Genomic DNA, 57,671 nt, shown 5'->3' on the forward strand with positions numbered 1-57,671 from the left:
GATAAGGACAGCCCATGATCGAAGCCACCTGGATCGCCTTCGCCTTCATCATGGGCCTGGCCGTACGTGGTATAGGCCTGCCGCCACTGGTCGGCTACCTGGCCGCCGGCTTCGCTCTCGCCACCTTCGGCGGGTATTTCGGCGTAGGCCCGCGCGACAGTGCGGCGCTGGAACATATCGCCCACCTCGGCGTACTCCTGCTGCTGTTTACCGTCGGCCTCAAGCTCAAGCCGAGCAACCTGGTCAGGCGCGAGGTGATTGGCGGCGGCCTGCTGCACTTCACCGTCTCCAGCCTGATCTTCCTGCCGGCGATCCTGCTGATCCTCGACCTGCCCTGGCAGGAAGGGCTGCTGCTGGCCATCGCCCTGTCCTTTTCCAGTACCGTGCTGGCGGCCAAGGTACTGGAGGGCAAGCGCGAACTGCGCGCCTTCCACGGCCGGGTGGCGATCGGCGTGCTGATCATCCAGGACCTGCTCGCCCTGCTGGTGATGAGCCTGGCCAACGGCGATGCCCCTTCGCCCTGGGCCTTGCTGGTATTCGCCCTGCCCTTGCTGCGCCCGCTGCTGTTCCGCCTGCTGGATGCCAGCGGCCACGAAGAACTGATGGTACTACTCGGCCTGCTGCTGGCCCTGGTGGTCGGCGGCTATGGCTTCGAATCGCTGGGCCTGAGCTCCGAGCTTGGCGCCCTGGCCTTCGGCGCCCTGCTGGCCAAGCACAAGCGTGCCGTCGAACTGTCCAACTCGCTGTGGAGCATCAAGGAAGTGTTCCTGGTCGGCTTCTTCCTGCAGATCGGCATCGGCGGTCTGCCGGATGCCGACGCCCTGGCTTTCGCCGTGGTCATGTCGCTGCTGCTGCCGCTCAAGGGCCTGCTGTTCTTCAGCCTGTTCCTGATCTTCCGTCTACGCGCGCGCAGCGCCTTTCTCAGCAGCGTCAGCCTGACCAACTACAGTGAGTTCGGCCTGATCGTGGCCAGCGTGGTCCTGCCGCAATGGCTCATCCCGCTGGCCATCAGCGTGGCCCTGTCCTTCGTCATCTCCGCGCAACTGAACCGCTTCGCCCACCCGCTCTACGAGCGCCTGGCCAAGCGCCTGATCCCGCTGGAGCGCGATATCCGTCACCCCGACGAACAGCCGATTTCCCTCGGCGATGCACAGATTCTGATCATCGGCATGGGCCGCACCGGCCGCGCCGCCTACGATCACCTCAAGGACAAGGGCTTCAGGCTGTTGAGCCTGGACTCCGACCCGGTGGCGATCGAACTGAGCAGCAAGGCCGGACGCCGCGTGCAATTCGCCGACGCCGAAGACCAGATGTTCTGGCAGAGCCTGGAGATGCCGGCGGTCGAGGCGGTGATCCTGGCCATGAACGACCAGGAAGCCAAGATCATCTCCACCCACAAGCTGCGCGAACGCGGCTTCAAGGGGCTGATCGTCGCCCACGCGATGTACGAAGACATCGCCCAGCGCATCCAGGCGGCCGGTGCAGACCACACCTACCTGACCATGAGCGAGGCCGGCAGCGGCCTGGCCGAACACGTCGCCCGTGGCCTGCAAGCGCGCAACTGAGAGGCGACAACCGCCCTACGATCTCGAGCAATCCATATCAGGGTGTCACTCGCCGCAGGCAGTGCACCATGGATCATCGGCGCGGCATAAAGCTGGCGGGCTGTCGCTTCGCGCCGAACGGATCGCCGCCCGAGCCGCCCTGCGCGCCGGCTGGATTACCCTCCATGGCCTGCGCGAAATCGCGACAGCGCCACAACCCGCAGGTCGTCAGCAATACGCCATTTGCAGCGGCAAGACACTGCCAGCCATGACGCCTGCCGCGCGCAACAATAAATATTGTGCACAATCACAAAATAAATTGTTTTAACCAATGTGAACAAGTTGCTATAGTCGGCCCATTCTGACCGACCAGACAGCTTTTAATGGCGATCAGATAGAGGCACCGTGAAGCCTCGTGCAAGCCCATGACCGCATAAAAACAACTGGCAGGCTCTGACATGACCACGACTAGCACCAAGCACGCCCCAGCTCCGTCTGCGGGTAGCAATGACCTGATCTACCAGCTTGACGACACCCCGGCGTTCGCTCCCGCCATCTTCGCCGCCCTGCAGCACGTGCTGGCCGCCTTCGTCGGCATCATCACGCCGACGCTGATCATCGGCAGCGTGCTTGGCCTGGGTGCCCACGTGCCCTATCTGGTGAGCATGGCGCTGTTCGTCTCCGGCCTCGGCACCTTCGTCCAGGCCAAGCGCATCGGCCCAATCGGCTCCGGCCTGCTGTGCCTGCAGGGCACCAGTTTCGGCTTCCTCAGCGTGATTCTCAGCGCCGGATTCATCGTCAAAGGCCGTGGCGGCAGCGAGGAAGAGATCCTCTCCACCCTGTTCGGCATCTGCTTCTGCGCCGCCTTCGTCGAGATCGCCTTCAGCCAGTTCATCAACAAGCTGCGCAAGGTGATCACCCCGGTAGTGACCGGCACCATCATCTGCCTGATGGGCCTGTCGCTGATCAAGGTGGGCATGACCGACCTGGCCGGCGGCTATGGCGCGCCGGATCTCGGCGCCCTGCATCACCTGGCCCTCGGCGGCCTGGTACTGAGTACCATCGTCATCCTCAACCGCGTGTCCTCGCAGGTGTTGCGCCTGTCGGCGGTGATCATCGGCCTGACCCTGGGCTTCACCGTAGCCTGGCTCACGGGCCAGGTGAACTTCGCCAGCATGGCCGAGGTTCCGCTGATCAGCGTACCGCAGCCGTTCAAATACGGTTTCAGCTTCGACTTCATCGCCTTCGTGCCGATCGCCGTGATCTTCCTGATCACTCCGCTGGAGACCGCCGGCGACCTGACCGCCAACTCGATCATCTCCAGGCAACCGGTATCCGGCCCGCTGTACATGCGCCGGATCAAGTCCGGGGTGCTGGCCGACGGCTGCAACTCGGCGGTCGCGGCCATGTTCAACAGCCTGCCGATGACCACCTTCAGCCAGAACAACGGCGTGATCCAGCTCACCGGCGTAGCCAGCCGCCACGTGGCCTTCTACATCGCCGGCATCCTCGTCCTGCTCGGCCTGTTCCCGGCGGTGGGCGCCGTGCTGCAGCTGATGCCCAAACCGGTACTGGGCGGTGCCACCCTGATCATGTTCGGCACTGTCGCCGTAGCCGGCATCAAGATCCTCAGCGAGGCCGGCCTGCACCGGCGCAACGTGCTGATCGTGGCCATTTCCCTGGGCCTGGGCCTGGGTGTGGCCGGCGTACCGGAGGTGCTCTCGCAGATGCCGGACGTGCTGAAGAACATCTTTGGCTCACCCATCACCATCGGCGCCTTCAGTGCCATCCTGCTGAACGTCTTCCTGCCGGACGAGGCCCATGAAGTGGAAGAGGATGACTACGACCCCGAGGCGCACATGCACACCGTAGTGCATGGCGCATCCGACGAGGATGGGGACAACGTTGCATCTGCAACCCTGAGCAGCGACCTCAATCCGACCCCGCGCCCCAACTAAGCATCCAGCCAACACCATCCCGGCGCACACGCCGGGGGTCCAGACGTGCACCTCCTAAAAACAAGGGAAACCCGATGAAACTGAAGCATTTGCCTCCCTGCATTGCGCTTTCTGCCGGCCTGTTCGCCGGCCAGCAAGCCCTCGCCGACGACCTGCTGCTGTGGCAGGACAACAGCCTGACCTACCTGTATGGCGACAACTTCCAGCGCCTCAACTTCAATGCAGAAGAGCAGCCCTCGCAGACCACCTTCACCTTCGCGCATGCCAGCGGCTGGGCCTGGGGCGATGTGTTCTATTTCCTCGACTACGTCCGTGCGGACAACGTCCAGTCGCGCGGCAGCTTTGCCAATGGCAGCTTCGAGCAAGACGACAAGAACAGCTTCTACTACATGGAGTTCTCGCCGCGCATCAGCCTCAGTTGGCTGACCGGCCAGGATCTCTCCGCAGGCCCGCTGAAAGACGTCAAAGCGGCGTTCACCTATGAAAAAGGCGAAGGCGGTCCCGGTACCGAGAACTACCTGTACGGCCTGGGCTTCGATTGGGACGTGCCGGGCTTCGCCTACCTCAAGACCAACCTGTACCGGGTCAAGATCAATAACCAGGTGTTCTTCGCCGACCAGAACAGCAACGGCTACGCCACCCAGCTGACCGTGGCCGGTGCCTACCCCTTCGCCATCGGCGAGCAGGACTTCGTGGTCGACGGCTACATCGACTGGCGCTCACCGTCTGAAGCAGCCGGCACCCAGACCTCGGTCGGCTCCTCGATCCAGGTCAAATGGGACGCGGGCAAGACCCTGTTCGGTAAGGAGCGCAAGCTCTACGTCGGCACCGAGCTGAACATGTGGCACAACAAATACGGGATCACGCCCATCGATGGCTCCACCGATGGCTTCGACCAGACGGCTGTGCAGGCCCTGGTCAAATACCACTTCTGATGACAACCCACTGAACCACTGCCGGGTAGTCGGCAGCGGCAAAATAGAGGGGGATCACGCTGAGCGTGATCCCCTTTTTTGTGTACAAAAATAGCCCTCACAGCCAGCCAAACACTGGCCTCGGCGAAGCAGTGCTCCAGCACAATCAAACAAACCGAAAAACCCAATGGCCACAACATCTTAAACAGAAATCACCCACCACAAACTGACCAGCAAGTCAATTATTAGTACACATAAAAATAGCTTTTTGTGGACAATTTAGTAAAAAACAATTTTCAAGATTAATTTTTATGTGTACAACAATTAGGCCGCCACACTCATTCGCTCAGCGTTAGCCACCCAACCCTGGTCAACTCAAGGGAAGCTAACGAAAGATGTGGAACGGAATGTGCACACAATATCTCCTAAGATGCGCGCCATATTGACGCCAACAACAAAATACCAGGAGCCGCCCATGTCCACCGATGACTTCCGCATCAAGCAAATCGACACCTCGCTGCACAACGAGGACCTGGCGCCCTTGGCTCCCGGAAAACGCAAATGGGGCTGGTTCGAGATCTTCAATGTCTGGTCCAACGACATCCAGAGCCTGTTCGGCTACACCCTCGCCGCCACCCTGTTCATTTCCTATGGCCTGAACGGCTGGGCGGTGCTGGCCGGAATCGTTCTGGCCGGCTTCATCGTCATGGGCCTGGTGCAGTTGACCGGCAGGCCCAGCGTCAAATATGGCATTCCCTTCCCGGTCATGGCCCGTGCCAGCATGGGTGTGCGCGGGGCCAACTTCCCCGCTGTGGTGCGCGGTATCGTGGCGATCTTCTGGTATGGCGTGCAGACCTATTTCGCCTCCACCGCGGTGGCCCTGCTGCTCAACTCGCTGCTCGGCAGCGGCTCGAGTGCGACATTTCTGGGCATGACCGCTATCGGTTGGGTCTCCTATGTGATCGTCTGCGTATTTCAGGTCGCCCTGTTCATCCGCGGTATCGACTGGATCACCAAGTTCCTCAACTGGGCCGGCCCGCTGGTCTACCTGGTGATGATCGCGCTGATGCTGATGATCTGGTACAAGGCCGGTCCTAGCCTGCTCGGTGAGCTGGGCGAGATCTTCCGCGGGACCGGCGAATATGCCGCCGGCCCGGTCGCCGCCTTTGTCGCGGTGGTCGGCACCATGGTCGCCTACTTCGCCGCGGTGGTGATCAACTACGGCGACTTCGCGCGCTTCGTCAAAAGCGAAAAACAGATGACTGTCGGCAACTTTCTCGGCCTGCCGGTGAGCCTGGCGATTTTCTCGCTGATCGCCCTGGTGATCACCGCCGGCACCGTGGTGGTGTTCGGCGAGACCCTGACCAACCCGACTGACATCGTCGCCCGGGTCGACAGCCTGACCCTGACCATCATCGCCGCGCTGACCTTCTTCGCCGCCACGGTCGGGATCAACCTGGTCGCCAACTTCATCCCGCCCGCCTACGACATCGCCAACCTGGCGCCCGCCCACATCAGCGCGCGCACCGGCGGTTTCATCACCGCGGCCATCGCCTTCTTCATTGGCGCACTCTGGGTGTCCTTTATCAGCAACGTCGGCATCGCCGCCTTCGTCGACACCCTGGGCGCGGTACTCGCACCGCTGTACGGCATCCTCGTCGCCGACTACTACCTGGTGCGCAGGCAGCAGCTCAACCTGCAGGACCTGTTCAGCGCCGAAGCCGGCTCGACCTACTACTACAATGGCGGCTGGAACCGTAACGCCATGATCGCCTTCGGCGTGGCCTCGGTGTTCTCGGTCGCCTCGGTGTGGACGCCGGGCCTCAACGAGCTGTCCGGTTACTCCTGGCTGTTCGGCGCCATGCTTGGCGCGTTGTTCCACTACCTGCTGATGCGCAAGCACTGTGCCGCCAAAGGCGCCTCGGCTGTGCTCGGCTCACGCAGCTAAAACCCGCCGGACGGTGCGTCGCAGGCAACCCCGGCGCGCTACCGCATGCTTGCCCTGGCGTGGCGCGAACGCCCTCGCCTGCCCCCATCGCAAGGTCGATGCCGATTTTGTCCGACGGGCGCCACCGAGACGACCACTATCCGGGCAAATTCATAACAACTAAGTTGCTTCACAACCGCCTGATAAATATCTGATGGCAACCCACTGAATCGCTGACGGCTAGGCGGCAGTGGCAAAGTAGAGGGGAAGCATGCTGGTCTTGCTTCCCCTCTTTATATCCGGCGCAGGCTCCGCTATTGCTTCCGTGCCCGCACGATATGCGCCGGCGAATCGAACCGCAGCTTGCCGTCCGCGCCGACGTAAGGTGCCAGCACCTGCTCCGCCTCAGCCAGGATGCGCGCGATCACTTGCTCGTCGAGATTGACCCCCATGACCGGCAACCAGCCGCGCAGATCCGCCTCGACCATGGCATGCACACTGGGAAAGCATGCCGTAGCCGTGTGACTCACGATGCCTGGCGAGCCGATTCCGGCGCTGTTGAACAGCGCCACCAACGCCTGCTTGTCGCCAAGCACGAATGGCGCCCGCAGGGCGTCCGCCGCCTGCTCACCAGCGAGCCGCGCCAGCAAGGCGACTTCGGCCGCGTAGGCCGGGGTATTTTCCAGCGAATCCCAGACGGCAACCGCCAGTCGCCCACCCGGTGCCAGGACCCTGAGCATCTCACGCAGGGCTTGTCGCCTATCGTTGAAAAACATCAGGCCGAACTGGCTGATAACCGCGTCGAAGGACTCATCCGGATAAGGCAGCGACTCCGCCGGGCCCTGCCGCCAGTCGATATCGGGCGCCAGTCGTGCGGCAACGGCGAGCATTCCGGGATTGACATCCAGCCCCGCGACGACGCCATCAGCCCCGACGCAAATGGCCGCCACCCTGGCAAGCGCACCGGTGCCGCAGGCCACATCCAGCACCCTCTGCCCTGGCTGAAGGTTGGCGGCGGCGGTGACCCAGGGCGCCCACTCCTGGAACAATGCCGGGACCAAGAGTGCCTGGTAGGCATTTGCCTCATCTATCTGTGCTTGCAAGTCGGAATCGTTCATTTCAGGCCCTCCCGTTCATCGCATGAGCGCCTGCCGGACTCGGTGCCCGACGGTCTCAGGCGTGGCGTGACCGTTTGCCGGACGCGGAAAACATCACGACAGGTCCTCGGCCGGCGGCTGACGAGGCCGGATTGCACCCCGACAGTGCAAGCATAGAAGACATAGATCCAGGCCATGCGAGCCAGGCGACTGCACGCGGGCAACCCCGACAGAGCGATCTTCCCTCGATTGAGGTGCTCCGCCGAGCAGTACTCGGGCATGCCGCAGTAGCCCCTACTCGGCCGCAGCCCTGGCTTTTTGCCGCTCCAGGAAATCCACCTTCCACTGTTCGACCCCCATGTACTCCGAATCCAGATTGGCCTCGACCCGGTACTTGTCCTTCAGCGCCGCCACCTCGGCCTGACGCTCGAGCAAGAAGCGGTCGAAGCGCTGAAGCAACTCGCGATGCTTGAGCGTGGACAGGTGAAAACTGCCGCGGGTGTGCGGCAGCTTGGGGTCGAACACCAGGGCGCCTGGGCGGGCGCGGATGTTGTCGAGATAATGGGTGGCGACCACCACGTTGAAGTAGGCACCGTCGGTGTCCTGCTTCAGCGTCTGCCGGATCAAGGTGCGCAGGTCGTCGCTGTAAGTCAGCTGGATCTGTCCCGCCTCGATACCCTGCTGGTAACCCCAGGGAGTCCAGCCGCTGACCATGCCCAGACGCTTGAGCTGCTCCAACGCTTGCCCCTGACGCTGCGGTGCGACCAGCACGCCATCGACATAGGCGACCACCGCCTGGCTGTAGTGCAGGCCCTTGCCGAGCTTTTGGGTCTGCGCCCAGTTGTCGCTGTCCGGGTACTTGAAGTCCACCTCGCCCTGCAGCAGGGCCGGCAGCAAGCGCGCCACCGGCAGCGCCTGGTAGCTCAACTGCACACCGCTGTGCGTCGCGAACAGATCGAACAACTCACGGGCAAAGCCCTGGTATTGCCCCTGCTGGTCGACACTGTAATGCGGCGCGAACGCCATCTTCTCGACGCCGATGACATAGCTTTCGGCCTGGCTGGCGGTGCAGAACAGCAAGGTGAACAAACTGCAGACACGAGTAGGCTTCACCGCAACCCTCCTGATTATTGTTGGTTTGGTCTAACCGGTTTGATCGGCCAACGGCCGGCCACGACCGCGGATCTCGCGCGGCGGCTCAGCCGCCGGTCACGCTCATGAAGCGCAGCACCTGGACCTGCTCGTCGCGATCGAAGTGATGGCGTTCGGGCTTGAGGCGCAAGGCACCGACCAGGGCGTCGCGCAGGCGTTGGCTGTCCCCCGGATAACGGCGGATCAGGGCCTTGAGATCCAGCGCGTTGTCGTGCCCCAGACAGAGCACCAGCTTGCCCTCGGCGGTGACCCGCACGCGGTTGCAATCGCCACAGAAGTTGTGACTGTGCGGCGAAATAAAGCCGACGTGCGTCCCGCTGCCCTGCACCCGCCAGTAGCGCGACGGCCCGCCGGTCTGCTGGCTGCTGTGTACCAGTACGTAGCGCTGCTCGATGCGCGCGCGCACCTCGTCGCTGGAGCAGAAGGTGGCCTGACGCCGATGGCTGGAGACACTGCCCAGGGGCATCTCTTCGATAAAGCTGATATCCAGGCCGCGCGCCACAGCGAACTCGACCAGGTCGAGTACTTCATCGTCGTTGCGCCCCTTCTGCACCACGCTGTTCAGCTTGATCCGACTGAAGCCCGCTGCCCGCGCCGCCTCGATGCCGGCCAGCACCTGATCGAGCCGGTCACGCCGGGTGAAGGCGGCGAAACGCTCACGGCGCAAGGAATCCAGGCTGATGTTCAAGCGCCTGACTCCGGCCGCGCGCAACTGCGGCGCCAGTTCGGCCAGTTGCGAGCCATTGCTGGTGATGGCCAGGTCTTCCAGCTCCGGGCGCTGGCCCAGGCGCGCCAGCAGGCTGAGCAGGTTCTTGCGCACCAGCGGCTCGCCACCGGTGACGCGGATGCGCTTGACCCCCAGGCCGATAAAGGCATCGGCCACGGCGTAGAGTTCTTCCAGGCTGAGGATCTGCGCCCGCGGGGCGAAGACCATGTCCTCGCTCATGCAATAGGTGCAACGGAAGTCGCAGCGGTCGGTAACCGAGAGCCGCAGGTAGGTGATGCGCCGACCGAAGGGGTCGAGCAAGTGCGCGTGAGACACGGCGAGTCTCCTCTACTCAGGGAGTCGAGACATTTTTGTAATTAAATTCAGCGCACAGATAGAAACAGAAAAGTTATTTTTTGTACACAATAAACTGACCGCCTGGTCAGTTTAGTTAACCAAACGCCCAGCCCGCGCCGGCTTGAGCCACGCGCAGGGCCGGTGCTACCATGCCCGACCGCCGCCCAGCGCCGGGCGGCACATGCAAGCACAGGGGCTTATGACCAGTATTCGCGAGCGCAACAGAGAGCTGATTTTGCGCGCAGCCAGTGAAGAATTCGCCGACAAGGGCTTTGCCGCCAGCAAGACCAGCGATATCGCCGCCAAGGCCGGTGTGCCCAAGCCCAACGTCTATTACTACTTCAAGTCGAAAGAGAACCTTTACCGCGAGGTGCTGGAAAGCATCATCGAACCGCTGCTGGAGGCCTCGGCGCCGTTCAATCAACCCGGCAACCCGGCGCAAGTGCTGACGGCCTATATCCGCTCGAAGATCCGCATTTCCCGCGAGCTGCCCTCCGCCTCCAAGGTATTCGCCAGCGAGATCATGCATGGCGCGCCGCACCTGTCCGCCGACCAGGCCGAACAGCTCAACGCCCAGGCCCAGCACAACATCGCCTGCATCCAGCGCTGGATCGACCAGGGCCTGATGGCCAAGATCGACCCGCATCACCTGATGTTCAGCATCTGGGCCGCGACCCAGACCTATGCCGACTTCGATTGGCAGATCGCCACCGTCACCGGCAAGGCCAGCCTGGACGACGCCGACTACGAAGCCGCCGCCCAGACCATCATCCGCCTGGTGATCAAGGGCTGCGAGATCGACGAAAAGCAGAGTGCCGCCTCCGAGCAAGTCACCCGCGCGTAAGCCTCAGTTATGCAGCCTACCCTCAGCTAAAAAACACAACGCCCACGCCGTCAAAACGGTGGATGCCTTTAAAGCCTCCACCGTTTTTTATGGCTATTTCGGGCTAACAACAGAAAACGTGGGAGGCGCTTTAGCGGCGATTTTCCACGATGCTGATCGCGGCTAAAGCCCCTCCCACAGGCCAGCAGAATCAGCGGCCCGCACACAGCATCAGGCCACCACACCCGCGTCGGCCTTGAGCCCCACCGCCTGCACCGCGCCGATCGCGCATTGCTCGTCGATATCCGAAGTATCGCCGGTGATGCCGATGGCGCCGATCACCGCGCCGCGCTCATCGCGGATCAGCACGCCGCCCGCGGCGGGTACCAGCTTGCCGTCCGCCAGGTTGTTCAGCGCACCGATGAAGGCCGGCCGTTGCTGCGCATCGGCAGCGATGGCACGCGAGCCCTTGCCCAGCGCCACCGCGCCCCAGGCCTTGGCGATGGCGATCTGCGGGCGCAGCAGGCTGGCGCCGTCTTCACGCTGCAGGCTGATCAGGTGGCCACCGGCATCCAGCACGGCAACGGTCAAGGGCGCCGCGGACAGCTCCCGGCCAAGCGCCAGGGCGTGGTTGCTGATGGTGGTCGCGGTGTGCAGGTTCAAAGCGCTCATATCGGGAGCCCTCCTCGGACAATGGATGGAAACAGGGCCTGCACCCACGGTGTCAGTCGCCCGCAACGAACAGGCGGGACAAGCCCAGGGAACAAACCGTACACAATAAATAATATTTTTAGTACATTTAAATTATTATTTGTATACAAATATCGTTCTGCTTCATCCTTCCCAATACCCCGGGGTGTTGTAGATCGCTTTCAGGTAGTCGATGAAAAAACGCACCTTGGCCGGCAGATAGCGCTGCTGCGGATAGACCGCCTGGATGTCGTAGGCCGGCACGGCGAACTGGTCGAGCACCGTTACCAGCTGCCCGCGCTTGAGTTCGGCCTGGATCTCCCAGGTCGAGCGCCAGCCGATGCCCAGGCCCTGTTTCACCCAGTCGTAGAGGAGTTCGCCGTCATTGCAATCGAGATTGCCGGAAACCTTGACCGCCACCTGTTTGCCGTCGCGCAGGAAGGTCCAGCCGCGCTGCTGGCCGCCCTGCAGGTTGAACGCCAGGCAGTTGTGCTGGGCCAGGTCCTCGAGGGCCTGGGGTGCGGGATGGCGCTGAAAATAGTCCGGCGAGCCGCAGACCACCCGCCGATTGGGGAACAGCTTGACCGCCACGTAGTTGGGGTCGGTCACCTCGCCGATGCGAATGCCCATGTCGTAGCCCTGGCGCACCAGGTCGACCACGCTGTCGGTCAGGTTGAACGACAGGTTCAGCTCCGGATAACGCGCCTGGAACGCCGGCGCATGGGGCGCGATATGCCGACGGCCGAACGCCGCCGGCGCCGACACCACCAGGTGTCCGCTCACCGAATGGCTGCCGTGGGTGATGCTGGCGTCGGCCTCGGCGAAATCGCGCAGCAAACCGCGGGCCCGCTCCAGATATTGCTCGCCCAGATCGGTCAGCGACAGGCCGCGGGTCGAGCGGTGCATCAGCTTGACCCCCAGGTGGCGCTCGAGCATGTCGAGGCGCCGGCCCATCACCACCGGGGTCACCCCTTCGACCAGGGCGGCGGCGGCGAAGCTGCCGTGATCGGCCACCAGAACGAAACTGTGCAAAGCCGTATAACGGTCCATTCGATACTCCTGATACCGACAGAAATGCGGAATCCTGCAATTTACCCGATTAACTCTCTGCCTTCATGCTTTAGGCATGTAGAAAAAATATCGACTAAAGCCTGGAGGATTTGTTCATGGCGCGTATGAGAGCAATCGATGCAGCAGTGGCGGTAATGCGCAAGGAAGGTATCGACGTCGTCTTCGGCGTACCGGGTGCAGCCATCAACCCAATGTATTCCGCCTTGAAAGCGGACGGCAGCATTCGTCATATTCTCGCCCGTCACGTCGAGGGTGCCTCACACATGGCCGAAGGTTATACCCGCGCCAAGGCTGGCAATATCGGCGTGTGCATCGGCACCTCCGGCCCGGCCGGCACCGACATGATCACCGGGCTGTACTCGGCCTCGGCCGACTCCATTCCGATCCTCTGCATCACCGGCCAGGCGCCGCGGGCGCGGCTGTACAAGGAAGATTTCCAGGCGGTGGACATCGAGTCGATCGCCAAGCCGGTGACCAAGTGGGCGGTCACCGTACGTGAGCCGGCCCTGGTACCGCGGGTATTCCAGCAGGCCTTCCACGTGATGCGTTCGGGCCGCCCGGGGCCGGTATTGATCGACCTGCCGTTCGACGTGCAGATGGGCGAGATCGAATTCGACGTCGACACCTATCAACCGCTGCAGCCGTACAAGCCGGCGGCCAGCCGGGCGCAGATCGAGAAGGCGCTGGACATGCTCAACGCTGCCGAGCGGCCGTTGATCGTCGCCGGTGGCGGCATCTACAACGCCGGTGCCGAAGCGCTGCTGCTGCAGTTCGCCGAACTGCTCGGCGTGCCGGTGATCCCGACCCTGATGGGCTGGGGCTGCATCCCCGACGACCACCCGTTGATGGCCGGCATGGTCGGCTTGCAGACCAGCCACCGCTATGGCAACGCCACCATGCTGGCCTCGGACTTCGTCCTCGGCGTGGGTAACCGCTGGGCCAATCGGCACACCGGCTCGGTCGAGGTGTATACAAAAGACCGCACCTTCGTTCACGTCGACATCGAGCCAACCCAGATCGGCCGGGTGTTCTCGCCGGACTTCGGCATCGTTTCCGATGCTGGCGCCGCCCTGGCCCTGTTCGTCCAGGTGGCCAGCGAGTGGAAGGCCGCCGGCCGCCTGAAAGACCGCAGCCACTGGGCCGCCGACTGCCAGGAGCGCAAGAGCACGCTGCTGCGCAAGACCAACTTCGAAGACGTGCCGATGAAGCCGCAGCGCGTCTACCAGTGCATGAACAACGCGTTCGGCAAGGATGCCTGCTACGTCAGCACCATCGGCCTGTCGCAGATCGCCGGCGCACAGTTCCTCCACATCTACAAGCCACGGCACTGGATCAACTGCGGTCAGGCCGGCCCGCTCGGCTGGACCATTCCGGCAGCCCTGGGTGTGCGTGTGGCGGACCCGCAGCGCAAGATCGTGGCTTTGTCCGGCGACTACGACTTCCAGTTCATGATCGAGGAACTGGCCGTGGGTGCGCAGTTCAAGCTGCCCTACCTGCACATCCTGGTGAACAACGCCTACCTCGGCCTGATCCGCCAGAGCCAGCGCGGCTTCGACATGGACTACTGCGTGCAGCTGGCCTTCGACAACATCAACTCGGAGGAAGTCGCGGGTTATGGGGTCGATCACATCGCCGTGGTCGAGGGCCTCGGCTGCAAGGCGATCCGCGTGCGCAGCCAGGCCGAATTGCGCCCGGCCATCGAGCAGGCCGAAGCCTGGATGGCACAGTACCAGGTACCGGTGGTGATCGAGATCATCCTCGAGCGGGTGACCAATATCGCCATGGGCACCGAGATCGACGCGATCAACGAGTTCGAGGCACTGGCCTCCACTCGCGAAGATGCCCCCACCAGCATCATGCCGCTGGACTGACTTTCCCGTTAACCCGTAGCCCGGATGCAAGCCCGGGGAACCTAGAAGCCCCCGGATTACATCCGGGCTACTCGAACAAGGAGCATCACATGCCCCGTTTTGCCGCCAACCTGTCCATGCTGTTCACCGAAGTGGACTTCCTGGAGCGCTTCGCCGCTGCCGCCGACGCCGGCTTCAGCGGTGTCGAGTACCTGTTCCCCTACGATTTCCCGGCCGAGGCGATCAAGGCGCGCCTGGACGCCAACGGCCTGACCCAGGTGCTGTTCAACCTGCCGGCCGGCGACTGGGGCAAGGGCGAGCGCGGTATCGCCTGCCACCCGGATCGGGTCGAGGAATTCCGTGCCGGCGTCGACCAGGCCATCGCCTACGCCAAGGTCCTAGGCAATACGCAGATCAACTGCCTGGCCGGCATTCGCCCACAGGGCTTCGACTGCGCGACCGTCGAGCAGTGCTTCGTCGACAACCTGAAATTCGCCGCCGACAAGCTGGAACAGGCCGGGATCAAGCTGGTCATGGAAATGATCAACACCCGCGACATCCCCGGCTTCTACCTGAGCAACACCCGCCAGGCCCTGGAGATTCGCGACAAGGTCGGCAGCAGCAACCTGTTCCTGCAGTACGACATCTACCACATGCAAATCATGGAAGGGGATCTGGCCCGCACCCTGGAAAGCAACCTGGCGCTGATCAACCACGTGCAACTGGCCGACAACCCGGGCCGCCACGAGCCGGGCACCGGCGAGATCAACTACCGCTTCCTGTTCGAGCACCTGGACCGCATCGGCTACCAGGGCTGGATCGGCTGTGAATACAAGCCGGCCACCACCACCGCTGCCGGCCTGGGCTGGATGAAAACCCATAACGCGATTTGAAAAACGTCGCGAGCGAAGGCTAGGCAAGGCGAAACCAGCCGAGAAAGCGGAGTTTGCAATTGCAAATGAGCATTTCGAGGCTGGCTTCAACGACGCCTAGCCGAGCGCAGCAGTTTTTGAAGCGCGTTTAACGCCATCTAATCAGAGGAAATCTCTCATGGCTAAAATCGGATTTATCGGCACCGGCATCATGGGCAAGCCCATGGCGCAGAACCTGCAGAACGCCGGCCACACCCTGCTGCTCTCCGCGCATCACGACCCGGCCCCGACCGACCTGATCGCCGCCGGCGCCATCGCCCTGGCCAACCCGCAGGAAGTCGCCCAGGAAGCCGAGTTCATCATCGTCATGGTGCCCGATACCCCGCAGGTCGAGGACGTGCTGTTCCGCCAGGACGGCGTGGCCGCAGGCATTGGCGCCGGCAAGGTGGTGATCGACATGAGTTCGATCTCCCCCACCGCGACCAAGCAGTTCGCCGAGAAGATCAAGGCCACCGGTGCGCAGTACCTCGACGCGCCGGTCTCCGGCGGCGAGGTCGGCGCCAAGGCCGCGACCCTGAGCATCATGGTCGGTGGTTGCGAGCAGACCTTCGACCGCGCCCTGCCGCTGTTCCAGGCGATGGGCAAGAACATCACCCGGGTCGGCGGCAACGGTGACGGCCAGACCGCCAAGGTCGCCAACCAGATCATCGTCGCCCTGAACATCCAGGCGGTGGCCGAGGCATTGTTGTTCGCCGCCAGGAACGGTGCCGACCCGGCCAAGGTACGCGAGGCGCTGATGGGCGGCTTCGCCGGCTCGAAGATCCTCGAGGTGCACGGCGAGCGCATGATCAAGGGTACCTTCGACCCGGGCTTCCGCATCAGCCTGCACCAGAAGGACCTCAACCTGGCCCTGGCCGGCGCCCGCGAGCTGGGCCTCAATCTGCCCAACACCGCCAATGCCCAGCAGGTGTTCAGCACCTGCGCGGCCATCGGCGGCAGCAACTGGGACCATTCGGCGCTGATCAAAGGGCTGGAACACATGGCCAACTTTTCGATCCGTAAGGAGTAAGGTTTTACGTCAGGCGATCTACCCGTAGGTTGGCGTTGAGCGAAGCGATACCCAACATGAAGCGCTCAGCGCTCCCCACAACGGGGTGCGTTGGCCGGTTCTGCGAACCGGTTGTTGGGTATCGCAGGCTCAACCCAACCTACGGGGAACTGTGTCTGCCCCCTTTCGACCGCCCGGCAGAAGGTGTCACGGCCCGCCTGCCGGGATGGTCGATTCTAGTGCGCAGCGTCTGCCGAGCGGACGCTGCGCACTAGAATCAACCTTGCTCCCGCGATCACAAGAGAACCCGCCATGCCTATCGATCCGCAAAGCCTGTTGCGCGAGCTGTTCGCCAGCGCCATCGACGCCGCCCACCCACGCCAGGTGCTGGCCGACTACCTGCCCGCTGACCGCAGTGGCCGGGTCATCGTCATCGGCGCCGGCAAGGCCGCCGCGGCCATGGCCGAGGTGATCGAGCGCGAGTGGCAGGGCGAAGTCTCCGGCCTGGTGGTGACCCGCTACGATCACGGCGCCAACTGCAGGAAAATCGAGGTGGTGGAAGCCGCTCACCCGGTCCCGGACGACGCCGGCGAACGGGTCGCCCGCCGCGTGCTGGCGCTGGTCAGCAACCTGACGGAAAGTGATCGGGTGATCTTCCTGCTCTCCGGCGGCGGCTCTTCCCTGCTGGCCCTGCCGGCCGACGGCATCAGCCTCAAGGACAAGCAGGCGATCAACAAGGAGCTGCTCAAATCCGGCGCCTCGATCGGCGAGATGAACTGCGTGCGCAAGCACCTCTCGGCGATCAAGGGCGGTCGCCTGGCCAAGGCCTGCTGGCCGGCCAGCGTCTACACCTACGCGATTTCCGACGTGCCGGGCGATGAAGCCACGGTGATCGCCTCCGGCCCGACCGTGGCCGACCCGACCACCTCGGCCCAGGCCCTGGCGATCCTCAGCCGCTACGCCATCGAGATCCCGAGCAAGGTCGGCGCCTGGTTGCAAAACCCGGCCTCGGAAACCGTCAAACCTGGCGATCCCTGCCTGTCGCGCAGCCACTTCCAGCTGATCGCCGCGCCGCAGCAGTCGCTCGACGCCGCTGCCGCCAGGGCCGAGGCCGCCGGTTTTGCCACGCTGATCCTCGGCGATCTGGAGGGCGAGTCGCGCGAGGTGGCCAAGGTGCATGCCGGCATCGCCAAACAGGTGCTGCTGCATGGCCAACCGATCAAGCCGCCCTGCGTAATCCTCTCCGGCGGCGAGACCACCGTGACGGTGCGCGGCCACGGGCGTGGCGGGCGCAACGCCGAATTCCTGCTGAGCCTGACCGACAGCCTCAAGGGCCTGCCCGGGGTCTATGCCCTGGCCGGCGACACCGATGGCATCGACGGCTCGGAAGACAACGCCGGCGCGCTGATGACCCCGGACAGCTATGCCCGCGCCGCCCAGCTGGGCCTGAGTGCCGGCGACGAACTGCATGACAACAACGGCTATGGCTATTTCGCCGCCCTCGATGCGCTGATCGTCACCGGCCCGACCCGTACCAACGTCAACGATTTCCGCGCCATTCTGATTCTCGAGAGTCCTGCCCCATGAGTCCTGATAAGAAAGTCAAAATCCTTGCCACCCTTGGCCCAGCCGTCGCAGGCATCGACGACATCCGTCAACTGGTCGAGGCCGGGGTCAACCTGTTCCGCCTCAACTTCAGTCACGGCGAACATGCCGACCACGCCCAGCGCTACGCCTGGGTGCGCGAAGTGGAGCGGCAGCTGGACACACCGATCGGCATCCTCATGGACCTGCAAGGACCGAAACTGCGGGTCGGCCGTTTTGCCGCCGGCAAGGTCAATCTGCAGCGGGGCCAAGCCTTTCGCCTGGACCTGGACAGCACCCCGGGCGACGTGCGCCGGGTCAACCTGCCGCACCCGGAAATCATCGAAGCCCTGCAGCCGGGCATGAGCCTGCTGCTCGATGACGGGCGCCTGCGCCTGAAGGTGACCGCCAAGGAACACGACGCGGTGATCACCGAAGTGATCGCCGGCGGCGAGCTGTCGGATCGCAAGGGCGTCAACGTGCCCGAAGCGGTGCTGCAACTGAGCCCGCTGACCGAGAAGGATCGCCGCGACCTGGCCTTCGGCCTGGAACTGGGGGTGGACTGGGTCGCCCTGTCGTTCGTCCAGCGCCCCGAAGACATCGTCGAGGCCCGTCAGTTGATCGGCGATCGCGCCTTGCTGATGGCCAAGATCGAGAAGCCTTCGGCGGTCATTCACCTGGAAGAAATTGCCCGTCTGTGCGACGCGATCATGGTCGCCCGTGGCGACCTGGGCGTGGAAGTGCCGGCGGAGAACGTGCCGCGCATCCAGAAGGACATCATCCGCACCTGCCGCCAGCTCGGCAAACCGGTGGTGGTGGCCACCCAGATGCTCGAATCCATGCGCTTCTCGCCGGCACCGACCCGCGCCGAAGTCACCGACGTGGCCAATGCCGTGGCCGAAGGCAGCGATGCGCTGATGCTCTCGGCCGAGACCGCCTCCGGCGACTACCCGCTGGAAGCGGTGCAGATGATGAGCAAGATCATCCGCCAGGTGGAAAACGGCCCGGACTTCCAGGCCCAGCTCGACGTCGGCAGGCCGCAGGCCGAAGCCACCGCATCGGACGCGATCAGCTGCGCGATCCGCCGGATCAGTTCGATTCTGCCGGTGGCCGCGCTGGTCAATTACAGCGAATCCGGCGCCTCCAGCCTGCGCGCCTCGCGCGAACGACCGACGGCGCCGATCCTCAGCCTGACCCCGAACCTGGATACCGCACGGCGCCTGACGGTAGCCTGGGGCATCTATTCAGTGGTCAACCAGCGTCTGCACCAGGTCGAGGAAGTCACCAGCACCGCCCTGGAAATCGCCCAGGCGCAAGGCATGGCCAGGCGCGGCGACACCCTGGTGATCACCGCCGGCGAACCCTTCGGCCAGCCCGGCAGCACCAACAGCCTGCGGATCGAAACCCTGGGCTGAGCGGCGCACCCCACAATCCCACGCTGGCTTTGCCAGTTTGCAGGCGCCCTGATCGGCGCCTCTTTTTATCCAGGCCGAGCGTGCATGCACCAGCTGTCTCCACCACCCCACGTGCTGCGTGGCTTGCGCGCCCTGCTCAACGGCTTCAGCCAGATTTTCCTGCTCAGCCACGCCGGTTGCGGCCTGCTGGTGCTGCTGGCGATCCTGATCGGCGCGCCGCATTTGCTGGGCGGCGCCTTGCTCGGCGCTTTCAGCAGCATGCTCACGGCGCAGCGCCGGGGTTGCCCGCAGGCCGACATCGACGCCGGACTGTACGGCTACAACGGCATCCTTCTGGGGCTGCTGGTCAGCGTGCAATTCAGTTGGTCGCCACTGTTGCCGCTGCCGATCATCCTCGGTGCAGGCCTGTCCAGCCTGATTCTCGCGCCCTGGCTGCGCTGCATGCGCCAGCACCAGTGGCTGCCGGCCCTCACCTTTCCCTTCGTCGTCCTGAGCTGGCTGCTGTTGTGCCTGGTGCAACCACTGCAACTGCAGATGCCCAGCTACCCTGTCACGGCGATGCATAGCCTCGACTGGCTCGCCAGCCTGCAGGCACTGCTGCGCGGCCTGGGCCAGGTGATCTTCCTCGACCAGCCGCTAGCCGGGCTGTGCCTGTGGCTCGGCTTACTGCTGGCCGACCGCCGCGCCGCGCTCTGGGCCCTGCTCGGCTCCGCCGCTGGCTTGAGCCTGGCGCTGCAGCAGGGTTGGGAACAGCACAGCGCCCTCGCCGGCTTATATGGTTACAACGCGGCGCTGGCGGCCATCGCCTTGAACCAGGTGCATCGCCAGCCGTGGGCACCGTTGCTGGGCATCATCCTCGCCCTGCTCCTGCAGCCGGGCTTCGGCGCCCTCGGCCTGCCGCCACTGACGATGCCGTTCATCCTCGCCTGCTGGCTGATCCAGGCCAGCCGGCGTGTGCTGCGTCAGGCCGCCGTCGACTGCACGCCATGAACACCTGAGAGCTTGCATTGCAGCGCTAGAACTCCCTAGGCTGACGCACAGAGTCGTTGTCAGCCGCGCCGATAGGGAACGCCAATCCACCATGAGTCACTCACCCGACTGGCGCCAGCGCCTGTACATCATCATCTTCCACACCGACACCCCAGCCGGGCAGCGCTTCGATCGCTGGCTGTTGCTGACCATCCTGGCCAGCCTGGTCGTGGTGATGTTCGACAGCATCGACAGCATTCACAGCCAGTACGGCGCGCAACTGCTCGGCCTGGAATGGGGCTTCACCGCACTGTTCGCCATCGAGTACATCACGCGCCTGTATTGCTCGCCCAAACCGCTGCGCTATGCCTTCAGCTTCTTCGGCCTGGTCGACCTGCTGGCGGTGCTGCCGGCGATCCTCGCCCTGCTGTTCGCCGACGCCCAGTACCTGCTGATGATCCGGGTGATCCGCATGCTGCGGGTATTCCGCGTACTCAAGCTCGGCCCCTATCTGAACCAGGCCAACTTCCTCCTCACCGCGCTGCGCGGCAGTCGGCAGAAGATCATCGTGTTCTTCGTCGGCATCGCCACCCTGGTCACGGTGTACGGCACCCTGATGTACGTGATCGAAGGCCCGGCGAACGGCTTCACCAGTATCCCGATCAGCATCTACTGGGCCGTGGTGACCCTGACCACCGTCGGCTTCGGCGACATCACCCCGAAAACCGCGCTCGGCCAAGCCATGGCGACCCTGGTGATGATCACCGGCTACTCGATCATCGCTGTGCCCACCGGCATATTCACCGCGGAACTGGCCACGGTGATGCGCGCCGACGACCAACTCGAACATGACTGCCCGCACTGCCACAAAGACCGGCATGACAGCGCTGCGGCCTTCTGTAACCGTTGCGGCAGTCCGCTGTATCCAGCGCAGCCGCATGAGCAAGCTTGACCCGGCGCGCGTGGACGCGCACTGGCAGGTCTCGGGGGCAACGCCTGGCCAGGTCGAACCGGCGCTCTGCACCCAACGCCAGGACAACGAAGCCAGCGACGGCGGATACGTCCGGGGCCCCGAACCGCTCTGCGCCACCGGCTGGACCTCCCGCCACTAGCGGAGCGCGGGGAAGCGCTGACACGGGAGAATCTGCAAGCGGAACCGTAGCCCGGATCAGCCTCCGGGCTACCTCCTGCGTTCGGATCAATACAGCTCCTGGCCCCGGCCTTTGCCCTGGCCCTGGTTTTGCTGCTGCCATTGGCCACCCTTGTTGTCACCACCCTGGTTGCTGGGCTGGCCTTGCGGAACACGCTTAATCGAGCCCTTGCCTTGCTGCTGGCTGTTGATCTGTCCTTGCGCCCTGCCCTGGTCCTGGTAACGGGGATCGCCCTGGCCTCGCTCCCCGCCCTGGCCCTGGTTGCGGGGATCGCCCTGGCCTTGATAACGGGGATCGCCCTGGCCTCGCTCACGGCCCTGGTCCTGGTAACGGGGATCGCCCTGGCCTCGCTCCCGGCCCTGGCCCTGGTAACGGGGATCGCCCTGCCCTCGCTCCCGGCCCTGGCCCTGGTAACGGGGATCACCCTGCCCTCGCTCCCGGCCCTGGTCCTGGTAACGGGGATCGCCCTGCCCTCGACTGTTGCCTTGACCCTGGTAGCGATCGCCGGGGCTCTTTCCATACCCCGGAGCGCCCCTTGGCGCGGGGTATTTCTTGTACAGGGCAGGCGGAACATGGCGATAGTCACGCACCTGCCAGGGGCCGTCGTAGCGGCTGGACCAGTACCAGCCGCCGTCGCGCCAGCGGTAGTAGTAGCGGTCGCCGAAGTAGAGGTCGGCGTGGCCGAGGCTCACGTAGACACTCAGGCCCGGATCCCAGCGCCATTGGCCGTACGGGGGTGGATCGTAGGGCGGCCGATAGCCGCCGTAACCCCCTGAATATACGGTGCAGGCAGTCAGCGGCAGGAGCAGGACAAACAGCAGCAGCAAGCGAAACTTCATGGACGGGACTCCATCGTGGCACCTGCTGAGTTTGACAACAAAAGAAACAGCAAAGTGCTATCACGGCGAAGCGGGCTGACCGCCGGCCGGGCCGCTGATTAGGGCTCCGACGGCTTGGTCGACCTGCTGGGCGCGATCTGGATCGGTGGGCACGCCCATGGCGCCGCCCATGCAGGCAGGATCGCTGAGTCGATTCGCCTCGGAGCGATGACCGGACCGAGTCAGGCGCCGCTGTCGAGGGTTAAAACGGTCTAGCCGCGCTCGACCGGCGCCGAGGTCAGCTCGAAGGGGCTGTTGCTGCGCCGCTGGTTGCGGTCTTCGCGCGGGGTGGCGCCGAAGAAGTTGCGGTAGGCGCTGGAGAAGTGCGGGCCGGAGGAGAAGCCGCAGGACAGACCGATCTGGATGATCGACTTGCTGGTCTGCATCAGCAGCTGGCGCGCCTTGTTCAGGCGCAGCTCCAGGTAGTACTGGCTGGGCACCCGATTCAGGTACTGCTTGAAGATGCGCTCCAGCTGGCGGCGCGAGACGCAGACATGCTGGGCGATTTCGTCGGTGGTCAGCGGCTCTTCGATATTCGCCTCCATCAACAGCACCGCCTGGGTCAGCTTGGGATGGCTGGAGCCCAAACGGTTCTGCAACGGAATGCGCTGGCGCTCGCTGCCCTCGCGAATACGCTCGACCACCAGTTCTTCCGACACCGCGCCGGACAGCTCGGCGCCGTGATCACGGGCCAGCAAAGCCAGCAGCAAGTCGAGCACGGCCAGGCCGCCACACGCGCTGAGGCGATCACGGTCCCAGTCGAACAGGTGGCTGGTAGCGATGACCTTGGGGAAGCGTTCGCTGAAATCGTCCTGCCAGCGCCAGTGCACGGCGGCGCGGTAACCATCGAGCAGGCCCAGCTGCGCTAGGGGATAGACCCCGGCGGAGATGCCGCCGATCACGCAACCGGCACGCACCAGCTGCTTGAGTGCGCTGGACAAGGCCAGGGGCATGGGCCCAGGTGGCTCGTCGGCGAGCAGGAAGAGTTTTTGCAAACCCTCCAGCTTGCCTACCCAGGCTTCTCCCGGCAGACGCCAGGCACCTTCGACCGGGGTCTCAGCCTGGATGAACGACAGTTCGTAGACCACGTCCGGGTGGACACGCTGGGCAACGCGCAAGGCCTCTTCGGCCAACGCCAAGGTCAGAGGTTTGCAGTTGGGCCAAAGCAGGAAGCCGATTCGATGGGCAGTCATGGGGGACAGTTTAGGCTCAAAGGCTGGGAAAATATCGAAGGCCGTCGCGAGAGCGCCGTCGGGCGAGCGAAACAAGGCGCGCGACGTGAAAACGAGGGAGTTTGGCGAGCCAAATGACCGAAGTTTTTGCGTAGCGCAACGCAGTTGCAGCCGCCCGGCGACGGTCGCAGCAGGCAAGCGATTTTTTCACAGCCTCTATGTTGGCGGGCAAGGGCATGCCGCTCACTTAAGGCTACCAGAGAGGAACTGCTGGAGGCGTTCCGATTGTGGATTGACCAACACTTCGCGCGGGTCGCCACGCTCCTCGACCACACCCTTGTGGAGGAATACCAATTGATTGGACACCTCGCGGGCGAAGCCCATTTCGTGGGTGACCACCACCATGGTGCGGCCTTCCTGGGCCAGATCCTGCATGACCTTGAGCACCTCGCCGACCAGCTCGGGGTCGAGGGCCGAGGTCGGTTCGTCGAACAGCATCACCTCCGGCTCCATGGCCAGGGCGCGGGCGATCGCCACGCGCTGCTGCTCGCCGCCGGACATATGCGCCGGGTAGGCATCCTTGCGATGGGCCACGCCGACCTTGTTCAGGTAATGCTCGGCTTTTTCCCGGGCTTCGGCCTTGGCGATACCGAGCACATGCACCGGCGCCTCCATGACGTTTTCCAGGGCGCTCATATGCGACCACAGGTTGAAATGCTGGAACACCATGGCCAGGCGCGAGCGCAGGCGCTGCAACTGCTTGGGGTCGGCGGCCTTGAGCGCGCCTTCCTTGTTGGCTACCAGCTTCAGCTCCTCGCCGTTGAGCAGGATCTTGCCGCCGTGGGGCTGTTCGAGCAGGTTGATGCAGCGCAGGAAGGTACTCTTGCCCGAGCCGCTGGAGCCGATGATGCTGATCACGTCACCGGCCTTGGCCGCCAGGGACACGCCCTTGAGCACTTCGTGGCTGCCGTAGCGCTTGTGCAGATCCTGAACTTCGAGTTTGTACATGGTTTCCACTCTCTTGAATCAGTCGCTGAGCAAGCGACCCTGGCGAATAGGGGTACGACCGGCAACCTTGGCCAGCCATAGACCGGGCTGGGCGAAGCGCATCCGTTCACGAACGTAAAGCACACCATCGGTCGAGGCGCAGACGGTGCTGTGGCGATCGCTGAGCGGATCGATCACCTCGAACAGCGGATCGCCGGCCTTGACCCGCGCCCCCACCGGCTGCAGAAAACTCACCACGCCGGCATGTGGCGCGCAGGCATATTCGGTGCCCTCGAACGGCGTGGCCTCGCAGCAGTCTTCCGGCGCGGCCGGCCAATCGCCGGCGATCAGGCCCTGCTCGGCGAGAAACGCCAGAATGCTCTCGGCACTGACGGCGGCCTGCTCCTTGCCGGTATCGGCCATGCCTCCCAGCTCGACCGTCGCGGCCAGGCAAGCCAGCGGGATAGCCGCCTCGGGGAAATGCCGAGCCAGGTCCAACCAGGGCAGCGAGCAGGATTCGTCGAACGAACTGCCCCCGCCATCTTCGGTCACCAGCACCGCACCGGCCTGCAGGCGGGCAGCCAGCGGGCGCAATTGCGCCCATTGCTGCGGCAATGTGTACAGATGCACCAGCGCCTCGAAGTCGCAGTGCAGATCCAACACCACATCGGCATCGCAGGCATGCTTGAGCAACAGGCGCTGCAAGGCCTGCAACTCGGAAGTCGGCGCCGGCAGCACCTCCAGCGCGGCCAGCATCGCCGCACGGATCAGGCGCACATTGGCCGGGCCATCCCCGCCCAGGCAGCCTTCGAGTGCCGGGGCAATGGCCTCGGCCAGGGCGAAGAAGTCACGGTTGAAATTCTTGCCGCTGGCAAACTCGAAGCGGCCCTGCTGGGTCGCCTGAAACAACTGACCCAGGCCAATCGGATTGGCCACCGGCACCAGTTCGATGACACCGGTCAGGCGGCCCTGGGCTTCGAGTTCGCGCAGGCGCCGCTTGAGTTCCACGGCAACCCGCATACCCGGCATCTCATCGGCATGCAGCGCGGCCTGGATATAGGCCTTGCACGGGCCGCTGCCATAGCGCAAGACACTTAAACGCCGTTCCGTGCCGGGGCAGTTCCAGGGCAACACATGATCGATCCGTTGCATGTTCAGCTCCTCAGGCCTTGCGTGGGGCCAGATAGGCCAGCCAGCGGCGCTCGGCATGTTTGAACAGGCGCACCAGGACGAAGGTCAGGCACAGGTAGAACAGCCCGGCGGTGATGAACGCCTCGAACGGCAGGTAATGCTGCGAACTGACGGTGCGGGCCGCGCCGGTGATATCGATCAGGGTGACGATCGACGCCAGGCTGGTGGTGTGCAGCATCATGATCACTTCGTTGCTGTATTGCGGCAGTGCCCGGCGCAATGCCGACGGCAGGAGAATGCGCCGGTACAGCTTGGCCCGCGACATGCCCATGGCCTTGGCCGCTTCGATCTCGCCATGCGGGGTCGACTTGAGGCTACCGGCGAGGATTTCCGCGCTGTAGGCACTGGTGTTGATGCCAAATGCCAGGCAGGCACAGAAGGTCGCGCTGGAGAAATACGGCCAGAGGAAACTCTCACGCACCGCGTCGAACTGGGCCAGGCCGTAGTAGATCAGGAACAACTGCACCAGCATCGGCGTGCCGCGGATCACATAGGTATAGAGCCAGGCCGGAAAATTCAGCAGCGCCGACTTGGACACCCGCATCAACCCCAGCGGAATCGCCAGCGCCAGGCCGAAGGCCAGGGAAATCAGGAGCAGCTTGAGGGTCACCAGTACGCCACCGAGATACAGCGGCAGGTTTTCCCAGATCACGTTGTAGTCGAAGATCATGCGTTCGCTCCCATGCTCACAGATCGGCGGCTTTGGTGCCGACCGAGTAGCGCTTATCCACATAGCGCAGCACCAGCAGGGACACGCTGGTCAGCACCAGATAGAGGGCGCCGACCGCCAGGTAAAAGGTAAACGGTTCACGGGTGGCATCGGCCGCGCTTTTCGCCTTGAACATCATGTCCTGCAGGCCCACCACCGAAATCAACGCGGTGGCCTTGGTCAGCACCAGCCAGTTGTTGGTGAAGCCCGGAATGGCGAAACGGATCATCTGCGGCACCAGGATGCGGAAGAACACCTTGATACCACTCATGCCGTAAGCGGCGCCCGCCTCGCTCTGGCCTTTGGGGATGGCCATGAAGGCGCCGCGAAAGGTCTCCGACAGGTAGGCGCCGAAGATGAAGCCCATGGTGAAGACACCGGCGATAAACGGATTAATATCGATATATTCGTCATAACCCAGCAGCGGCGCCACCCGATTCACCAGGTCCTGACCGCCATAGAAAATCAGCAGGATCAGCACCAGGTCGGGAATGCCGCGAATCACCGTGGCATAGGTTTCACCGAGGATCGCCAACCACCTGATCGGCGACAGACGGAACGCCGCACCGAGCAAGCCGAGGAAGATGGCCACCGTAACGGATGACAGAGCCAGCATCAGGGTGAGCCAGGCGCCTTCGAGAATGGTCGAGCCGTAGCCGTCAAGCATGCTCAAGTACCTCATGCAGGCGCCGGGCGGCGCCGAGGAGCACAACGGAAAAGTGGCACAAGCGCGCTATCTGCCTGTTTGCGCCACTCTCGATGATAAGGACTCGCTTGCAGCAGTCAGTCGCCGTAGACGTCGAAGCTGAAGTATTTGTCCTGCACCGCCTTGTACTTGCCGTTGGCGCGGATGCCGGCAATGGCTGCCGTAAATTTGTCGGCCAGCGCCGTGTCGCCCTTGCGCACGGCAATGCCGGCGCCTTCCCCGAAGTACTTCTGCTCATTGAAGTCCGGCCCGACCAGCGCATAGCCCTTGCCGGCATCGGTCTTGAGGAAGCCATCGTCGATGTTCACCGAATCGGCCAGGGTCGCGTCCAGGCGACCGGCGGTCAGGTCGAGGAAGATCTCGTTCTGCGAGCCGTAACGCACCACTTCGACACCAGCCGGCGCGAACACGTCGGTGGCGTAGCGGTCGTAGATCGATGCGCGCTGCACGCCGACTTTCTTGCCCTTGAGGTCGACCAGCGGATCGTTGATCTGGGTGCCGGCCTTCATCGCCAGCTTGGCCGGGGTGTGGTAGTACTTCTTGGAGAAGTCGACGGACTTCAGGCGATCTTCGGTGATGGTCATCGACGACAGCACGGCATCGAACTTGCGCACCTTCAGCGCCGGGATCAGGCCATCGAACTCCTGTTCGATCCACTGACACTTGACCTTCATCTCTTCACACAGGGCATTGCCGATGTCGTAATCGAAGCCGGTGATGTTGCCTTCGGGAGTCTTGTAGGCGAACGGCGGGTAAGCCGCTTCGATACCGATGCGCAGGGGCTTGCTCTCTTCAGCCATGGCCAGCGGCGACAGCACGGATAGCGCCAGTGCGCCGAGAAGTGCAATCTTCTTCATCTTGTGACTCCTTCGAATGGGAATGGATGCGGCAGGCAGTAATCTGTGAGCGCATATGCATCCAGCCATGGATAAATTGTAGAGAACGTCGCCGTCTTTGCTGGCTAACAGGCAGAGACAAACGGTTCCGGCTGGGTGAGCGGCATTCTAGCGACAGGTCGAAAGTCGATATTTCTTCAATGCGACAAGTAATTACAAAAGACCCGGACGGGCACTGCGGACGTATTGACAGCCTCCGGCAAACATGCAGAGACAGGATAGAAATGTAACCGATCAATAAAGCAATTAGCGCGCCTGACTTTAGCAAAGCCTTTATTTTCGGTACCTGCAGGGTATTTACAGGATTCAAGACCCTACCAGCCAGCACGGGATTGGAACGAAAACGTTTCCATCCATCCCAGAAAAGTGCGCAGCGTTACCGACCAGGTGACAGCGTCAACCCCGCAGGATATTCCGACAGCCCAAACAAAAACGCCCCGCCTCGGTTCGTGGCCGAGGCGGGGCGCGATTTGCCGGTGCCGGTTAGGCGACCTGCATGTCGCGATGAGTATCGATGAGGTGCTGCACCACGCCAGGATCGGCCAGCGTGGAGATATCGCCGAGCGCATCGTACTCACCGGTCGCGATCTTGCGCAGGATGCGGCGCATGATCTTGCCCGAGCGAGTCTTCGGCAAACCGGGAGCCCACTGGATAACGTCTGGCGAGGCGATCGGACCGATCTCCTTGCGCACCCAGTTCTTCAATTCCTGACGCAGCTGTTCGGAAGGCTCCTGGCCACCGTTGAGGGTGACGTAGACATAGATGCCCTGCCCCTTGATGTCGTGCGGCACGCCGACCACTGCGGCTTCTGCCACTTTCGGGTGGGCGACCATGGCGCTTTCGATTTCGGCGGTACCCATGCGGTGACCGGAAACGTTGAGCACATCGTCGACGCGGCCGGTGATCCAGTAGTAACCGTCTTCGTCGCGGCGGGCGCCGTCGCCGGTGAAGTACATGCCCTTGAAGGTCTTGAAGTAGGTATCGACGAAACGGTCGTGGTCGCCGTACAGGGTACGTGCCTGACCCGGCCAGGAATCGATGATTACCAGATTACCCTCGACGGCCCCTTCCAGCAGGTTGCCCATGTTATCCACCAACGCAGGTTGCACGCCGAAGAACGGCCGAGCGGCCGAGCCGGGCTTGAGTGCATGGGCGCCGGGTAACGGACTCATCAGGGTGGCGCCGGTCTCGGTCTGCCACCAGGTGTCGACGATCGGGCAGCGGCTCTGGCCAACGGTCTCGTAGTACCAGTGCCAGGCCTCCGGGTTGATCGGCTCGCCCACCGAACCGAGCAGGCGCAGGCTGGAGCCGTCGAAACCCTCCACCGCCGCCTTGCCATGGGCCATCATGGCGCGGATCGCGGTCGGTGCGGTGTAGAGGATGTTGACCTTGTGCTTGTCGACGATCTTGGCGACACGGGTAATATCCGGATAGTTGGGCACGCCCTCGAACAGCACGATGGTGGCGCCATTGGCCAGCGGGCCGTAGACGTTGTAGCTGTGACCGGTGACCCAGCCGATGTCGGCGGTGCACCAGAAAACCTCACCCGGCTTGTAGTCGAACACCCGCTCATGGGTCAGCGCGGCGTACAGCAGGTAGCCGGCGCTGGTGTGTTGCACGCCCTTGGGCTTGCCGGTGGAGCCGGAGGTATAGAGGATGAACAGCGCTTCCTCGGCGCCCATTTCCTTCGGCGCACAGACGCTGCCGGCGACCGCCATCAGGTCTTCGTACCAGATGTCGCGGTGCGGGTGCCACTTGATATCGCCACCGGTACGCTTGCACACGATGATCTTCTGCACGCTGGCAGTTTCCGGGTTGGCCAGGGCGTCGTCGACATTGGCTTTGAGCGGGATGCTCTTGCCGCCACGCAGGCCTTCGTCGGCGGTGATCACTACCTTGGACTGGCAGTCGATGATGCGCCCGGCCAGCGCCTCCGGGGAGAAGCCACCGAACACCACCGAGTGGATTGCACCGATGCGGGCACAGGCGAGCATCGCCACTACCGCTTCCGGGATCATCGGCATGTAGATGGTCACCACGTCGCCACGGTGCACGTCCTGGCCGCGCAGGGCATTGGCGAACTTGCACACTTGCTCGTGCAGCTCGCGGTAGGTGATGTTCTTGTCCTCGGACGGATCATCGCCTTCCCAGATGATCGCGACCTCGTCGCCGCGCTGCTCCAGGTGCCGATCCAGGCAGTTATAGGAGACGTTGAGGGTACCGTCGGCGAACCACTTGATATCGACGTGGTGATCGTCAAACGAGGTCTGCTTGACCTTGCTGAACGGCTTGATCCAGTCGAGACGTTGGGCCTGCTCACGCCAGAAGCCGTCGGGGTTGATCACCGACTGCTGGTACATGGCTTTGTAGGTGGCTTCGTCGGTAAGCGACTGAGCCGCCACCTCTGGGCGCACGGGATAGAGGGACGCAGCACTCATTGGATAGACCTCGGTGGGTAGTTGTTTTTCTATGGGGCATTTTGTAACCAGATACCCCTACTAGGGCCATTCGACCATGGTATTACCGCTCTACAACCATGGTCGTGCACCGCTGACAGCCGGCAAAAGCTCTGCAAGCATGCCTCAGCGGCGGTGAAAAAATCGCACGTCAGCAGCGGATGCCTGCTGGCGGTCACAGTAGGCGAGAGTGTTTCATAGCCCCTCAAGTAAAGCAGTTGTACGATCCGCTGCCAGGCGCCGTTGCAACCACAACCGTGCCGCTGACCGGCCGTCAAAGCGCTCGACGGGTAGTTTGCAGGCGAAAAAAAGGCGACCCAGAGGCCGCCTACCCAAACATTCCGCAAGCGGAATGGAGAACCACTTACATCCAAATCACGCAGGATCCGAACGCAGCCAGTCTCGCCCGCCACCACGCCCGCCAGCAATTGCACCAAGGTCGTAGGCCAGTCGCAGGCCTCTCTTGTAGGAACGAGGGGGGACGCCCAGTCCTGCACTCGGCTCGCCACTTATTCCTTGCCCAGACCATGCTGGCGCAGCTTGTTGGCAATGGTGGTGTGCGACACGCCGAGGCGCTTGCCCAGTTGCCGGCTGCTCGGATGATCGTGGTACAGGCGCTCCAGCACCGCCTTCTCGAAGCGCCCGAGGATGTCATCCAAGCCGCCCTCCAGCGAGAACTCGCCCAGCGGCTGCGGTGCGCCATAGTCCGGCAGGCGGATATGTTCGAGCTTGACCGTACCGCCCTCGCACAGCGACACCGCCTGGAACAGGACGTTTTCCAGCTGGCGCACATTGCCGGGCCAATGATAGTGGCCGAGCTTGTCCAGCACCTGCGGCGCCAGCTTGGGTAACGGACAGCCGATCTGCCGGCTGGCCGAATCGAGGAAGTGTTCGACCAGCGGCGCCAGGCCATCCAGGCACTCGCGCAATGGCGGGATATGCAGGGACAGCACGTTGAGCCGATGGTAGAGGTCCTGGCGGAACTCGCCCTTGGCGCACAGCTCGGAGAGGTCTACCTGGGTGGCGCAGATCACCCGCACGTCCAGGTACACCTCCTCGTCGCTGCCGACCCGGCGGAAGCAGCCGTCCTGCAAGAAGCGCAGCAGCTTGGCCTGCAACCGCGGGCTCATCTCGCCGACGCCATCGAGGAACAGGGTGCCGCCGGCGGTCAATTCCAGCAGGCCGAGCTTGCCTTCCGGCCGTGCGCCCTCGAAGGCGCCGGGGCCGTAACCGAACAGCTCGGTCTCGGCCATGGATTCCGGCAGCCCCGCGCAATTCAGCGCCATGAACGGCGACTGCCCGCGCGGGCTGGCCAGGTGGCAGGCGCGCGCCAGCAGTTCCTTGCCGGTGCCGGTCTCGCCCTCGATCAGCAGCGGCGCATCCAGCGGCGCCATGCGCCGCGCCTCGCGCACCACCGCGGCCATCACCCTGGAACTCTGGAAGATGCTGTCGAAGCCGCGCAGTTCCTGCTTGCGCACATGGTAGATGCGCTCGCCGACGCGGTCGGCGCGGTGCAGGGTGAGTACCGCGCCAGCCAGCGCATCGCTCTCGTCGTGTTCAGTCTGCAGCGGCGCGATGTCAGCGAGGAACACATCGCCCTTGACCTTGACCCGCAGGCCGTTGATTCGCGACTTGTTGGCGCGCACCAGCTCCGGCAAATCGAAATCTTCGGCGTAGCGCGACAGCGGAATCCCCGGCACTTCATCCACGCGCACGCCAAGCAACTGCGCGGCGGCGCGGTTGGCCGCCACTATCGAACCGCCCATGTCGATCGACAGCACCGGGAACTCCAGGGCGCCGAGCAAGGCGTTCAACTCCAGATGCCGGCGCTCGCTGGGCATCAGGCCGACGCGCTTGACCCCGAACACCCCGGGGATCGCCTCCAGCTTCGGCCGCAGGGCCTGGAATTGCAGGTTGATCAGGTTCGGGCAGAGCATATAGATGGCGTTGCCCTGCTCGCCGCCGACCTCGCCACGGGCGACGTTGATGCCGTAGTCGACCAGCAGGTTGAGGATGTCGCGCAGAATACCGATCCGGTTCTGGCAGTGAATCTTGATACGCATGGCAGGCCCCGGGCACATTTTTTGGTCGGCAGAGCGTCGCAAATCGACGAATTCGACTAATTTTTCGTCAAGAATATGTGACAGATTAGCCCGACAGCAAGGCGATAGCTGGCCGCATCGCCAGCAACGTAACCTTTTCTTTACGAAATTCCGCCCTTGGCCCTCTGCCACAGGCGCATTCACCGCTGCGCAAGCTCACAACCTGGGGTATCCATTGTCCAACATAATAACGACAGCCCCAGCAGGAGGCAGTGATGAAGAGCACGCAGTATGTGGCTCGGCAACCGGATGAAAGCGGTTTTATCCACTACGGCGAAGCCGAGCATCAGGTGTGGAATACCCTGATCACCCGGCAACTCAAGGTGATCGAAGGGCGCGCTTGCCAGGAGTATCTGGACGGCATCGAGCAACTCGGCCTGCCCCATGAGCGGATTCCCCAACTCGATGAAGTCAATCGGGTATTGCAAGGCGCTACCGGTTGGCGCGTCGCCCGGGTGCCGGCATTGATTCCGTTCCAGACCTTTTTCGAACTGCTGGCCAGCCAGCAATTCCCGGTGGCCACTTTTATCCGCAGCCCCGAGGAACTGGACTACCTGCAGGAGCCGGACATCTTTCACGAGATCTTCGGTCACTGTCCGTTGCTGACCAACCCCTGGTTCGCCGAGTTCACTCACACCTACGGCAAGCTCGGCCTCAAGGCCAGCAAAGAACAGCGCGTCTACCTCGCCCGCCTGTACTGGCTGACCATCGAGTTCGGCCTGGTCGACACCAGCCAGGGCCGCAGGATCTATGGCGGCGGCATCCTCTCCTCACCGAAGGAAACCGTCTACAGCCTGTCCGGGGAACCCGAGCACCTGCCGTTCGATCCGATCGAGGCCATGCGCACGCCTTACCGCATCGACATCCTGCAACCGCTGTACTACGTCTTGCCGGAACTCAAGCACCTGTTCGAACTGGCGCACCAGGACATCATGGGCATGGTCCATCAGGCCATGCAGATGGGCCTGCACGCGCCGAAGTTTCCGCCGAAAGCGGCATAGCTGCTTTTGTAGGATGGGTTGAGCATCGCGATACCCATCATTTGCCGGTTTGATGGGTATCGCTGCGCTCAACCCATCCTACTCTCCCCTCCCTGAACCCTGGAGAATCCCTATGAGCCTTGCCCAAGCCCAATGCGAAGCCTGCCGCGCCGACGCCCCGAAAGTCTCGGACGAGGAGCTGGCCGAGCTGATCCGCGAGATCCCCGACTGGAACATCGAAGTGCGTGACGACCACATGGAGCTGGAGCGAGTGTTCCAGTTCAAGAACTTCCGCCATGCCCTGGCCTTCACCAACGCGGTCGGCGCCATCGCCGAGGAAGTCGGCCACCACCCGGCCCTGCTCACCGAATGGGGCAAGGTCACCGTGACCTGGTGGAGCCACGAGATGCGCGGCCTGCACCGCAACGACTTCATCATGGCCGCGCGCACCGATGTGCTCGCCGCTGGCGCCGAGGGCCGCAAGTGAGCCATTTCGCCCGGATTGCCCGAGTGCCCGGCGACCCGATTCTCGGCCTGATGGAGGCCTATCGCAGCGACCGCAACCCAGCCAAGCTCGACCTGGGTGTCGGCGTGTACAAGGACGCCCAGGGCCTGACGCCGATCCCGCGGGCGGTCAAGCTGGCCGAGCAGCGCCTGGTCGACGGCGAAACCAGCAAGAGCTACATCGGCGGCCACGGCGATGCCTTGTTTTGCAGCCACCTGGCCAGGCTGGTACTCGGCGCCGCCAGCCCCTTGCTCGCCGCGCAGCGCGCGGCCGCCAGCCAGACGCCTGGCGGCACCGGTGCGTTGCGGCTGGCCGCCGACTTTATCGGCCACTGCCTGCCTGGCCGCGGGATCTGGCTGAGCGATCCGACCTGGCCGATCCATGAAACCATCTTTGCCGAGGCCGGGTTGCGCGTCGGCCATTACCCCTATGTCGGCGCCGACAATCGGCTCAACGTCGAGGCGATGATCGCCACGCTCAGCCACCTGCCCCAGGGCGACGTGGTGCTGCTGCACGCCTGTTGCCATAACCCCACCGGTTTCGACCTCGCTGAGGACGACTGGCGCCGTGTGCTGGAGGTGATCAAGGCGCGCGAACTGCTGCCGCTGATCGACTTCGCCTATCAGGGCTTCGGCGCCGGCCTGGAGCAGGACGCCTGGGCCGTGCGTCTGTTCGCCAGCGAGCTGCCCGAGCTGCTGATCACCGGCTCCTGCTCGAAGAACTTCGGCCTCTACCGCGAGCGCACCGGCGCCCTGATCGTCTGCAGCAGCGAGGCGGAAAAACTCCTGGATGTGCGCAGCCAACTGGCCGCCATCGCCCGCAACCTGTGGTCGACACCACCGGCCCACGGCGCCGCGGTGGTCGCCACTATCCTCGACGATGGCGAACTCATGCCCCTGTGGCGCGATGAACTGGAGGCCATGCGCCAGCGGGTCGCCGGCCTGCGCCTGGGCCTGGTCGAGGCCTTGCGCCCCTACGGCCTGGCCGAGCGCTTCGCGCATATCGCCGAGCAGCGCGGGATGTTCTCCTACACCGGTTTGTCGCCCCAACAGGTGCAACGCCTGCGCGATGAATACAGCGTGTATATGGTCGGCAGCGGCCGGGCCAACGTCGCCGGCCTGGATGGCGAACGCCTGGCTCAACTGGCACGGGCCATTGCCCAGGTGTGCACGACCCCGTAGGAGCCGCCCATGGCCGCGAACCCCTATGCCCGATGGCGAAGAATTCGCGGCCATGGGGCCGGGCGTTGCCGCCGCGCTTGCAACAGCGCTACACGGTGAAATATGCGCCTGCCGGTATGCCCCACGATGGAGCAATGCCCCTGCCCATAAAATCAAAAGACCGTTTGTCTATAAAAATAACCGTTTTAAAACAACAACTTGACTACACGACCCACCACCTCGTGGCGCGATTCCTGCTTGCTATCAAGGCCATAGTCCCCTAGGGTAGTTCGCCATGTGGTCCCTGATTGCCCCTATCAGCTCATTGCTCGGTGGGGTTGCTTTACTCCTCCTCGGCAATGGCCTGCTCAACACCCTACTGACCCTGCGTGGCGTCGCCGAAGGCTACTCCACCGGGATGCTCGGACTGATCATGTCCGGGTACTTCGTCGGTTTTCTCCTTGGCACCTGGCTAGCGATTCCGCTGGTTCGTCGCGTTGGGCATATCCGTGCGTTTGCCTTTTGTGCCGCGCTGGCCGCCATCACCGCCCTGCTCCACGTCCTGATCATCGACCCCTGGGTCTGGCTGGGGTTACGCGTGCTCTATGGCCTGGCGCTGGTCAGCCTGTACATGGTGATCGAGAGCTGGCTCAACGCCCAGGTGCCCAATGGCAAACGCGGTCAGGTGTTCGCCGTGTACATGGCGGTCAACCTCGGCGCCCTGGCGGCGGCGCAGCAGTTGCTCAACCTGGCCGACCCCAGCGATTTCGTGCTGTTCGTCCTCGCGGCGATGTTGATCAGCGCGGCGCTGATGCCGATCGCCCTGACCCGCCAGCCGCAGCCCAGCGTGCCGGAAACCCTGCACACCAACCTGCGCCAGCTGGTCGGTATCGCGCCTTTGGCGATTGCCGCCGCCGGCCTTTCCGGCCTGGCCCTGGGTGCGTTCTGGGGCATGGCGCCGGTGTATGCCAGCCTCAGCGGCTTCGATGCCACCGGCGTCGGCCTGCTGATGAGCGGTGCGATTCTCGGCGGCGCCCTGCTGCAGTGGCCGATCGGCATTTATTCCGACAAGCATGACCGGCGCCTGGTGCTGTTCTGGGTGGTGGCGCTGTCGGTGGCGGTGGCCCTGCTGATGAGCGTGCTGCCGGCCGGGCGCTTGCTGCTCGCGGCGATCTTCGTCTGGGGCGGTTTGGCCTTTGCCATTTACCCGATTGCCGTGGCGCAGTTGATCGACCAGTTGCACAGCGATGAAATTCTCGCCGGTTCCAGCAGTCTACTGATGGTTAACGGTATCGGTTCTGTGTGCGGCCCATTGCTGGCCGGCTTGCTCATGCAGCATTTGGGCGCCCAGGCACTGCCGCTGTATTTTGCCGCCACCCTCGGCGCGCTCGCCGCTTATACCTTCTACCGCTTGCGCCACGTCACCGACCTGGTCAGCGAGCCGCATGCGCATTTCATGCCGATGCTGCGCACCAGCCATACGGTGCTGGAATTGATGCCCGATGCGCCGCCATCGGACGACATCAGCGAGGACCCCGTAACCGAATCAGCGCAGGAGCCGAACGAACGATCTGCTCCCGCATAACAAAAGAGGCGACCGCTGCAAAGCGAGGACGCCCGATACTTAGCACGTCGGCCCATGTCGGCGCGTCAACTGCATAAGGAGACTGCGCATGTTACTTGCCACCGATCTCGATGGAACCTTTCTTTCCGGCGATCCCGAGGATCGCCTGAGCCTCTACCAGACCATCGCCGCCCACCCGGAAATCCGCCTGGCCTATGTCACCGGCCGCAGCCTGGAGTCGGTATTGCCACTGCTGGCCGACCCGACCCTGCCGCAGCCTGACTTCATCATTTCCGACGTCGGCGCCAGCTTTACCCACGGCGACACCCTGCAGCCGATCCAGCCGCTGCAAAGCCTGGTCGATGCGCTCTGGCCCGGCGAAAGCCAGGTCGCCAGCGCCATCGAAGGCTTCGACCTGGAACGCCAGGACGTGCCGCAGATGCGCCGCTGCTCGTACTTCTGCACGCCCGAACAGGCTGCCAATCCGGCCCTGCTGGCCGCCGCCCAAGCGCTCGGCTGCGACCTGTTGTATTCCGCCGATCGCTACCTGGATTTCCTGCCCCAGGGCGTCAACAAGGGCAGCAGCCTGCAAGCCCTGGCCGACTGGCTGGAGCTGGACAACGACCAGGTGCTGGCCGCTGGTGACACCCTCAACGACCTGAGCATGCTCAATGGCACCTTCAACAGTGTCTGCGTCGGCGACTCCGAAGCCGGCCTGCTGGAGGCCACCGAACAGCACTCGCGCACCCTGCATGCCAGCCGCCCGGGTTGCGGCGGGATTCTCCAGGCGTTCGCCCACTTCGGTTTCCTCGGCGAGCACGGCATCGCCGCCGAACGGCGAATCGCCGCCGCACCGGGCAAGTCGGAGCTGGTGATGGTCTACCACCGCCTGCCCTATGAAGAGCACCGGGTCGACGGCAAACTGCAACGCCGCCGGCCGACCTCGCCGAACGGCATCATCCCGACCCTGCTGAGCTTCTTCGGCGACGGCCGCCCCGGTTCCTGGGTCGCCTGGGCCGTGCATGAGGAAGCCGATGAAAGCTTCGACATCCACACCAGCGTGGACGCCGAGCGCTACCCCAAGCTCAAGGCCGCGCGGGTCAAGCTGAGCAAGGAAGAGGTCGACATCTTCTACAAGCGCTTCTCCAAGGAAGCCTTCTGGCCGACCCTGCATACCTTCTGGGAGCGCGCCACCTTCAACGAAGACGACTGGCAGGTGTTCCTCAAGGTCAACCGCGCCTTCGCCGAGCGCACCGCCCTGGAAGCCGCCGAAGGTGCCATCGTCTGGCTGCATGACTACAACCTGTGGATGGTGCCCGGTTATCTGCGCGAGTTGCGCCCGGACCTGCGCATCGCCTTCTTCCACCACACCTACTTCCCCTCGGCGGATGTGTTCAACGTGCTGCCGTGGCGCAAGCAGATCATCGGCAGCCTGCTGCAATGCGACTACATCGGCTTTCACATCCCGCGCCAGGTGGAAAACTTCGTCGACGTCGCACGCGGCGTGACCCCGCTGCAGACCGTCAGCCGGCAGAACTGTGCGCCGCGCTTCATCACCTATGGCTGCGCCGTGGGCCTGGAGCGCATGACCACCGCGGTGGACACCGGTAGCCGGATCGTCAAACTCGGCGCCCACCCGGTCGGCCTGGATATCGGCCGGATCAGCAGCGCCCTGGCCCAGCCGAAGATCCAGGAGCAGATGGCCAACCTGCGCAAGGAACTCAGCGGGCTGAAACTGATTCTTTCGGTCGAGCGTCTCGACTACACCAAGGGCATCCTGGAAAAACTCCAGGCCTTCGAGCGTCTGCTGGCGGACAACCCGGAACTGCTGGGCAAGATCACCCTGGTCAGCATCTGCGTCCCAGCCGCACGCGAGATGACCATCTATGACGAACTGCAAGCGCAGATCGAACAGGCTGTCGGCCGTATCAACGGGCGCTTCGCCCACATTGGCTGGACCCCGGTGCAGTTCTTCTTCCGCAGCTTCCCGTTCGAGCAGGTGGTGGCCTGGTATGCGATGGCCGACGTGATGTGGATCACTCCGCTGCGCGACGGTCTCAACCTGGTGGCCAAGGAGTTCGTCGCCGTCCAGGGCCTGCTCGAAGGCCATGGTGTGCTGGTTCTCTCGGAGTTCGCCGGCGCCGCCGCCGAACTCAAGGGCGCGCTGCTGACCAACCCGCACGACACCGCGGACCTGGCCAGCACCTGCTACCTGGCGCTGAACATGCCCCAGGCCGAAGCCCAGGCACGCCTGCGCGAACTGTTCGACATCGTCAACTACAACGACATCCGCCGCTGGGGCGACGAATTCCTCGCCGGCGTAGCCGAGCCGGAGCCGGAACAACAGGCGCAAGCAACGCTGACCCTGGTCAGCTAAAGCGAACGCTGTAAAGCGCTTGCTGGTCCAGTATCGGGGTATCCACGGTGCGCACGGCGCACCCTACGGGTATTCGGTCCGTAGGGTGCGCCGTGCGCACCAATGTGCCAGCAAACTCAACCCATCTGGCTGTCCACCGCGCAGTTGATCATCCAGGACACACCGAAACGGTCGGTGAGCATGGCGAAGCGCGTGGCCCAGAAGGTCTGTTGCAGTTCCATCTGCACCGAACCCTGGGCAGACAATGCAGCGTACAGGCGCTCGGCTTCGGGCACGTTGTCCACCTGCAGCGAGATCGAACAGCCCTTGATGCCCTCGTACGGAGACTGCGGCAGGGTGTCGGAGGCCATCAGCAACTGGTCACCCACCGTCAGGCAGACATGCATGATGCGCTGCTGGAACTCCGCCGGAACCCCCATATCCTCAGGGCTGTCGGCGTAGCGCATCATCTCCAGGGTGCCACCCAGGCACTCGGCGTAGAAGTTGAACGCGGCCTCGCACTGGCCGTCGAACATCAGGTAGGCATGGATCTTCATAAGAACTCTCCTCATTCGTGAAGGTCGATGCGCGCGCGAAGACGGGCTTCCTGCTCGCGCAACTCGGGGGTGAATTCGGCGCCAAAATCTTCGGCTTCGAAGATCTGACGAATCTCGATCTCCGACTCACCTGGCATCGGATTGGGACAGCGCTTGACCCAGTCGATGCACTCTTGCAATGAAGCTACTTGGAAGATCCAGAAACCGGCGATCAGTTCCTTGGTCTCGATGAAAGGGCCATCGGTCACGCTGCGCTGGTTGCCGGAGAACTTCACTCGCACGCCCTTGGCGCTGGGGTGCAGACCCTCGCCGGCGAGCATCACGCCGGCCTCGACCAGTTCTTCGTTGTAGCGACCCATGGCCGCCAGCAGCTCCTCACTGGGCATCACCCCGGCTTCGGAATCTGCGGTTGCCTTGACTATCACCATAAAACGCATCGTCGTATCTCCTCGCAGGGACAAAGCCACGCGACCAGTGGCGTGGCGTCTGCCCATTAGTCGAACGCCGCATGCGCGAATCGACAGACTGCAGCGACTTTTTTTGCCCCACCACTTTGCTTGCCGGGGCCTGGCGCGCCTTCAGCCGGACTTCTTGAGGATGGCCGCGGCAATATGCGCCGGAGCCTCGGCGTAACGGGCAAACTCCATGGAAAAACTGGCACGTCCCTGGGACATCGAACGCACGTCGGTGGCGTAGCCAAACATCTCGCCCAGCGGCACTTCGGCGCGCACGATGCGCCCCGTCACGGCTTCCTCGGTGCCATGGATCAGGCCGCGGCGGCGATTGAGGTCGCCCATGATGTCGCCCATATATTCCTCGGGCGTGACCACCTCGAGGCGCATCACCGGCTCCAGCAGCACCGCCCCGCCCTGCTGCGCCAACTGCCGGGTGGCCGTCGAGGCGGCAATCTTGTAGGCCAGCTCGCTGGAATCGACGTCATGGGTGGAGCCGTCGAACACCGCGGCCTTGAGCCCGAGCAACGGATAACCGGCGAGCACGCCGTTCTTCATCTGTTCCTCGATGCCTTTCTGGATCGCCGGAATGTATTCGCGCGGGATCACCCCGCCGACGATCTCGTTGCTGAACTGCAGCCCCTCCTGGCCCTCGTCGGCCGGTGCGAAGCGGATCCAGCAGTGGCCATACTGGCCGTGCCCGCCGGTCTGGCGGACGAACTTGCCCTCGATCTCGCAGGTATTGCGGATGGTCTCGCGATAGGCCACCTGCGGCTTGCCGGTGTTGGCCTCGACGCCGAACTCGCGGCGCAGGCGGTCGACGATGATGTCCAAGTGCAACTCGCCCATGCCGGAGATGATGGTCTGGGTGGTTTCCTCATCGGTGCGCACCCGGAACGAAGGATCTTCCTGGGCCAGCCGGCTCAGGGCGACGCCCATCTTCTCCTGATCGGCCTTGGTCTTGGGCTCCACGGCGATGGAGATCACCGGCTCGGGAAAATCCATGCGTTCGAGCACGATCGGTTTGTTCAGGTCGCACAGGGTGTCGCCGGTGGTGACATCCTTGATGCCGATCAGCGCGGCAATGTCGCCGGCGCGCACCTCCTTGATCTCGGCGCGGTGATTGGCGTGCATCTGCACCATGCGCCCGACCCGTTCCTTCTTGCCCTTGACCGAGTTGAGCACCGCATCGCCGGAGTTGAGCACCCCGGAATACACGCGAATAAAGGTCAGGGTGCCGACGAAAGGATCGCTGGCGATCTTGAACGCCAGCGCCGCGAACGGCTCGTCGTCATCGGCGTGGCGCTCGTCTTCGCGCTCCGGGTAGTCCGGGTGGGTGCCGCGGATCGCGGGAATCTCGGTGGGCGCCGGCAGCAGTTCGACCACCGCATCGAGCACCAGCGGCACACCCTTGTTCTTGAACGAGGAGCCGCACACCGCCGGCACCACCTCGCAGGACAGGGTACGCAGGCGCAGGCCAGTCTTGATCTCGTCCTCCGACAGTTCGCCACCCTCCAGGTACTTGTTGAGCAGCTCTTCGCTGGCCTCGGCGGCGACCTCGAGCAGATTGGCGCGCCAGTGTTGCGCCTGCTCCAGCAGCTCGGGCGGAATCTCCTCTTCGCGCCCACTCATGCCCTGATCCTCGGCGCTCCAGTAGATGGCCTTCATGCGGATCAGGTCGATCTGTCCGCGGAAGTCCTCCTCCTGGCCGATCGGCAACTGGATCGGCACCGGCGTATGGCCCAGGCGCTGCTTGATCTGCCCGACCACGCGGAGGAAGTCGGCGCCGGCGCGGTCCATCTTGTTGACGTAGGCGATGCGCGGCACCTGGTACTTGTCGGCCTGCCGCCAGACCGTCTCCGATTGCGGCTCGACCCCGTCGGCGCCGCTGAACACCACCACCGCGCCGTCCAGCACGCGCAACGAACGTTCCACCTCGATGGTGAAGTCGACGTGGCCGGGGGTGTCGATGATGTTGATCCGGTACTTGTCCAGTTGCTTGCGCGAGCCGGTCCAGAACGCCGTGGTCGCCGCCGAGGTGATGGTGATGCCACGTTCCTGCTCCTGCACCATCCAGTCCATGGTCGCGGCGCCGTCATGCACCTCGCCCATCTTGTAGTTGACCCCGGTGTAGAACAGGATCCGCTCGGTAGTGGTGGTCTTGCCGGCATCCACGTGCGCCACTATGCCGATATTGCGGTAATGGCTGATGGATGTAGTGCGAGCCATGACGATTACCTCCAGGACTGGCTAAGCGATGCGCAGGAAGTCGGACTGCGAGGAGCGGCGCAACAACCGCCGCCCACATCTGAACGCTAGCACCCCTGCCAACCTCTGCAGACGCGATGCAGCGCCGCCTATCGGGAGAGCCGCCAGGACGTCGGCAAACCAGCCCGTCCCCGCCTAATAACCGGCACCGCCAGAGGAACGCCGCGGTTTCCCGTACTTCTTGCTCAAGCCGGGCGGCAACTGCTTGCGCCCCTGGTTCCAGCCGCCATCATGTCGGTCGGACCAGTACCAGCCATCATGATCGTGCCAGCGGTAATAGATCCGATCCCGGTAATACAGATGCGGCCAGCCGAGTACGACAAAGACGTCGAGATCGGGATCCCAGCGCCACTCGACCTGGGGCGGCGGTGCATACGGCGGAGCCGCGTACCCGCGATCCCCATCGACGTGCAGGGTGCAGGCTGCCAGCGGCAACACCAGACCCAGGTACAACAGATAGCGCAGCTTCATCACGCAGCCCCTCTTGCAGGTTATACCTGTCAGATTAGACCCAGGCGGCCGTGGACGGTTTCCGGATGACAATGCGGGCATTGCGCACTACGCGCGGAGCGAATGGCCGAACCTGGCCTGGTGATTCGGCGAGACGGGCATAAGCTGAACATTGGGGCAGCCGCGTCGCTGGCGATTCGCAGCAGACCGTCGCGGCGCCCAGCGGAACGGGCCTCCCGCACGAGTCAGGCTCGCGATAGGAGGCAAAAGATGAACACCCAGCCCGAGACATTCGAAGGCGGTTGCACCTGCCGCTTCGTACGCTATCGCCTAGTCTCACCGCCACTGATCGTGCATTGCTGTCACTGCCGCTGGTGTCAACGCGAAAGCGGCGCCGCCTTTGCACAGAACGCCCTGATCGAGGCCGACCGGGTGCAGTTGCTCGATGGCGATGTCGAGGTGATCACCACCCCCTCGCAGAGTGGCCAGGGCCAGAAGATCGCACGCTGCCCCAAATGCCACATCGCCGTGTGGAGCAACTACCACCAGGGCGGCGACGCCATCCGCTTCATTCGCGTCGGCACCCTCGACGAGCCGGACCGCTTTCCGCCCGACATCCATATCTACACCGCGTCCAAGCAACCCTGGGTCGTTATTCCGCCGGGCGCTGTGGCCGTGGCCGAGCTGTACAGCGTGCGCGAACTATGGCCCAAGGAGAGCCTTGAGCGCATGGCCCAAGCCCGGGCGCAGAAACCCTAGCGCCACCCGAGGTTGGCGACCGCCGCCGCGTTCAGCCCTGGGGGCGCTGCCGCTCCTGCATGCCGGCGCCCACTCGTTGTTCGACCTGCCGCCCGGTGTTCTCTGCGGCGACCAGGACACTGCCAGCGCAAAGCAATGGAGGTGAACACCCTGGTGCGACGGCATCCGCACAACGCCTTGAAATATCGATCACCACGGGCATGCAGGTGTCTGCCAGAAACCTCGACTTAACGGGCCGATGTTCCTTTGGCTTGGCTGTTTGAACGACCAATCCGCCGCAGCCCAGTTTCGCGCGGTATAACGCACGGCTCGTCGAAATAACGCGTCTGCGTTCTTGCATACGCGGGAGTCGCCTGCTTAAATCCGACCCCATGGTCTATTGGTGACCAACTAGTCACATCGATCATCTAAGCGCGCCCGCGCTGCTGCTTGCCTGCTCTGCCGCTGCCTGACCGAACCGGAGGGATCCCATGCTTCGCCACACGGAAATCGCCCCGATAAATCTTTGCAACTAATTGAGCATAAACAAGTCGTTTATTCGTTCGTCTGGTATTTGAGTATCAGGTCCAGGCGTTCCGCTGTCTGCTATATGGCCCGGCGACCAGCCGCTCAGGCTGTCCGCTGAGCCCAACTTGTGCCAGGAGGCTAACGACATGAGGCCGGAAACTGCCATCGTCGAGATTCACAGTAAGTACAGGGTCTATACCGAACGCTACCTCAACGCCGCCGCTGACAAGACCATCATCCTGGTCAACGGCTCGCTCGCAACCATCGCATCCTTCGCCCAAACGCTGCGTTACCTGCAACCGCGCTTCAATGTGGTGCTCTACGACCAGCCCTACGCCGGCCAGTCGAGACTGCACAATCGCCACGACCAGCCGATCCGCAAGGAAGACGAGGCCGAGATACTCCTGGAGTTGATCGAACACTTCCGCGCAGACCATGTGCTGTCCTTCTCCTGGGGCGGCGCGGCCACGCTGCTGGCACTGGCCCAGCGGCCGCGCCGGATCGAGAAGGCCGTGATCGGTTCATTCGCGGCGCGGATCAATCGGCCGATGCGCGACTATCTGGAGCGCGGCCTGGACCTGCTCATGGCCCGCGACCGCTTCAACGTCGGCCACCTGATCAACGACACCATCGGCAAGCACCTGCCGTCGCTGTTCAAGCGCTTCAACTACCGCCATGTCAGCAGCCTGGCCGAGCACGAATACCTGCAGATGCACTTTCATATCCACGAGGTGCTGGCGCAGGACACCCAGTGCTACGTCGCCTGTGCCGAAGCCATCGACATCCCACTGCTGTTCGTCAACGGCGAGTGGGACGAGTACACCACGGCGGGCGACGCCCGCCTTTTCGCCGGCCATGCCCCTCAGTGCCAGTTCAGCACCATCAAGAACACCGGGCACTTCCTCGATCTGGAACACAAGGCGGCTTGGCACGACACCCAGCAGGCCTTGCTCGGCTTCCTGCAGCCGGTATCCAACCCGGCCAAGCCGAAGAGCGAGCAGCAGTCGGACAAACCATACCGCTATACCGCCAGAGAACGCATAGCCACTTGACCATTAACCGGAGCCTGTCTACGGCTTACTGCTTCGCGACGATTTGGCTGCAACAGTGCGCCGTGCTGGCAGCCCTTTCTGTTCGGCTCTATGCCAATGACAACGGAGTGTAATTTTCAATGCGAGAGAAACCAGCGTCGGGCACCTTGCCCGTACCCGCAACCTTTGTGAATGCAGAACAAGGCGCCATGGCCGACTTACGCGGCCGCAGCCTGGTCTCCACCCTGCGCACCGTGGCCCTGCAGGGTCTCAGGCAGCCGATTCACAGTACCCGCCATGTTCTGGCCCTCGGCGGCCAGCTGGGTCGTGTGCTGCGTGGCGACACGGTGCATCAGCCCAACGTCCAGGATGCGCGCTTCCGGGATCCGTCCTGGCAGCTCAACCCGTTCTACCGACGCAGCTTGCAGGCCTATCTGGCCTGGCAAAAGCAGCTCAACGCCTGGGTCGATGAGAGCGATCTGGCTGCCGACGACCGCGCCCGTGCGCGCTTCGTCCTGGCAATGCTGGGCGATGCCATGGCGCCCTCCAATACCCTGCTCAACCCGCTGGCGCTCAAGGAGCTGTTCAATTCCGGCGGTTCCAGTCTGCTCAAGGGCATCGGCCACCTGCTCGACGACCTGCGGCACAACGGCGGCATGCCCAGCCAGGTGAGCAAGCAGGCCTTCGAGGTCGGCCGCAACCTGGCGGTCACCCCGGGTTCGGTGGTGTTTCGCAATGAACTGCTGGAGCTGATCCAGTACCAGCCGATGAGCGAGCAGCAGTACGCGCGGCCGTTGCTGATCGTGCCGCCGCAGATCAACAAGTACTACATCTTCGACCTGTCGCCAGACAAGAGCTTCGTCCAGTACGCCCTGAAGAACGGCCTGCAGACCTTCATCATCAGCTGGCGCAACCCCGATGCACGGCACCGCGAATGGGGCCTGTCGAGCTATGTGCAGGCGGTCGAGGAAGCCATCGACGCCTGCCGGGCGATCACCGCCAGCAAGGACGTCAACCTGCTGGGCGCCTGCGCCGGCGGCCTGACCATCGCCGCCCTGCAGGGGCACCTGCAAGCCAAGCGCCAGCTGCGCAAGGTGACCAGCGCCACCTACCTGGTCAGCCTGCTCGACTGCCAGGTGGATAGCCCCGCGGCGCTGTTCGTTGACGAACAGACCCTCGAGGCGGCCAAGCGCCGCTCCTACCAGCAAGGCGTGCTGAATGGTCGCGACATGGCCAAGATGTTCGCCTGGATGCGCCCCAACGACCTGATCTGGAATTACTGGGTCAACAACTACCTGCTCGGCAAGCAGCCACCGGCCTTCGACATTCTCTACTGGAACAACGACAACACCCATCTGCCTGCCGCCCTGCATCGCGACCTGATCGACTTCTTCAAACACAACCCGCTGATCCATGCCGGCGGCCTGGAAGTCTGCGGCACCCCGATCGACCTGCAGAAGGTCACGGTGGACAGCTTCAACGTCGCCGGCATCAACGACCACATCACCCCCTGGGACGCGGTTTACCGCTCGACCCTGCTGATCGGCGGCGAACGGCGCTTCGTGCTGTCCAATAGCGGGCACATCCAGAGCATTCTCAACCCGCCGGGCAACCCCAAGGCCAACTACCTCGAGAGCGGCAAGCTCAGCTCCGACCCACGCGCCTGGTACCACGACGCGCAGAAGCATGATGGTAGCTGGTGGCCAGAGTGGCTGAGCTGGATCCAGGCGCGCTCCGACGAACAGCGCCAGACCCGGCCGGCCCTGGGTAATCGGAAGCACCCGCCGATGGAGGCCGCACCCGGCACCTATGTGCATGTGCGCTAAACCTTGAACAGCCTGGCCGGGGATCTCCCGGCCAGCGAGGTGGCCCGGATGGCCACACTTTCTGTTCACCCAGGCTCTACGACTAACCGCACCGGGTCGGCAGCAGCCGGTCACGAACGACTGGAGGCGCCCCGTTGCTGACGCCCAGCAGCATCAATATCGTGGTCACCGATTGTTTTCGCACGCCCCCCTTCCTTAAAACACGAATTTTGATGCCCAAATGGGCTGTCCAAGCGGTTATTTGGCCATTCTCTTTCGATGTTGTTCTTTTCAGTCAAGCAGTTACCTGAGTCCGCCCCTCTGCGCTTCGATGCACCTCGCCCTGCGTTGAACCGCTAGTCACGACTGGCGGCAGGAGCGCCGAAGAAGAAGACCAGCGGCCACCTCCGCGACCGGGGACGACTCACCTCCTCACGACCTAGCTGGCCGCCCTGCCCCGAGCCCTGACTGGCCTCCGCGATGTCCGCGTGCTCGCTGTACTACTGGGTCGCGGAGATGCGCCTGGATGGTTTGCGCTTCGACCTGGCGACCAGCCTCGGGCGCGAGCCGAAGGGCTTCGACGAGCACCTACCTGATCGGCGCCTACAATAAATAGCTAGGCGCAAGGACGTTGCCCGGCTGGCACCCAGCGGCGAGGAGATGAGCACCGAGCAGTGGCACGCTGACCAGGGCCGTTGCCTGGGCATGCTCCTCGACGACCGCGCGCAACCCAGCGGCATCCGCCGCAGCGGTTCGGACAGCCCCTGCGGCTGATCGCCAATGCGCCTTACCAGCCGATCGGCTTCCGCCTGCTGCAAGTGCCCCAGGGCAACGGCTGGCGCCGCCTGCTCGATACGGCACGGGGCGGCGGCGATCGGGAAGTTTTCCCCTTCGACCGGGAATAGCCGGTCGGCGAGCGGACGCCGTTGCTGTTCGAACTGAGTCGCACGCGGACGCGCAACCAGGAGCAGACATGTGAAAACCGATAGCGCAAGGCAAGGCCGCGGCGGGCAACCCCCGGAGCATGCCGAGCCGGTGCACAGCCTGCGGATCTTGACGGTGAACACGCACAAGGGCTTCACCCTGTTCAACCGCCGCTTCATCCTCCATGAGCTGCGCGAGGCGGTGCGCAACGTTTCGGCGGAAGTGGTGTTCCTGCAAGAGGTGCAGGGGGCCCATGCACGGCACTCGCGGCGCGTTCACAACTGGCCACAGGCGCCGCAGTACGAGTTTCTCGCCGACAGCATATGGAGCGACTTCGCCTATGGCCGCAATGCGGTCTACCCGGACGGCGATCACGGCAACGCCCTGCTGTCGAAGTTCCCCATCGTCAGCGAGCGCAACATCGACATCTCGATCGCCGGACCGGAGTGCCGCGGCCTGCTCCACTGCGTCCTGCAGTTGCCCGCGCAACGCGAGTTGCACGCCATCTGCGTGCACCTGGGCCTGCGCGAGCAGCACCGCCAGCAGCAGCTGCAGCTGCTCTGCGAACTGCTCGGCAGCTTGCCGGCCCAGGCGCCGGTGGTGGTGGCCGGGGACTTCAACGACTGGCGGCTGCGCGCCACGCGTCTGCTGGAGGGCGAGGTCGGCCTGCACGAAGTATTCGAGCGCGCCCATGGCGTGTTCGCCCGGAGTTTTCCGGCGCGCTGGCCGTTGCTGCGCCTGGACCGCATCTACGTTCGCAACGCCAGCAGCCATGAGCCGCGGATACTCTCGACCCGCCCCTGGTCGCACCTGTCCGACCACCTGCCGCTGGCGGTGGAGATCCGCCTATGACGTTTCCCTGGCGCGCAGGCAACCGGCTGAGCCTGCTGATAAACGGCGAAGGGTTTTTCCCCCGGGTGTTCGCGGCCATCCGCGCGGCCGAACGGCAGGTGCTGATCGAGACCTTCATCCTCTTCGAGGACAAGGTCGGCAGCCAGCTGCAGGCCGAACTGATTGCCGCCGCCGCACGCGGGGTCAGCGTCGAATTGACGGTGGATGGTTTCGGCTCCGCCGATCTCAGCGGCGCGTTCGTCACGGCCATGAGCGAGGTTGGCGTGCGCGTGCATATGTTCGACCCACAGCCCCGTCTGCTGGGCATGCGCACCAACCCGTTCCGCCGCATGCACCGCAAACTGGTGGTCATCGATGGCCGCCAGGCCTTCGTCGGCGGGATCAATTTTTCCGCCGACCACCTGGCCGATTACGGCCCCGAAGCCAAGCAGGATTACGCCGTCGAGGTCGAAGGCCCGGTGGTCCACGATATCCAGCAGTTCGTCCTGGCCATGCTGGCGCCGACCGAGCGACGCCGCCGCGGCTGGCTGCGACGGGCCAGAGCGAAGCCGGACAGCCAGGCCACCGCCCAGGAGGACGCGGGCTCGGGCCAGGCGCAGTTGACCATCCGCGACAACCACAAACACCGCAACGACATCGAGCAGCAATATCTGCAGGCCATCCGCAGCGCACGCCAGCGCCTGCTGATCGCCAATGCCTACTTCTTTCCCGGCTATCGGCTGCTGCACGAGATTCGCCGCGCGGCGCTGCGCGGGGTCAGGGTCGAGCTGATCCTGCAGGGCCAGCCGGACATGCCGATCGCCCGCTTCAGTGCCCGGATCCTCTACGATTACCTGCTGCGGGGCGGCGTGAGCATCCTCGAATACAACTGCCGGCCGCTGCACGGCAAGGTGGCCCTGGTCGATGACGAGTGGGCCACCGTCGGCTCCAGCAATCTGGACCCGCTGAGCCTGTCGCTGAACCTGGAGGCCAACCTGATCATCCGCGACCGTACCTTCAATCGGCAGTTGTTCGAGCACCTGCAGGCATTGGCCAGCGAGCATTGCCAGGCAATCAGTCAGGCACATTTGGCGCGCTGGACCTTCTGGCGGATGCCGCTGGTGTTTCTCGGTTTCCACTTGCTGCGGCACTTTCCGGCCTGGACCGGCTGGCTCCCGGCGCACACCCCGAAACTCACCCTGCTGCAGTCCCATGAGCAGGCCAAGGCGGCCCGCAGCGACGCCCTGCGGCGCGAGCGACAATGAGCAAGCCGCGCCGTCTGGCAGCCACCTCGAGCGCCAGGCGCGACTGGCCGGCGCTCGGCAAACGCCTGCTGGGCCTGGCGCTCTTCATCCTGGTGCTGGGCCTGCTGATCGCTCTCAGCCGCCGCCTGGACTGGCAGGAACTGCTCGCGGCGCTGCGCGGCTACCGCACCAGCACCTTGCTCCTGGCCGCGGCCACCGCCTTCGCCAGCTACGCGCTGTACAGCTGCTTCGACCTGATCGGCCGCGCCTACACCCGCCATCGCCTACCGCTCTGGCAGGTCCTGCCGGTCACCTTCGTCTGTTACGCGTTCAGCCTGAACCTCGGCGCCTGGATCGGCAGTATCGGCCTGCGCTTTCGCCTCTATTCGCAGCTTGGCCTGCGTCCGTCCGTGATCACCAAGGTGCTCACCCTCAGCCTGATGACCAACTGGTTGAGCTACATCGGCCTGCTCGGGGTGGTCCTGACCCTCGGCCTGGTCGTGCCGCCGGCGGGCTGGGAACTCGGCCTCCCGGGCTTGCGCCTGCTCGGTGGCGGACTGCTGATCCTGCTGCTGGGCTATCTGCTGCTCTGTGCCTTCTCGCGCCGGCGCTACTGGACGATTCGCGGCCACAAGGTCTATCTGCCCTCGCTGCGCATGGGTCTGCTGCAGATCGTCCTCGGCGCCTGCAACTGGGCGCTGATGGCCCTGCTGCTCGACATCCTGCTGCCGGCCCAACTCGGCTACCCGGCCGTGCTTGGCGCCCTGCTGGTCAGCGCCTTCGCCGGGGTAATCACCCACATCCCGGCCGGTCTCGGCGTACTGGAGGTGGTGTTTATCGCCCTGCTGCAGCAGCAGGCCTCGATCGGCGTCCTGCTGGCGGGGCTGATCGGCTACCGGGTGGTCTATTACCTGCTGCCGCTGGCGCTGGCCGGGCTCGGCTATGCGCTGCTCGAGATGCGCGCCAAGCGCATGCAGCAGAGCAACCAGCGTAAGCAGACGGCACTCGACAAGCCTTGAGCAAGGCCGTTGAAAAACTCCCTGCTAGAGAGCAATTCCCTCTCAGCCGTAGATCGCCGGCTCGCGATAGTGCCGTGGGCAGGCCTGGCCGTCGGCGCGGAACAGGTGGCATTTGCTCGCCATCAGGCCGGCGGCGAAGGTCTGCCCGACCGCGACTCGCAGGTTGCCGTCGCCGCGGACCGTGACCATCTCATCGACCCCTTCCAGGGTCAGGTAGATCAGATTGTGGTCGCCCAGGCGCTCGGCCACGGCGACCTCGCCGTGGAAGGCAAAATCGGCCTGTTCGGGGGCGACGAAATGCTCCGGGCGCACGCCCAGGGTCATCTCTTCGCCGACTTCCACGCCACCGCCGTCGACCAGCACCGGCATGCGGTAGCCGCCGGGCATCTCGATCTCCACCGCCTCGCTGCTGGCACTCAGCGCCCTGACCTTGAGGAAGTTCATCTGCGGCGAGCCGAGGAAGCCGGCGACGAACTGGCTCTGCGGATAATGGTAGAGCTGCAGCGGCTGGCCGATCTGCACGATCTCTCCAGCGTTGAGTACCACGATCTTGTCGGCCATGGTCATGGCTTCGACCTGGTCGTGGGTGACGTAGACCATGGTGGCCTTGAGGCGCTGGTGCAGGCGCGAGATCTCGATACGCATCTGCACCCGCAGGGAGGCATCGAGGTTCGACAGCGGCTCGTCGAACAGGAACACCTTGGGCTCGCGCACCAGGGTGCGACCGATGGCCACGCGCTGGCGCTGGCCGCCGGAGAGGTCCTTGGGCCGGCGCTCGAGCAGCTGGTCGAGCTGCAGGATGCGCGACACCTCGGCGACCTTGCGCTGAATCGCGGCCTTGTCGACCTTGGCCAGCTTGAGGCCGAAGGCCATGTTCTCGGCCACCGTCATGTGCGGATAGAGCGCGTAGGACTGGAACACCATGCCCACCGACCTGTCCATCGGCGGCAGCTCGTTGACCCGCTGGCCGTCGATCAGCAGGTCGCCGGAGCTGATGTCCTCGAGGCCGGCGATCAAGCGCAACAGGGTCGACTTGCCGCAGCCGGAAGGACCGACGAAGACCACGAACTCGCCGTCCTCGATGTCCAGATTGATATCGCGGGTGATCGCGGTGCCGTCGTAGCTCTTGCAGATATTGCGCAGGGTGAGGCTAGCCATATGATTTCTCTCGAACAGGGCCCGCTCGAATTGCTTCGACCAGGCCGGAACCCTTTATAAATGTGTAGGAGCCATCACCCCAGCAGGCGGGCGAAACCGAAACCGTGGGCCGGCAAGTTTACCCAGCTGCCGAGAAACTCGGCAGTGCTGGCCGGTACGCCATCGAGCGGCTCGACCATCAGAGGCAGGTCGTAGCGGCGCGCGCTGGCGCTCAGGTTGAACAGACACAGCCAGGCTTGCTCGCCCAGCCGTCGCTCGAACACCAGCAGGGCGTCGTCGTGATGGCGCATCTGGATCTCGCCTTCGATCAGCAGCGGCTGCTGCTGGCGCCAGGCGAGAAATTGCCGATAGCTGTTGAGCATCGACTGCGGATCCTGCTCCTGCACATCCACCGCCAGCGCTCGATGGCGCTCGGCCAGCGGCAACCAGGGCTGCTGCGCGGAGAAGCCGGCATAGTCGCCCTCGCGGGTCCAGGGCATCGGCGTGCGGCAGCCATCGCGGCCCTTGAAGTCCGGCCAGAAGCGGATGCCATAGGGGTCGACCAGGTCTTCATAGGCCAGCTCGGCTTCGCCCAGGCCCAGCTCCTCGCCCTGGTACAGGCAGACGCTGCCGCGTAGCGACAACAGCAAGGCCATCAGCAAGCGTGCGCGCGCCGGGCTTTCCTCGCCGGCCAGCGCCCAGCGGCTGATCACCCGCACCACGTCGTGGTTGCCCACCGACCAGCAGGGCCAGCCGTCGCCCAGTTCGCGCTCGATGTTCTCCACCGTGTGGCGGATGAACGCCGGGCTGCACTGGGCGGTCAGCAGGTCGAAGGAATAGGCCATGTGCAGGGTGTTGCCGCCACCGGTGTAGGCGGCCATGGTGCGCAGGGAGTTGTCGCAGCCGATCTCCGCCACCGTGGCCGTGCCCGGATAAGCGTCCATCAGCGCGCGCAGGCGGCGCAGGAAGGCGAGGTTTTCCGGCTGGGTCTTGTCGTACAGGTGGCGCTGGTAGGCGTAGGGGTTGTCGACGCGCACGCCGATGCCGCCTTCGCGGATATCCGGGTTCGGCGGATTGCTGCGCAGCTGCCGGTCATGGAAGTAGAAGTTGGCCGCATCCAGGCGGAAGCCGTCGACCCCCAGTTCGAGCCAGAAGCGCATGTCGTCGAGCAACTGCTGCTGCACCGCCTCGCAATGGAAGTTCAGGTCCGGCTGGCTGGCCAGGAAGTTGTGCAGGTAATACTGCTTGCGCCGGCCATCCCAGCTCCAGGCGGAACCGCCGAACACCGACAGCCAGTTGTTCGGTGGCGTGCCGTCCGGGTTGGGCTCGGCCCAGACGAACCAGTCGGCCTTGGGGTTGTCGCGGCTGGTACGGCTTTCCTTGAACCACTCATGCTGATCCGAGCAGTGGTTGAGCACCTGATCGATGATGATGCGCAGCCCCCGCTCGTGGGCGACGGCGACCAGCGTCTGGAAGTCCTCCAGAGTACCGAACAGCGGATCGACCCCGCGGTAGTCGCTGACGTCGTAACCGAAATCCTTCATCGGCGAGGTGAAGAACGGCGACAGCCAGATGGCATCGACATTCAGGCTGGCGATGTAGTCGAGCTTGAGCAGCACGCCGGGCAGATCGCCGACACCGTCGTCGTTGCTGTCGAAGAAACTGCGCGGGTAAACCTGATAGATGACGCCACCGCGCCACCAGTCCTTGCGGATAACAGCCATACATCAAAGCCTTATATGTTCGTGATGACGGCTTCACTCTAGGCAAGCATGACTCCCGTCACATCCTCCCCGCCGGGCTTTTCGCGGGCGTAGCTTGCGCCCGACGAGGGGGAGGAGTTTTTTCGCAACGATCATGCGCGGTGGAGGCCTGGTGCGCACGGCGCCCGCCTACACAGCGGACCGCGTAGGGTGCGTCGCGCGCACCGGGGCGGGGGAAATCGCGCAGGAGTACCCCGCCCTACTCGCCCTGGATCTTGCTCAGCAGGCTGCGCGCCAGCTGTACCGCCTCGCTGCGCTGGGTGATGGCGAGCTTCTGGTAGAGGCTGCGGATATGGGTCTTGATGGTGGTCGGGGCGACGTTGAGGTGTTCGGAGATCTGCTCGTTGGACAGCCCGGCGTGGATCAGGCTGAGCACCTGCCATTCGCGCCGGGTCAGCGGTGAGTGGCGGATCAGCTCGGGCACGTCGGGGCGGTTGATGATGTCCTGGATCACCGCCTCGTCGAGGGTGATGCGGATCGCCCGGCTGAAGTCGCGCTGCTGCTGGGCCAGCTGGATCAGGCGGTCGGCGCGCTGGCCTTCCAGCTCGTCAAGCTGGCGTTCGTGCTGCAGGCCCTTGAGCATCGCGATCAGCGGTTTACCGATGCGCAGGAAGCTGCCGATCACCCCGGTGCTGCTGGCCAGGCTCAAGGCCTGGTGCAGATGGTCGAGGGCCGCCTGGCGCTCCTCGCGCTGCCAGAACAGCTGAGCCAGGAGGATATGATTGCGGTTCTGGTCCATCACCAGCTGGTGGCGCTCGGCGTCCACCTGCAACTGGCGCAGGATCGGCAGCGCGCGCTCGCCCTGGTTCAACGCCAGGTAGGCGCGCACATGGTTGCGCGCATTGCCCTGGGCGAAGTGGTTGGCCCCCGGTTTGAGCGGCGGCGCGGTGCTCAGCCACTGGCGGATGCTGTCCTTGTCCTGGGTCGAGTCCCAGTAGGTGAGCATCACCGCATGGGCATTGGCCAGCCAGTCGATATGGTAGTTGTCGCCGGCCAGCAGGCTCTGGATCTTGCCGATATAGTCGGCGCACACGCTCTGCTGGCCGCGGGCGTGAGCGACCCGGGCGAGCAGCACATAGCACTGCAAAAACCAGTGATCGCCCACCGCATCGAGGATTTCCAGGCCCTGCAGGGCGCACTGCTCCACCGCATCCAGGTGGTGCCACTCGAGCAGCACCTGGCCACGCACGCGGTGGATGAACTCCATGATCGGGGTCACCGGCAGCTGCTCCTGCTCGATGTACTGCAGCGCCCGTTCCTGCAGGTTGTAGGCCTTCTGCAGATGGCCCTGGGCGATGGCGATCTCCGACAACTGGCCGAGGCTCCACAGCACCGGGTGGGTGGCATCGATCTGCTGCGCGCGGCGCACGGTTTCCTCGTGCTGCTGCTGGGCCTGCTGCAGCTCGCCCTGGACGAAATGCACCTCGGCCAGCACCGACATCGCCGCCACCCGCGAGGTGCGCATGGTCAACGGTTCGAAGGCCAGGGCCTCACGGGCGAAGGCCACGGCCTGCTGCAGATCGCCCTGGTTGATCGCCACCTGGGCGCGCACCGCCTTGAAATCCGCCTCGATGCGCTGCCACTGCTCAGGGCTGTGCAGGCCCTTCTGCGCCGCTTCGCCGGCCTGCAGCCAGCGCTCGACCTGGTCGCTCTGGTACTGGTTCTGCGAGGCCCAGGCCTGCAACAGGGTGAACAGCGGCGACTCGGCGATGGCGCTTTCCGGCAATACCGCCAGGCAGCGCTGCAGCAGGGCCAGGCGGCCCTGGCGATAGAACTGGCGACCGTGCGCCTCGAGGATCTGGGTCAGCCGCTGCGGATCGCGGGCGAGTACCGCGTGGCGCGCCGCCTCCTCCGGCATCTGCTCCTCCAGCAGCGCCTCGGCGGCGCGCAGGTGCAGTTCGGCGACGCGCTGTGGCTGATGGGTGCTCAGCTCGTTCTGCAGAAAGCAGGCGAACAGCGGATGGTAGGCGAACCACTGGCGCAGGCTGTCGACGGGCTGGATAAACAGGCCGGCACGCTCCAGCGCCTCGAGCATCTCGCGGCCGTTGCAGCTCTCGGTCAGGCGGTCGGCCAGGGCCGCGCTGAAACGCTCGAGCAGGCAGGTGGCCTGGAGGAATTCCTGGGTCGGCGCGTCCAGCCCATCGAGCACCTGCTCGCGCAGGTAATCGCGGATATAGGGATGGCCGAGCTGCAGGCTCTCGAGGAACAGGTCCATGCCGCGCCCGGTCTGTACTTCCTGCTGGGCCAGTTGCAGGGCGCAGGGCCAGCCGCCGATGCGCCGGTTGAGGCGCTCGACCTGCTCGCGGTTGATCGCGATCGGCAGGCCCAGCGCCAGCAGCTGCTGCACCTCGTCGTGCTCGAAGGCCAGCAGGCCGGCATCCAGCGCCAGCAGCTGGCGCTTGACCCGCAGTTCGGCGACACCGAGTTCCGGCAGGCCGCGGCTGCACACCAGCAGGGTCAGCCATGCCGGGCTGTTGCGCAGGAAGAAACGCAGCGCGGCGATCAGCTCGGGGTTGCGCAGCACCTCGAACTCGTCGAGTACCAGCAGCAGCGGCGGGTGTTCGGCCGGCAACTCGGCGAGCAGGCGGGTAAGCAGGCCGTCGAGGTCCTCCTCGCCCCGCTCGGCACGGGCCAGGCTTTGCGCACAACCGCCGTCGAGGCGGGCATGCAGGGCGTTGAGCAGGTAGCGGCCGAACTGGCGCGGGTTGTTGTCCTTGTCATCCAGGTTGACCCAGGCCACCGCACCGGCGAAGGCCGAGGCCCACTGGCTGGCCAGCACCGTCTTGCCGAAACCGCTGGGGGCCTGCAGCACGGCCAGGCGGACCTGGGGCAGGCGCTGCAGCCACTCGTCGAAACGCGGCCTGGCGAGCAGCCCGGGATGCAGGGCCGGCGCACAGAGCTTGGCCGGAATCAGCGGCAGCGGCTGAGCTAATGCAGCATTCATACAATCACTCCCGTTAATTGTCTTTGTATCGGGTAGCGGCAGATCTTACGCAACTTGCAGGCTCAAGCCTGCGCTATAAACGGCAAAAACCGGCATGCCCCGATAGCGGGTATGCAGGTGCCTGTAGGGTGCGCTGTGCGCACCAATGGAGCCGTGACGCCACGACCTGGGCGCAATCAATGGCCACAGAGTTCATCCCATGGTGCGCACGGCCTAGGCGGCCCCACACACCCCACAGCCAGGTTCAGTCCCTACCCCTTCACCCCGCCCGCGGTCAGGCCACCGACTATCCACTTCTGGCAGTAGAGAAACACCGCGGTGATCGGCAGGCCGGAGAGCACGGCGGCGGCGGCGAAGTCGCCCCACAGGTAGTTCTGCTCGTAGAGATACTGCTGGGCACCGACCGACAGGGTCAGTTTGTCGACGTCCATCAGCAATACCGAGGCAATCGGGTATTCGGTGATGCTGGTGATAAAGGCAAGGATAAACACCACGGCGAGAATCGGCACGCTCATCGGCAGCAGGATGTGCACGAAGGCCTGCCAGGTGGTCGCGCCGTCGACGATGGCGGCTTCCTCCAGGGAGGCGTCGATGCTCTCGAAATAGCCCTTGATGGTCCAGATATGCAGGGCCATGCCGCCCAGGGAGGCGACTATCACCGCGCCGTGGCTGTTCACCCCGAGCCAGCCGGCGTGCTTGCCCAACTGGTCGAACAGGGCGTAGATGGCCACCAGCGACAGCACCGGCGGGAACATCTGGAAGATCAGCATGCCCTTGAGGATCGGCCCCTTGCCGGCGAAGCGCATGCGCGCAAAGGCGTAGGCGCTGGTGGTCGACAGCATCAGGATCAGCAGCGAGCTGATCAGGGCGATCTTCAGCGAGTTCCACAGCCAGGTCAGCACCGGGAACGGCGGGTTGAGCAGCGTGCCGTTGTCCAGGGTGTAGGGAATGCCCAGGGCCAGCGACCAGTGTTCCAGGGTCGGCTGGTCCGGCAGCAGGCTGCCGGTGGCGAAGTTGCCCTCGCGGAAACTGATCGACACCACCATCAGCAACGGAAACACGATCAGGGCGATAAACCCGAGCAGCCCGGCGTGGGTCAGCCAGAGGCGGTATTTCACGGATTGCGGTTGCACCATGGCCATCGGCGGGCCTCCTCAGACTTTGACTTTCGAGAGTTTCAGGTTGAGCC

47 protein-coding genes (1 of these 47 only partly in view) are annotated in these 57,671 nt (G+C 64.1%); 24 read left to right on the plus strand and 23 right to left on the minus strand.

What is annotated here, in order from left to right; translation table 11 throughout:
- Positions 1–14 precede the first annotated feature (14 nt).
- From G9C89_RS18850 to G9C89_RS18865, 4 genes are all read left to right on the plus strand, one after another.
- Positions 15–1,565, plus strand: a complete 1,551-nt coding sequence (locus G9C89_RS18850; protein ID WP_172150943.1) for a cation:proton antiporter family protein — start codon at positions 15–17, stop codon at positions 1,563–1,565.
- A gap of 437 nt (positions 1,566–2,002) precedes the next feature.
- Positions 2,003–3,502, plus strand: coding sequence for a nucleobase:cation symporter-2 family protein (locus G9C89_RS18855; RefSeq protein WP_172150945.1), 1,500 nt, complete (start codon positions 2,003–2,005; stop codon positions 3,500–3,502).
- Between the two features lie 74 nt (positions 3,503–3,576).
- Positions 3,577–4,437, plus strand: a complete 861-nt coding sequence (locus G9C89_RS18860; protein ID WP_172150947.1) for an outer membrane protein OmpK — start codon at positions 3,577–3,579, stop codon at positions 4,435–4,437.
- Between the two features lie 454 nt (positions 4,438–4,891).
- Entirely contained in the window at positions 4,892–6,364 is a 1,473-nt protein-coding gene (locus tag G9C89_RS18865; protein WP_172150949.1) for an NCS1 family nucleobase:cation symporter-1, read from the plus strand.
- A 293-nt stretch (positions 6,365–6,657) separates the two neighbouring features.
- On the opposite strand, the gene G9C89_RS18870 is transcribed toward G9C89_RS18865, so the two are convergent.
- From G9C89_RS18870 to moaA, 3 genes are all read right to left on the minus strand, one after another.
- Entirely contained in the window at positions 6,658–7,461 is an 804-nt protein-coding gene (locus tag G9C89_RS18870; RefSeq protein ID WP_172150951.1) for a class I SAM-dependent methyltransferase, read from the minus strand.
- Positions 7,462–7,734: 273 nt separating this feature from the next.
- The gene (locus G9C89_RS18875; RefSeq protein WP_172150953.1) at positions 7,735–8,553 is read right to left on the minus strand and encodes a substrate-binding periplasmic protein; all 819 of its coding nucleotides are present in this window, start codon (positions 8,551–8,553) and stop codon (positions 7,735–7,737) included.
- Between the two features lie 85 nt (positions 8,554–8,638).
- Positions 8,639–9,634, minus strand: a complete 996-nt coding sequence (gene moaA, locus G9C89_RS18880) for a GTP 3',8-cyclase MoaA (protein WP_172150955.1) — start codon at positions 9,632–9,634, stop codon at positions 8,639–8,641.
- Between the two features lie 220 nt (positions 9,635–9,854).
- Here moaA and G9C89_RS18885 point away from each other — a divergent pair, with 220 nt between their 5' ends.
- On the plus strand, positions 9,855–10,499 hold the full coding sequence (locus G9C89_RS18885; protein WP_172150957.1) for a TetR/AcrR family transcriptional regulator: 645 nt from the start codon (positions 9,855–9,857) through the stop codon (positions 10,497–10,499).
- Between the two features lie 210 nt (positions 10,500–10,709).
- On the opposite strand, the gene G9C89_RS18890 is transcribed toward G9C89_RS18885, so the two are convergent.
- Together G9C89_RS18890 and G9C89_RS18895 are read right to left on the minus strand one after the other, a co-directional pair.
- Positions 10,710–11,150: a GlcG/HbpS family heme-binding protein gene (locus tag G9C89_RS18890; protein WP_172150959.1), complete on the minus strand. Its 441-nt coding sequence runs from the start codon at positions 11,148–11,150 to the stop codon at positions 10,710–10,712.
- A gap of 162 nt (positions 11,151–11,312) precedes the next feature.
- Positions 11,313–12,218: a LysR family transcriptional regulator gene (locus G9C89_RS18895; protein WP_172150961.1), complete on the minus strand. Its 906-nt coding sequence runs from the start codon at positions 12,216–12,218 to the stop codon at positions 11,313–11,315.
- 116 nt (positions 12,219–12,334) lie between these two features.
- Between G9C89_RS18895 and gcl the strand changes: the two genes are divergently transcribed.
- From gcl to G9C89_RS18930, 7 genes are all read left to right on the plus strand, one after another.
- Positions 12,335–14,110, plus strand: coding sequence for a glyoxylate carboligase (gene gcl / locus G9C89_RS18900; protein WP_172150963.1), 1,776 nt, complete (start codon positions 12,335–12,337; stop codon positions 14,108–14,110).
- Between the two features lie 89 nt (positions 14,111–14,199).
- The gene (hyi, locus tag G9C89_RS18905) at positions 14,200–14,982 is read left to right on the plus strand and encodes a hydroxypyruvate isomerase (RefSeq protein ID WP_172150965.1); all 783 of its coding nucleotides are present in this window, start codon (positions 14,200–14,202) and stop codon (positions 14,980–14,982) included.
- Between the two features lie 157 nt (positions 14,983–15,139).
- The gene (locus tag G9C89_RS18910) at positions 15,140–16,030 is read left to right on the plus strand and encodes a 2-hydroxy-3-oxopropionate reductase (protein WP_172150967.1); all 891 of its coding nucleotides are present in this window, start codon (positions 15,140–15,142) and stop codon (positions 16,028–16,030) included.
- 291 nt (positions 16,031–16,321) lie between these two features.
- A complete protein-coding gene (locus tag G9C89_RS18915) occupies positions 16,322–17,596 on the plus strand; it encodes a glycerate kinase type-2 family protein (protein ID WP_172150969.1) in 1,275 nt (424 codons plus the stop codon).
- Positions 17,593–19,008, plus strand: coding sequence for a pyruvate kinase (gene pyk / locus G9C89_RS18920; RefSeq protein ID WP_172150971.1), 1,416 nt, complete (start codon positions 17,593–17,595; stop codon positions 19,006–19,008). The genes G9C89_RS18915 and pyk overlap by 4 nt, the downstream gene beginning before the upstream one ends.
- Before the next feature lie 84 nt (positions 19,009–19,092).
- Entirely contained in the window at positions 19,093–19,998 is a 906-nt protein-coding gene (locus tag G9C89_RS18925; RefSeq protein WP_172150973.1) for an urea transporter, read from the plus strand.
- 91 nt (positions 19,999–20,089) lie between these two features.
- A complete protein-coding gene (locus G9C89_RS18930) occupies positions 20,090–20,929 on the plus strand; it encodes an ion transporter (RefSeq protein WP_172150975.1) in 840 nt (279 codons plus the stop codon).
- 246 nt (positions 20,930–21,175) lie between these two features.
- On the opposite strand, the gene G9C89_RS25360 is transcribed toward G9C89_RS18930, so the two are convergent.
- The 9 genes from G9C89_RS25360 to G9C89_RS18975 all read right to left on the minus strand — a co-directional run bounded on the left by G9C89_RS25360 (position 21,176) and on the right by G9C89_RS18975 (position 32,187).
- Positions 21,176–21,967, minus strand: a complete 792-nt coding sequence (locus tag G9C89_RS25360) for a hypothetical protein (RefSeq protein ID WP_178115618.1) — start codon at positions 21,965–21,967, stop codon at positions 21,176–21,178.
- Positions 21,968–22,218: 251 nt separating this feature from the next.
- The gene (locus tag G9C89_RS18940) at positions 22,219–23,199 is read right to left on the minus strand and encodes a GlxA family transcriptional regulator (RefSeq protein ID WP_172150977.1); all 981 of its coding nucleotides are present in this window, start codon (positions 23,197–23,199) and stop codon (positions 22,219–22,221) included.
- A gap of 222 nt (positions 23,200–23,421) precedes the next feature.
- Positions 23,422–24,186, minus strand: a complete 765-nt coding sequence (locus G9C89_RS18945) for an ABC transporter ATP-binding protein (RefSeq protein ID WP_172150987.1) — start codon at positions 24,184–24,186, stop codon at positions 23,422–23,424.
- 18 nt (positions 24,187–24,204) lie between these two features.
- Positions 24,205–25,317 (minus strand): succinylglutamate desuccinylase/aspartoacylase family protein, encoded by a 1,113-nt coding sequence (locus G9C89_RS18950; protein WP_172150989.1) that lies wholly within the window; start codon positions 25,315–25,317, stop codon positions 24,205–24,207.
- Positions 25,318–25,327: 10 nt separating this feature from the next.
- Entirely contained in the window at positions 25,328–26,026 is a 699-nt protein-coding gene (locus G9C89_RS18955; protein WP_172150991.1) for an ABC transporter permease, read from the minus strand.
- A 16-nt stretch (positions 26,027–26,042) separates the two neighbouring features.
- Positions 26,043–26,732: an ABC transporter permease gene (locus tag G9C89_RS18960; RefSeq protein ID WP_172150993.1), complete on the minus strand. Its 690-nt coding sequence runs from the start codon at positions 26,730–26,732 to the stop codon at positions 26,043–26,045.
- 116 nt (positions 26,733–26,848) lie between these two features.
- The gene (locus G9C89_RS18965) at positions 26,849–27,628 is read right to left on the minus strand and encodes an ABC transporter substrate-binding protein (RefSeq protein ID WP_172150995.1); all 780 of its coding nucleotides are present in this window, start codon (positions 27,626–27,628) and stop codon (positions 26,849–26,851) included.
- 522 nt (positions 27,629–28,150) lie between these two features.
- Positions 28,151–30,106: an acetate--CoA ligase gene (gene acs / locus G9C89_RS18970; protein WP_172150996.1), complete on the minus strand. Its 1,956-nt coding sequence runs from the start codon at positions 30,104–30,106 to the stop codon at positions 28,151–28,153.
- Positions 30,107–30,633: 527 nt separating this feature from the next.
- Positions 30,634–32,187, minus strand: coding sequence for a sigma-54-dependent transcriptional regulator (locus tag G9C89_RS18975; protein WP_172150998.1), 1,554 nt, complete (start codon positions 32,185–32,187; stop codon positions 30,634–30,636).
- A 254-nt stretch (positions 32,188–32,441) separates the two neighbouring features.
- Here G9C89_RS18975 and phhA point away from each other — a divergent pair, with 254 nt between their 5' ends.
- The 5 genes from phhA (at position 32,442) to ggpS (ending at position 38,812) form a co-directional block, all read left to right on the plus strand.
- Positions 32,442–33,227 carry a phenylalanine 4-monooxygenase gene (gene phhA, locus G9C89_RS18980; protein WP_172151000.1) on the plus strand — a complete coding sequence of 262 codons (786 nt, stop codon included), beginning with the start codon at positions 32,442–32,444 and terminating at the stop codon, positions 33,225–33,227.
- A gap of 112 nt (positions 33,228–33,339) precedes the next feature.
- Entirely contained in the window at positions 33,340–33,693 is a 354-nt protein-coding gene (locus tag G9C89_RS18985) for a 4a-hydroxytetrahydrobiopterin dehydratase (protein ID WP_090499155.1), read from the plus strand.
- Positions 33,690–34,892, plus strand: a complete 1,203-nt coding sequence (locus G9C89_RS18990; RefSeq protein WP_172151002.1) for an amino acid aminotransferase — start codon at positions 33,690–33,692, stop codon at positions 34,890–34,892. Before G9C89_RS18985 ends, G9C89_RS18990 begins: the two co-directional genes overlap by 4 nt.
- A gap of 274 nt (positions 34,893–35,166) precedes the next feature.
- Complete coding sequence (locus tag G9C89_RS18995) at positions 35,167–36,456, plus strand: MFS transporter (RefSeq protein WP_172151004.1); 1,290 nt, start codon at positions 35,167–35,169, stop codon at positions 36,454–36,456.
- Positions 36,457–36,544: 88 nt separating this feature from the next.
- Positions 36,545–38,812 carry a glucosylglycerol-phosphate synthase gene (gene ggpS, locus G9C89_RS19000; RefSeq protein WP_172151006.1) on the plus strand — a complete coding sequence of 756 codons (2,268 nt, stop codon included), beginning with the start codon at positions 36,545–36,547 and terminating at the stop codon, positions 38,810–38,812.
- 116 nt (positions 38,813–38,928) lie between these two features.
- Here the strand turns inward: ggpS and G9C89_RS19005 are convergent, their stop codons facing one another.
- The 4 genes from G9C89_RS19005 to G9C89_RS19020 form a co-directional block, all read right to left on the minus strand.
- The gene (locus G9C89_RS19005; RefSeq protein WP_172151008.1) at positions 38,929–39,348 is read right to left on the minus strand and encodes a VOC family protein; all 420 of its coding nucleotides are present in this window, start codon (positions 39,346–39,348) and stop codon (positions 38,929–38,931) included.
- Between the two features lie 11 nt (positions 39,349–39,359).
- Complete coding sequence (locus tag G9C89_RS19010; protein ID WP_172151010.1) at positions 39,360–39,785, minus strand: YciI family protein; 426 nt, start codon at positions 39,783–39,785, stop codon at positions 39,360–39,362.
- 141 nt (positions 39,786–39,926) lie between these two features.
- Positions 39,927–42,029: an elongation factor G gene (gene fusA / locus G9C89_RS19015; RefSeq protein ID WP_172151012.1), complete on the minus strand. Its 2,103-nt coding sequence runs from the start codon at positions 42,027–42,029 to the stop codon at positions 39,927–39,929.
- 174 nt (positions 42,030–42,203) lie between these two features.
- Positions 42,204–42,539, minus strand: coding sequence for a hypothetical protein (locus G9C89_RS19020; protein WP_172151014.1), 336 nt, complete (start codon positions 42,537–42,539; stop codon positions 42,204–42,206).
- Positions 42,540–42,788: 249 nt separating this feature from the next.
- On the opposite strand from G9C89_RS19020, the gene G9C89_RS19025 reads away from it, so the two are divergent.
- The 7 genes from G9C89_RS19025 (at position 42,789) to G9C89_RS19050 (ending at position 50,638) form a co-directional block, all read left to right on the plus strand.
- Positions 42,789–43,277, plus strand: a complete 489-nt coding sequence (locus G9C89_RS19025) for a GFA family protein (RefSeq protein WP_172151016.1) — start codon at positions 42,789–42,791, stop codon at positions 43,275–43,277.
- A 653-nt stretch (positions 43,278–43,930) separates the two neighbouring features.
- Entirely contained in the window at positions 43,931–44,836 is a 906-nt protein-coding gene (locus G9C89_RS19030) for an alpha/beta fold hydrolase (RefSeq protein ID WP_172151018.1), read from the plus strand.
- Positions 44,837–44,955: 119 nt separating this feature from the next.
- Complete coding sequence (gene phaC / locus G9C89_RS19035; protein ID WP_172151020.1) at positions 44,956–46,641, plus strand: class II poly(R)-hydroxyalkanoic acid synthase; 1,686 nt, start codon at positions 44,956–44,958, stop codon at positions 46,639–46,641.
- A 459-nt stretch (positions 46,642–47,100) separates the two neighbouring features.
- Positions 47,101–47,232 carry a hypothetical protein gene (locus tag G9C89_RS25280; protein WP_256674325.1) on the plus strand — a complete coding sequence of 44 codons (132 nt, stop codon included), beginning with the start codon at positions 47,101–47,103 and terminating at the stop codon, positions 47,230–47,232.
- A gap of 363 nt (positions 47,233–47,595) precedes the next feature.
- Complete coding sequence (locus G9C89_RS19040) at positions 47,596–48,396, plus strand: endonuclease/exonuclease/phosphatase family protein (protein WP_172151022.1); 801 nt, start codon at positions 47,596–47,598, stop codon at positions 48,394–48,396.
- On the plus strand, positions 48,393–49,640 hold the full coding sequence (clsB, locus tag G9C89_RS19045) for a cardiolipin synthase ClsB (RefSeq protein ID WP_172151024.1): 1,248 nt from the start codon (positions 48,393–48,395) through the stop codon (positions 49,638–49,640). Before G9C89_RS19040 ends, clsB begins: the two co-directional genes overlap by 4 nt.
- A complete protein-coding gene (locus G9C89_RS19050) occupies positions 49,637–50,638 on the plus strand; it encodes a UPF0104 family protein (RefSeq protein WP_172151026.1) in 1,002 nt (333 codons plus the stop codon). Before clsB ends, G9C89_RS19050 begins: the two co-directional genes overlap by 4 nt.
- A 42-nt stretch (positions 50,639–50,680) precedes the next feature.
- On the opposite strand, the gene malK is transcribed toward G9C89_RS19050, so the two are convergent.
- From malK to malF, 5 genes are all read right to left on the minus strand, one after another.
- Entirely contained in the window at positions 50,681–51,796 is a 1,116-nt protein-coding gene (gene malK / locus G9C89_RS19055; protein ID WP_172151028.1) for a maltose/maltodextrin ABC transporter ATP-binding protein MalK, read from the minus strand.
- Between the two features lie 74 nt (positions 51,797–51,870).
- Positions 51,871–53,499, minus strand: coding sequence for an alpha-glucosidase (locus G9C89_RS19060; protein ID WP_172151030.1), 1,629 nt, complete (start codon positions 53,497–53,499; stop codon positions 51,871–51,873).
- Between the two features lie 238 nt (positions 53,500–53,737).
- Positions 53,738–56,482 (minus strand): HTH-type transcriptional regulator MalT, encoded by a 2,745-nt coding sequence (malT, locus tag G9C89_RS19065; RefSeq protein ID WP_172151032.1) that lies wholly within the window; start codon positions 56,480–56,482, stop codon positions 53,738–53,740.
- 251 nt (positions 56,483–56,733) lie between these two features.
- On the minus strand, positions 56,734–57,624 hold the full coding sequence (gene malG, locus G9C89_RS19070) for a maltose ABC transporter permease MalG (protein ID WP_172151034.1): 891 nt from the start codon (positions 57,622–57,624) through the stop codon (positions 56,734–56,736).
- Between the two features lie 12 nt (positions 57,625–57,636).
- On the minus strand, positions 57,637–57,671 hold the final stretch of the coding sequence (malF, locus tag G9C89_RS19075) for a maltose ABC transporter permease MalF (protein WP_256674326.1). 1,489 nt of this gene lie beyond the right edge of the window; only the last 35 of its 1,524 coding nucleotides appear in the window; the start codon falls outside the window, past its right edge — the gene reads right to left on this strand; the stop codon is at positions 57,637–57,639.

The sequence above is a fragment of the Pseudomonas tumuqii genome, from assembly GCF_013184545.1.
Classification (GTDB): Bacteria; Pseudomonadota; Gammaproteobacteria; order Pseudomonadales; family Pseudomonadaceae; genus Aquipseudomonas; species Aquipseudomonas tumuqii.

Coding starts and splice junctions, on each gene's coding strand:
- phhA (WP_172151000.1), top strand. CDS start 32,442: ATGAAGAGCACGCAGTATGTGGCTCGGCAACCGGATGAAAGCGGTTTT.
- hyi (WP_172150965.1), top strand. CDS start 14,200: ATGCCCCGTTTTGCCGCCAACCTGTCCATGCTGTTCACCGAAGTGGAC.
- G9C89_RS18975 (WP_172150998.1), bottom strand. CDS start 32,187: ATGCGTATCAAGATTCACTGCCAGAACCGGATCGGTATTCTGCGCGAC.
- G9C89_RS18885 (WP_172150957.1), top strand. CDS start 9,855: ATGACCAGTATTCGCGAGCGCAACAGAGAGCTGATTTTGCGCGCAGCC.
- G9C89_RS19030 (WP_172151018.1), top strand. CDS start 43,931: ATGAGGCCGGAAACTGCCATCGTCGAGATTCACAGTAAGTACAGGGTC.
- pyk (WP_172150971.1), top strand. CDS start 17,593: ATGAGTCCTGATAAGAAAGTCAAAATCCTTGCCACCCTTGGCCCAGCC.
- G9C89_RS25360 (WP_178115618.1), bottom strand. CDS start 21,967: ATGAAGTTTCGCTTGCTGCTGCTGTTTGTCCTGCTCCTGCCGCTGACT.
- G9C89_RS18860 (WP_172150947.1), top strand. CDS start 3,577: ATGAAACTGAAGCATTTGCCTCCCTGCATTGCGCTTTCTGCCGGCCTG.
- G9C89_RS19010 (WP_172151010.1), bottom strand. CDS start 39,785: ATGCGTTTTATGGTGATAGTCAAGGCAACCGCAGATTCCGAAGCCGGG.
- G9C89_RS18930 (WP_172150975.1), top strand. CDS start 20,090: ATGAGTCACTCACCCGACTGGCGCCAGCGCCTGTACATCATCATCTTC.
- acs (WP_172150996.1), bottom strand. CDS start 30,106: ATGAGTGCTGCGTCCCTCTATCCCGTGCGCCCAGAGGTGGCGGCTCAG.
- G9C89_RS18925 (WP_172150973.1), top strand. CDS start 19,093: ATGCACCAGCTGTCTCCACCACCCCACGTGCTGCGTGGCTTGCGCGCC.
- G9C89_RS18945 (WP_172150987.1), bottom strand. CDS start 24,186: ATGTACAAACTCGAAGTTCAGGATCTGCACAAGCGCTACGGCAGCCAC.
- G9C89_RS18870 (WP_172150951.1), bottom strand. CDS start 7,461: ATGAACGATTCCGACTTGCAAGCACAGATAGATGAGGCAAATGCCTAC.
- G9C89_RS18855 (WP_172150945.1), top strand. CDS start 2,003: ATGACCACGACTAGCACCAAGCACGCCCCAGCTCCGTCTGCGGGTAGC.
- G9C89_RS18915 (WP_172150969.1), top strand. CDS start 16,322: ATGCCTATCGATCCGCAAAGCCTGTTGCGCGAGCTGTTCGCCAGCGCC.
- malT (WP_172151032.1), bottom strand. CDS start 56,482: ATGAATGCTGCATTAGCTCAGCCGCTGCCGCTGATTCCGGCCAAGCTC.
- G9C89_RS18890 (WP_172150959.1), bottom strand. CDS start 11,150: ATGAGCGCTTTGAACCTGCACACCGCGACCACCATCAGCAACCACGCC.
- G9C89_RS19020 (WP_172151014.1), bottom strand. CDS start 42,539: ATGAAGCTGCGCTATCTGTTGTACCTGGGTCTGGTGTTGCCGCTGGCA.
- gcl (WP_172150963.1), top strand. CDS start 12,335: ATGGCGCGTATGAGAGCAATCGATGCAGCAGTGGCGGTAATGCGCAAG.
- G9C89_RS18895 (WP_172150961.1), bottom strand. CDS start 12,218: ATGGACCGTTATACGGCTTTGCACAGTTTCGTTCTGGTGGCCGATCAC.
- fusA (WP_172151012.1), bottom strand. CDS start 42,029: ATGGCTCGCACTACATCCATCAGCCATTACCGCAATATCGGCATAGTG.
- G9C89_RS19025 (WP_172151016.1), top strand. CDS start 42,789: ATGAACACCCAGCCCGAGACATTCGAAGGCGGTTGCACCTGCCGCTTC.
- ggpS (WP_172151006.1), top strand. CDS start 36,545: ATGTTACTTGCCACCGATCTCGATGGAACCTTTCTTTCCGGCGATCCC.
- G9C89_RS18955 (WP_172150991.1), bottom strand. CDS start 26,026: ATGATCTTCGACTACAACGTGATCTGGGAAAACCTGCCGCTGTATCTC.
- G9C89_RS18850 (WP_172150943.1), top strand. CDS start 15: ATGATCGAAGCCACCTGGATCGCCTTCGCCTTCATCATGGGCCTGGCC.
- G9C89_RS18910 (WP_172150967.1), top strand. CDS start 15,140: ATGGCTAAAATCGGATTTATCGGCACCGGCATCATGGGCAAGCCCATG.
- clsB (WP_172151024.1), top strand. CDS start 48,393: ATGACGTTTCCCTGGCGCGCAGGCAACCGGCTGAGCCTGCTGATAAAC.
- G9C89_RS25280 (WP_256674325.1), top strand. CDS start 47,101: ATGTCCGCGTGCTCGCTGTACTACTGGGTCGCGGAGATGCGCCTGGAT.
- G9C89_RS18865 (WP_172150949.1), top strand. CDS start 4,892: ATGTCCACCGATGACTTCCGCATCAAGCAAATCGACACCTCGCTGCAC.
- G9C89_RS18985 (WP_090499155.1), top strand. CDS start 33,340: ATGAGCCTTGCCCAAGCCCAATGCGAAGCCTGCCGCGCCGACGCCCCG.
- malK (WP_172151028.1), bottom strand. CDS start 51,796: ATGGCTAGCCTCACCCTGCGCAATATCTGCAAGAGCTACGACGGCACC.
- G9C89_RS18965 (WP_172150995.1), bottom strand. CDS start 27,628: ATGAAGAAGATTGCACTTCTCGGCGCACTGGCGCTATCCGTGCTGTCG.
- G9C89_RS18960 (WP_172150993.1), bottom strand. CDS start 26,732: ATGCTTGACGGCTACGGCTCGACCATTCTCGAAGGCGCCTGGCTCACC.
- malG (WP_172151034.1), bottom strand. CDS start 57,624: ATGGCCATGGTGCAACCGCAATCCGTGAAATACCGCCTCTGGCTGACC.
- phaC (WP_172151020.1), top strand. CDS start 44,956: ATGCGAGAGAAACCAGCGTCGGGCACCTTGCCCGTACCCGCAACCTTT.
- G9C89_RS19005 (WP_172151008.1), bottom strand. CDS start 39,348: ATGAAGATCCATGCCTACCTGATGTTCGACGGCCAGTGCGAGGCCGCG.
- G9C89_RS18995 (WP_172151004.1), top strand. CDS start 35,167: ATGTGGTCCCTGATTGCCCCTATCAGCTCATTGCTCGGTGGGGTTGCT.
- G9C89_RS18940 (WP_172150977.1), bottom strand. CDS start 23,199: ATGACTGCCCATCGAATCGGCTTCCTGCTTTGGCCCAACTGCAAACCT.
- G9C89_RS19060 (WP_172151030.1), bottom strand. CDS start 53,499: ATGGCTGTTATCCGCAAGGACTGGTGGCGCGGTGGCGTCATCTATCAG.
- G9C89_RS18950 (WP_172150989.1), bottom strand. CDS start 25,317: ATGCAACGGATCGATCATGTGTTGCCCTGGAACTGCCCCGGCACGGAA.
- G9C89_RS19050 (WP_172151026.1), top strand. CDS start 49,637: ATGAGCAAGCCGCGCCGTCTGGCAGCCACCTCGAGCGCCAGGCGCGAC.